Origin of the sequence: Streptomyces virginiae (assembly GCF_040638905.1) — a bacterium.
Lineage (GTDB): Bacteria > Actinomycetota > Actinomycetes > Streptomycetales > Streptomycetaceae > Streptomyces > Streptomyces virginiae_B.
The window spans coordinates 83,007-135,461 of the sequence record NZ_JBEZYV010000020.1 but is presented as its reverse complement, the minus strand read 5'-3'; the positions used below and the strand labels follow the sequence as shown (position 1 = coordinate 135,461).

General features: G+C 73.8%; 42 protein-coding genes and 1 tRNA gene (1 of these 43 cut by a window edge). 16 read left to right on the top strand and 27 right to left on the bottom strand.

The genetic code is table 11. The features are described from left to right. Positions 1-145 precede the first annotated feature (145 nt). The 4 genes from AB0F82_RS25195 to AB0F82_RS25175 form a co-directional block, all read right to left on the bottom strand. Positions 146-1,441, bottom strand: coding sequence for a hypothetical protein (locus AB0F82_RS25195; RefSeq protein WP_362631447.1), 1,296 nt, complete (start codon positions 1,439-1,441; stop codon positions 146-148). A 255-nt stretch (positions 1,442-1,696) separates the two neighbouring features. After that, positions 1,697-2,959 carry a S8 family peptidase gene (locus AB0F82_RS25190; protein WP_362631445.1) on the bottom strand — a complete coding sequence of 421 codons (1,263 nt, stop codon included), beginning with the start codon at positions 2,957-2,959 and terminating at the stop codon, positions 1,697-1,699. Positions 2,960-3,076: 117 nt separating this feature from the next. Beyond that, entirely contained in the window at positions 3,077-3,490 is a 414-nt protein-coding gene (locus AB0F82_RS25185) for a GNAT family N-acetyltransferase (protein WP_362631443.1), read from the bottom strand. A gap of 329 nt (positions 3,491-3,819) precedes the next feature. Further along, a complete protein-coding gene (locus AB0F82_RS25175) occupies positions 3,820-4,302 on the bottom strand; it encodes a hypothetical protein (protein ID WP_362631441.1) in 483 nt (160 codons plus the stop codon). A 197-nt stretch (positions 4,303-4,499) separates the two neighbouring features. Here AB0F82_RS25175 and AB0F82_RS25170 point away from each other — a divergent pair, with 197 nt between their 5' ends. Beyond that, a complete protein-coding gene (locus AB0F82_RS25170) occupies positions 4,500-4,964 on the top strand; it encodes a phospholipase (protein WP_362631466.1) in 465 nt (154 codons plus the stop codon). A 128-nt stretch (positions 4,965-5,092) separates the two neighbouring features. Here AB0F82_RS25170 and AB0F82_RS25165 read toward each other — a convergent pair whose 3' ends face one another. Further along, a complete protein-coding gene (locus AB0F82_RS25165) occupies positions 5,093-6,217 on the bottom strand; it encodes a sulfite oxidase (protein ID WP_362631440.1) in 1,125 nt (374 codons plus the stop codon). Positions 6,218-6,277: 60 nt separating this feature from the next. After that, a complete protein-coding gene (locus AB0F82_RS25160; protein ID WP_362631438.1) occupies positions 6,278-7,573 on the bottom strand; it encodes a phosphoribosyltransferase in 1,296 nt (431 codons plus the stop codon). A 169-nt stretch (positions 7,574-7,742) separates the two neighbouring features. Between AB0F82_RS25160 and qcrB the strand changes: the two genes are divergently transcribed. Next, complete coding sequence (qcrB, locus tag AB0F82_RS25155; RefSeq protein WP_436842150.1) at positions 7,743-9,416, top strand: cytochrome bc1 complex cytochrome b subunit; 1,674 nt, start codon at positions 7,743-7,745, stop codon at positions 9,414-9,416. A gap of 6 nt (positions 9,417-9,422) precedes the next feature. Here the strand turns inward: qcrB and ctaF are convergent, their stop codons facing one another. The 3 genes from ctaF to AB0F82_RS25140 form a co-directional block, all read right to left on the bottom strand. After that, positions 9,423-9,812 carry an aa3-type cytochrome oxidase subunit IV gene (ctaF, locus tag AB0F82_RS25150; protein WP_356810100.1) on the bottom strand — a complete coding sequence of 130 codons (390 nt, stop codon included), beginning with the start codon at positions 9,810-9,812 and terminating at the stop codon, positions 9,423-9,425. Beyond that, positions 9,802-11,499, bottom strand: a complete 1,698-nt coding sequence (gene ctaD / locus AB0F82_RS25145; RefSeq protein WP_436842149.1) for an aa3-type cytochrome oxidase subunit I — start codon at positions 11,497-11,499, stop codon at positions 9,802-9,804. Before ctaD ends, ctaF begins: the two co-directional genes overlap by 11 nt. A 281-nt stretch (positions 11,500-11,780) precedes the next feature. Next, positions 11,781-11,853: transfer RNA gene (locus AB0F82_RS25140), tRNA-Arg, on the bottom strand. Positions 11,854-12,185: 332 nt separating this feature from the next. On the opposite strand from AB0F82_RS25140, the gene AB0F82_RS25135 reads away from it, so the two are divergent. The 5 genes from AB0F82_RS25135 to AB0F82_RS25115 all read left to right on the top strand — a co-directional run bounded on the left by AB0F82_RS25135 (position 12,186) and on the right by AB0F82_RS25115 (position 19,135). Further along, the gene (locus tag AB0F82_RS25135; RefSeq protein ID WP_362631435.1) at positions 12,186-13,811 is read left to right on the top strand and encodes a dynamin family protein; all 1,626 of its coding nucleotides are present in this window, start codon (positions 12,186-12,188) and stop codon (positions 13,809-13,811) included. 4 nt (positions 13,812-13,815) lie between these two features. Beyond that, entirely contained in the window at positions 13,816-15,669 is a 1,854-nt protein-coding gene (locus AB0F82_RS25130) for a GTPase (protein WP_362631432.1), read from the top strand. A 100-nt stretch (positions 15,670-15,769) separates the two neighbouring features. Beyond that, positions 15,770-16,177 carry a single-stranded DNA-binding protein gene (locus AB0F82_RS25125; protein ID WP_356810097.1) on the top strand — a complete coding sequence of 136 codons (408 nt, stop codon included), beginning with the start codon at positions 15,770-15,772 and terminating at the stop codon, positions 16,175-16,177. Positions 16,178-16,245: 68 nt separating this feature from the next. Then, the gene (locus AB0F82_RS25120; RefSeq protein WP_362631429.1) at positions 16,246-17,556 is read left to right on the top strand and encodes a thioester domain-containing protein; all 1,311 of its coding nucleotides are present in this window, start codon (positions 16,246-16,248) and stop codon (positions 17,554-17,556) included. A 106-nt stretch (positions 17,557-17,662) separates the two neighbouring features. Further along, a complete protein-coding gene (locus AB0F82_RS25115) occupies positions 17,663-19,135 on the top strand; it encodes a bifunctional phosphatase PAP2/diacylglycerol kinase family protein (RefSeq protein ID WP_362631427.1) in 1,473 nt (490 codons plus the stop codon). A gap of 37 nt (positions 19,136-19,172) precedes the next feature. On the opposite strand, the gene AB0F82_RS25110 is transcribed toward AB0F82_RS25115, so the two are convergent. Further along, positions 19,173-19,781 carry a hypothetical protein gene (locus AB0F82_RS25110; RefSeq protein WP_362631425.1) on the bottom strand — a complete coding sequence of 203 codons (609 nt, stop codon included), beginning with the start codon at positions 19,779-19,781 and terminating at the stop codon, positions 19,173-19,175. 145 nt (positions 19,782-19,926) lie between these two features. Between AB0F82_RS25110 and ettA the strand changes: the two genes are divergently transcribed. From ettA to AB0F82_RS25095, 3 genes are read left to right on the top strand one after another with little or no spacing between them, the layout of a single operon-like run. After that, a complete protein-coding gene (gene ettA, locus AB0F82_RS25105) occupies positions 19,927-21,591 on the top strand; it encodes an energy-dependent translational throttle protein EttA (protein ID WP_356810093.1) in 1,665 nt (554 codons plus the stop codon). 22 nt (positions 21,592-21,613) lie between these two features. Then, a complete protein-coding gene (locus tag AB0F82_RS25100; protein WP_356810092.1) occupies positions 21,614-22,063 on the top strand; it encodes an acyl-CoA thioesterase in 450 nt (149 codons plus the stop codon). Then, positions 22,060-22,776, top strand: coding sequence for a hypothetical protein (locus AB0F82_RS25095; RefSeq protein WP_362631422.1), 717 nt, complete (start codon positions 22,060-22,062; stop codon positions 22,774-22,776). The genes AB0F82_RS25100 and AB0F82_RS25095 overlap by 4 nt, the downstream gene beginning before the upstream one ends. Before the next feature lie 118 nt (positions 22,777-22,894). Here AB0F82_RS25095 and AB0F82_RS25090 read toward each other — a convergent pair whose 3' ends face one another. Further along, positions 22,895-23,299: a globin gene (locus AB0F82_RS25090; protein ID WP_030819069.1), complete on the bottom strand. Its 405-nt coding sequence runs from the start codon at positions 23,297-23,299 to the stop codon at positions 22,895-22,897. An 83-nt stretch (positions 23,300-23,382) separates the two neighbouring features. On the opposite strand from AB0F82_RS25090, the gene AB0F82_RS25085 reads away from it, so the two are divergent. Continuing rightward, positions 23,383-24,381, top strand: coding sequence for a methyltransferase domain-containing protein (locus AB0F82_RS25085; protein WP_356810090.1), 999 nt, complete (start codon positions 23,383-23,385; stop codon positions 24,379-24,381). Here AB0F82_RS25085 and AB0F82_RS25080 read toward each other — a convergent pair whose 3' ends face one another. The 14 genes from AB0F82_RS25080 to AB0F82_RS25015 all read right to left on the bottom strand — a co-directional run bounded on the left by AB0F82_RS25080 (position 24,382) and on the right by AB0F82_RS25015 (position 43,418). Then, on the bottom strand, positions 24,382-25,404 hold the full coding sequence (locus tag AB0F82_RS25080; protein ID WP_356810089.1) for an FHA domain-containing protein: 1,023 nt from the start codon (positions 25,402-25,404) through the stop codon (positions 24,382-24,384). A 45-nt stretch (positions 25,405-25,449) separates the two neighbouring features. Beyond that, on the bottom strand, positions 25,450-26,775 hold the full coding sequence (locus AB0F82_RS25075; RefSeq protein WP_362631419.1) for a VWA domain-containing protein: 1,326 nt from the start codon (positions 26,773-26,775) through the stop codon (positions 25,450-25,452). A 33-nt stretch (positions 26,776-26,808) separates the two neighbouring features. Continuing rightward, positions 26,809-28,254 carry a protein phosphatase 2C domain-containing protein gene (locus AB0F82_RS25070; protein ID WP_436842148.1) on the bottom strand — a complete coding sequence of 482 codons (1,446 nt, stop codon included), beginning with the start codon at positions 28,252-28,254 and terminating at the stop codon, positions 26,809-26,811. 132 nt (positions 28,255-28,386) lie between these two features. Then, a complete protein-coding gene (locus tag AB0F82_RS25065) occupies positions 28,387-31,341 on the bottom strand; it encodes a serine/threonine-protein kinase (protein WP_362631414.1) in 2,955 nt (984 codons plus the stop codon). Continuing rightward, a complete protein-coding gene (locus AB0F82_RS25060) occupies positions 31,338-32,612 on the bottom strand; it encodes a hypothetical protein (protein ID WP_362631460.1) in 1,275 nt (424 codons plus the stop codon). Before AB0F82_RS25060 ends, AB0F82_RS25065 begins: the two co-directional genes overlap by 4 nt. A 119-nt stretch (positions 32,613-32,731) precedes the next feature. Further along, complete coding sequence (locus AB0F82_RS25055) at positions 32,732-33,682, bottom strand: glutamate ABC transporter substrate-binding protein (RefSeq protein WP_362631458.1); 951 nt, start codon at positions 33,680-33,682, stop codon at positions 32,732-32,734. A 143-nt stretch (positions 33,683-33,825) separates the two neighbouring features. Beyond that, on the bottom strand, positions 33,826-35,235 hold the full coding sequence (locus AB0F82_RS25050; RefSeq protein WP_362631412.1) for a hypothetical protein: 1,410 nt from the start codon (positions 35,233-35,235) through the stop codon (positions 33,826-33,828). 209 nt (positions 35,236-35,444) lie between these two features. Next, a complete protein-coding gene (locus tag AB0F82_RS25045) occupies positions 35,445-36,434 on the bottom strand; it encodes an N-acetylglucosamine kinase (protein ID WP_362631410.1) in 990 nt (329 codons plus the stop codon). Continuing rightward, on the bottom strand, positions 36,425-37,699 hold the full coding sequence (locus tag AB0F82_RS25040; protein WP_362631408.1) for a 6-phospho-beta-glucosidase: 1,275 nt from the start codon (positions 37,697-37,699) through the stop codon (positions 36,425-36,427). Before AB0F82_RS25040 ends, AB0F82_RS25045 begins: the two co-directional genes overlap by 10 nt. A 5-nt stretch (positions 37,700-37,704) precedes the next feature. After that, a complete protein-coding gene (locus AB0F82_RS25035; protein ID WP_362631406.1) occupies positions 37,705-38,559 on the bottom strand; it encodes a carbohydrate ABC transporter permease in 855 nt (284 codons plus the stop codon). Beyond that, positions 38,556-39,500: a carbohydrate ABC transporter permease gene (locus tag AB0F82_RS25030; protein ID WP_362631404.1), complete on the bottom strand. Its 945-nt coding sequence runs from the start codon at positions 39,498-39,500 to the stop codon at positions 38,556-38,558. The genes AB0F82_RS25035 and AB0F82_RS25030 overlap by 4 nt, the downstream gene beginning before the upstream one ends. A gap of 4 nt (positions 39,501-39,504) precedes the next feature. Continuing rightward, the gene (locus AB0F82_RS25025; protein ID WP_362631402.1) at positions 39,505-40,845 is read right to left on the bottom strand and encodes an ABC transporter substrate-binding protein; all 1,341 of its coding nucleotides are present in this window, start codon (positions 40,843-40,845) and stop codon (positions 39,505-39,507) included. A gap of 105 nt (positions 40,846-40,950) precedes the next feature. Then, on the bottom strand, positions 40,951-42,189 hold the full coding sequence (locus tag AB0F82_RS25020; protein ID WP_362631400.1) for an ROK family transcriptional regulator: 1,239 nt from the start codon (positions 42,187-42,189) through the stop codon (positions 40,951-40,953). A 146-nt stretch (positions 42,190-42,335) separates the two neighbouring features. Continuing rightward, positions 42,336-43,418: a mechanosensitive ion channel family protein gene (locus tag AB0F82_RS25015; protein WP_356810078.1), complete on the bottom strand. Its 1,083-nt coding sequence runs from the start codon at positions 43,416-43,418 to the stop codon at positions 42,336-42,338. A gap of 284 nt (positions 43,419-43,702) precedes the next feature. Here AB0F82_RS25015 and AB0F82_RS25010 point away from each other — a divergent pair, with 284 nt between their 5' ends. Continuing rightward, a complete protein-coding gene (locus tag AB0F82_RS25010) occupies positions 43,703-44,245 on the top strand; it encodes an HNH endonuclease (protein WP_356810077.1) in 543 nt (180 codons plus the stop codon). 192 nt (positions 44,246-44,437) lie between these two features. On the opposite strand, the gene AB0F82_RS25005 is transcribed toward AB0F82_RS25010, so the two are convergent. Then, a complete protein-coding gene (locus tag AB0F82_RS25005; RefSeq protein WP_362631397.1) occupies positions 44,438-47,452 on the bottom strand; it encodes a beta-N-acetylglucosaminidase domain-containing protein in 3,015 nt (1,004 codons plus the stop codon). A gap of 231 nt (positions 47,453-47,683) precedes the next feature. Here AB0F82_RS25005 and AB0F82_RS25000 point away from each other — a divergent pair, with 231 nt between their 5' ends. Then, on the top strand, positions 47,684-49,678 hold the full coding sequence (locus tag AB0F82_RS25000) for a 4-alpha-glucanotransferase (RefSeq protein WP_362631396.1): 1,995 nt from the start codon (positions 47,684-47,686) through the stop codon (positions 49,676-49,678). A 20-nt stretch (positions 49,679-49,698) separates the two neighbouring features. Further along, positions 49,699-49,941, top strand: coding sequence for a hypothetical protein (locus tag AB0F82_RS24995; protein WP_356810074.1), 243 nt, complete (start codon positions 49,699-49,701; stop codon positions 49,939-49,941). 112 nt (positions 49,942-50,053) lie between these two features. Here AB0F82_RS24995 and AB0F82_RS24990 read toward each other — a convergent pair whose 3' ends face one another. Further along, positions 50,054-50,545: a MarR family winged helix-turn-helix transcriptional regulator gene (locus AB0F82_RS24990; protein WP_356810073.1), complete on the bottom strand. Its 492-nt coding sequence runs from the start codon at positions 50,543-50,545 to the stop codon at positions 50,054-50,056. A 106-nt stretch (positions 50,546-50,651) separates the two neighbouring features. Between AB0F82_RS24990 and AB0F82_RS24985 the strand changes: the two genes are divergently transcribed. Next, a complete protein-coding gene (locus tag AB0F82_RS24985) occupies positions 50,652-51,953 on the top strand; it encodes an MFS transporter (protein ID WP_362631393.1) in 1,302 nt (433 codons plus the stop codon). Between the two features lie 55 nt (positions 51,954-52,008). Beyond that, positions 52,009-52,455, top strand: the start of a protein-coding gene (locus AB0F82_RS24980; protein WP_362631391.1) for an EamA family transporter. The gene runs 486 nt beyond the window's last position; 447 of the gene's 933 nt are visible here — the first part of the coding sequence; its start codon is at positions 52,009-52,011; its stop codon lies off the right edge, out of view.

The window sequence follows — 52,455 nt, the reverse complement described above, 5'->3', positions numbered from 1 at the left end:
TGCGGGCCCGTGGGGTGCTGGGTGGGGGGCGGGGGGCGCCCCCGTCCCCCCCCCCCCCCCCCCCCGCCGGCGGGGGGGGGGGGGGGGGGGGGGCCCCCCCCCCCCCCCCCACCACCCTGATGGAGCGGCCGTGCGGACGTGCGGATCAGGTGATCGAGAAGGTGACGACCGTCTGGTAGGTGTCGGCGAACATGAAGGGCGGGAGTTGGATCATCCCGGCGCCGCCGACGGCGAACTCACCGCCGGTCAGCTCGTCGCCCCCGGCGGCCTGGGAGGCCACCTTCATCGGGACGTCGGAGATCGCGCCGGGCGTGCCCGCCGTGCAGGTGCTCGGACTGTCCGGGTTGGTCACGGTGCAGGACGGCTGCATGCCGATCTGCGCCTTCGCCATCGAGTGGCCGGTGGTCTGATTCAGGAACGGCGTACGCGTCGCCGTCACGTCCCAGCCGAGCGAGCCGCCGCGGAAGTCCTGGACGGTCGCGGCGTTGAAGACGCCGACCACCGACTGGGCCTTGCCGTTGATGGTGACCGAGCCGAAGCTGACGGCCGGCTGGCCGTCCTTCGGCCCCAGGGCCAGCGGTCCGGGAAGGACCTCGACGTCGATCGGGTTCTTCACACCGGCCTGCTCCTCCAGGAAGACGAAGGCCTTGTACGGGGTGATCGAACCGTCGATCCTGATCGTGTCGGCCTTCTTGGTGACCGTGATGTTGCAGGTGGCGGCGCCGGACGCGTCCGCCGTGCCGGTGCCGGTGTCACCGGTCGCCGCCCCGGCGAGCAGGGCGGAGCAGGTGACCGGACCGGCCGGGAAGTTGGCGCCGCCCACGACGACGGCGGTGCCCGCCGGGCCGCTGTTGGGCGTCAGCTTCGTGGTGACCGGGTCCTTGGGCAGGGCCTCCACCGCGACCGAGCCGAGCGAGGCGCTCGGGCGCGGGGCCGGGGTGCAGGTGGTGGTGAACACCGAACCGGAGAGGTCCGCGTCGGTCACCGCGAGGTCGAGGGCGACCTGGACGGTCGTGCCCTCCGTGCCGTCCGGGATCTTGATGGTGCCGGAGAAGGCCTTGGGGTCGAGGGGCTGGCCGGCCACGACGGACACGGTCTCCGGCGGGCTGGTGACCACCTGGGTGGTGGCGCCGACCTTGAGGGTGATCTTGGAGGTGTTCACCGTGGTGACGGAGAACGACGGGATCAGCGGGCTCGCACCCGGGTCGATCGTGATCGGGACGACGTCGCCCGCCTTGGCGCCGTCGGGCAGCGTGACCGTCCAGTTCTGGTTGCCGGAGCCGTCCGGCTGCGGCGCCGGGGCGTCGCAGTTCTCGAAGACGGCCGTCGTCCTGGTCGCGGCCTGTGCGGGACCCGCCAGGCCCGCCACTGCGCCGCTGAGGGCCAGCGACAGGGCCCCCGCCCCGGCCAGCACTCTGCGTCGATGCGTTCTCGTACTCACTGGGTCGCGACTCCTTCGTCATGACGAACCCTCCCCCCACCCGCTGTGTGGGGGAGGCCGAGCCGGTGCGGTGGCCGATATTGACGCGTCACGGTGATGAGAAGTCAATGACTTGCTTTCGCCCGAAGCACACAGAAATTGATGGGCCATCAGCCTGGGGCTGATGGCCCATCGGATGCCGCCCGGTCGGGGTCGGAGCGGGCACCGGCCGGTCCGGCCGCGGTACAGGCCTTTTCCGGCCTTGTCCGGCCGTGATTACGACGGGCGGGCGGTGGTGGGCACGTGCAGCAGACGGTTCGGGGTGCCGGCCGGAAGTCCGGTGATCCGGTCGGGTACGGCGCCGCGCACCAGCGCTTCGGACACCTGCGCCGGGGTGCGCGCCGTACCGCCGGCCAGGAGCAGCGCGGCGGCCCCCGCCACGTGCGGGGCGGCCATCGAGGTGCCGGAGGAGCGGGCCGTGCCGGTGGTGGAGTCCTTCCGGGCGGAGGTGACGGCCACGCCCGGCGCGAACAGGTCGACGCAGGAGCCGTGGTTGGAGAACGGCGCACGGTGGTCCGCGGCGTCGGTCGCGCCGACGGTGACGGCCTGCGGGACGGAGGCCGGGGATCCGCCGCAGGCGTTCCTGCCGTCGTTGCCGGCGGCCGCGACGAAGGTGATCCCGGAAGACACGATCCGCAGTACGGCGGCGTCGAGGGCGCGGCTGCGGCTGCCGCCCATGCTCATGTTCGCCACGGCCGGGGTGCCCGGGGCGCGCCCGGCGTCCTTCACCACCCAGTCGAGACCCCTGAGCATGGCCGACAGGCGCCCGTCGCCGCGGCAGTCGGCCACCTTGACGGAGACGAGGGAGACACCCTTGGCGACTCCGTACGTCGCCCCGCCCACAGTCCCCGCGACGTGCGTGCCGTGGCCGTTGCAGTCCCGGGAGCCCTCCAGGAAGACCGCGTTGTGCCCGGCCCGGGCGCGGCCGCCGAACTCCTGGTGGCGGGTGTTGACACCGGTGTCGAGGATGTAGACGGTGACGCCCTCGGCCTTCGTGGCGTACGTGTACGAGCCGTCGAGCGGGAGTTCGCGCTGGTCGATCCGGTCGAGCGACCAGGGCGCGGGGCTCTGCGGCGGCAAGGCGGTGACCGCGGAGCCGGTGTCGGTGCCGGTGCCACCGCCGGTGCGGCTGTGGGTCCCGGCTCCGGTGATGTGGAAGACCGTGTCCGGTTCCACCGAGGCCACCCGGGGGTCGGCGGCCAGGGCGGCGGCCCGCGCGGCGGTGGTGCGGACGGCGAAGCCGTCGAGGGCGGCTTCGTAGACGGGGCCGACCTCGTCACCGGACTCCGCGGCCTCGGCGGCCAGGGCGCGGGCCGGGGCGCGCGGGGCGGTGTCCTTGAGGACGACGACGTACGGGGAGACGGCGTTCTCGGTGGCCGCGGTGGCGGCGGTGGCGGCGGTCTGCGGTGGCGGGGCGATGGCCGTGGCGGCCGCCGCCAGCAGCGCGGCGGCGGGGAGCAGCGGGGTGAAGGGGGTCATGCGGCCGATGCTCTGCGAGCGGCCGTACGGGCGCGCGGAGGGTGCGCCGAGTGGCGGCAGGACACGCCGCCGCGCGGGGTACATCGGCGGCCCCGCCCGGCGGATGGGCCGGAGGGTTCAGGAATCGATCGGCCAGCCGCGCATCGCGAACACGCCCTCGTCGCGGGCCCCGGCGGCGTCGTAGGTGGCCAGGGCGGCCTCGTTGTCGGTGTCGACGCCCACCCACATGCCGTAGCAGCCACGCGCCTTCGCCTCGTCCGCGAGGGCCAGGGTCAGGGAGCGGCCGATCCCGCGGCGCCGGTAGCCCTCGTCCACCGACAGCTCGTAGAGGCACATCTCCGTCCCCTTGTCGGGGTGGATCATCTCGATGCCGGAGACCATTCCGGCGGGCACGCCGTCGACGTACGCGATGAGCATCAGGTGCCCGGGGGCGGCGAGGAAGCGCTCGGACCACTCCTCGCGGGCGGGCCCGTCGAAGAGGGACTCGGCGGCCGAGAGTTCGGCGGGAGTCAGGGCCCGGCGGATGTCCATGGCGGTCACGATAGTGCGCGCCCGGCCGACGGCGGGGCGAAGCCGGGTACGGCGTGGCGGGCGGCCCGAAAACTCCCGACGGGCCGGGCGCGACGCTGACCACCCTGCCCGTCGTCGAAGACTCCAGGGCCGAGGGGAGCGCCGTGAAGAATGCCGTGGTCGCGCCGGAGGGCGACCGGATCCGCTGGGTCGAGCTGCGGGGCGAGGAGCCGGCCCGGGTGTACGTGCACGCCCCTGGGGGCCACCTCGCCCGCCTGCTTCGCGGCGGGTGCGCCACGGCGCAGCCGTCGGAGCGTGGGTACGGACCCGCCGGTGAACCGGTCGCGCGATCAGCCCTGGGCGCGCGGAGACGGGGTGCCGTCGGTCCAGGCGTAGACCCGCTTGCCGCGCACCGCGACCTGGTACTGGTGGAAGTCGCGGCAGTCGGTGCGGACTTCGGCCCGCACGGTCCGCGGCCACCACCTGGCGTGCAGGTCCGGGGCGCCCTGCCGCTTGGGGGTGCCCGCCGTGCACCGCGGGCCGTCCAGCGGGGTCTTGCCGAGGTCGAACCGGATCAGCCGGGCCTCCCCGGTGGTGCGCACCCGTATGCGGACGTCGGTGGCGTCCTTGGGTATCCAGGAGGGCAGCGCGAACGCCGCTTCCGCCCGCGCCGGAGCGTCGGCCGCGGTGGCGAAGCGCTTGCCCTTCTCCTTGAACACCCGGTGGTCGATCGTGTCCGTCACGGGGTTCGGCGGCAGGTTGGGCAGGGCGAAGGCGGCGGTGGCCAGGACTCCCACGGTGGCGGCGGCGATGACGAGCGGACGGCGGTTCATGCCTTCCAGTCTCGGCCGGGACGACCGCCCCGCGCGTCCTTCCTCAGAACGAACCGTGTGTTGTCCGCAGGTCTCACACGGCGTCATACCTTGGGGGTGCCTTGGGGGTGTGCGGACACGGCGGGGCCACGTGCAGTAACCGGGTGGCGACCCGCCCCGTTGGCCGGGTGACCGTCCGCCCGGCTCCCGAGGACCCCATGCGCCGTCGCCGCCTCCTCCCCGCCCTCGCCACCGCCACCGCCACCGCGGTGCTCGCCCTCGCACCCGCGGCCTGGGCCGTGCCCGAGGTCCCGGCCGACAAGCCGCAGGTGCTGAGCCGCTGGACGCAACCCGGCGCCGCCAGCTACGAGGCCTGGGCCGACGCGCGCGAGTACCGTGCCGCCTGGGTCGCATACGGCTTCGACTGGTCGACCGACCAGTGCACCACCTCCCCGGACAACCCCTTCGGCTTCCCCTTCGCGGCGGCCTGCGCCCGCCACGACTTCGGCTACCGCAACCACCGGGCGGCAGGGCTGTTCCCGGGCGCCAAGGCCCGGCTCGACGAGGCGTTCCACGCGGACCTGAAGCGGGTCTGCGCCCGCTACAAGGGCAGCCGCAAGCGCCCGTGCGACGGCACCGCGTGGACGTACTACCAGGCGGTCAGGGCCCTCGGCATCTCCTGAGGGCTGTCCCGCTGTCCCGTAATCCCCGGCGGGCGCACGACGACAGCCACGGCACCCCGCCGCGTTGTCGGAACGCCGGGATACGCCACCGGGGATCACGGGACAGCCCTCAGGGGGTTCCGAGAAGATCACAGGCAGAGGACGGCCACCCGCTGGACCTCGTTGTTGCCGAAACCGCCGCGGTTCCACGGCTGTTCGAGTGGCTGCGTGCGCCCCTCGGCATCCGTGGCGCGGACGGCGAGGGTGTGGCGGCCGGGCGCGGCCGTCCACATACAGCTCCAGGCCTGCCAGGCCCACGCGGGCGCATGGGCCGGTGCCGCCACCTCGGCCGGGATCCAGGTCAGGCCGTCATCGGCGCTCACCTCCACCCGGACGACGGCCCCGTGACCGGACCACGCCCGCCCGTGCAGCCGTACGGGGCCGGGGTGCACGACGCGGGTGCGCGACATGAAGTCGGGGAAGCCCGGCGGGGTCATCAGGGCGCGCGGCGCGATCCGGGTGACCGGCTCGCCGGGATCGTCCGGATCATCGGCGGACCGCCGGTAGCGGTAGGCCACGGACTGCTGGAAGCCGGTGAACGGTGCGTCGACGAGGGTGATGTCACGCAGCCATTTGACGTGCGCCATGCCGTACCAGCCGGGGACGACCAGCCGCAGCGGGTACCCGTGCTGCGGCGGCAGGGGCAGGCCGTTCATGGCGTAGGCGATCAGCACACCGGAGTCGTCCCCGGTCGCGTACGGCAGCGGCAGGCTGCGCCGGTAGTCCTGCTCCACCCCCCGCTCCACACCGTGGTCGGCTCCGGTGAACACGGCTTCGACGGCGTCGGACCGCACCCCGGCCCCGTCCAGGACGAGGCCCAGCGGGACCCCGGTCCAGTCTGCGGTGCCCACCGCCTCGACCAGCCACGGCTGGCTGACCGGCCGGGGCGACAGGCGCGCCCGGCCGTTGCCCGCGCACTCCATGGTGACGCGGTGGGTGACGGCGGGGAACGCGCGCAGGGCGTCGAGGTCCAGCGACAGCGGCGTACGGACCCGGCCGCCCACGGTCAGGGTCCAGCCGTCCGCGTCGGTGGCGGGGATGTCGTAGTGGACCAGGACGTAGTGCAGCCCGGGCGGGGTCACCTCGTGGCGCAGGGCCTCCAGCGGCAGGCCGTGGTTGCGGGCCGCGAGCGCCAGCTCCTCCTGGCCGATGCCCTCACCCGCCGGGGCGATGCGCGCCGGGCCGCTGACATCCCCCACGGACGCCTGCTCCATCCCCCCATGGTCGCGCGCCCCGGCCCGGGCGGCACGTCGTCGCGCCCCCAAGTCGTGTCGTCAAAGTCCCGCCTGGCCGGCTTCCAGGTGCCGGGTGAACCAGGCACGGGCCAGGCCGGCCACCTCCTCCAGGGCGCCCGGCTCCTCGAAGAGGTGGGTGGCTCCCTCGACGACCTCCAGCCGGTTCTCGCAGCGCAGCTCCCGCTGCGCCCGGCGGTTGAGATCGAGCACGGTGGTGTCGTCGCCGCCCACGACGAGCAGGGTCGGGGCCCGGACGGCGGCCAGCCGGGGCCCGGCGAGATCGGGCCGGCCGCCGCGCGACACCACGGCGCCGATGTCCGCTCCGGGGCCGGCCGCGGCCCACAGCGCGGCCGCGGCCCCGGTGCTCGCCCCGAAGTAGCCGATCGGGAGGCGAGCGCGCCGGCGCAGCCAGGCGGTGGCGTCCGTGAGCCGCCCGGCCAGGGCCTCGATGTCGAAGACGTTGGCCCGGTCGGCCTCCTCGGCGGGCGTCAGCAGGTCGAAGAGGAGGGTGCCCAGGCCCGCCGCGTTCAGGTCCGCCGCGACCGCCCGGTTGCGCGGGCTGCGGCGGCTGCTGCCGGAGCCGTGGGCGAACATCACGACCGCCCCGGCGCCCTCCGGCAGCGCCAGGTCCCCGGCCAGGGGCAGCCCGGCGGCGTCCACCTCGACCTCGACGGTCCGCGGTGCCCGCCCGGGCGCGGGGCCGGCCGCCGCCCGCGCCAACAGGGAGACGACCTCCTCGTCGGCGGTCTGCGAGAAGTCCCGGTACCACTCCCCGACGGCCCGGAAGGCGGGCGGCGAGGAGAGGCACACCACCTCGTCGGCCGCGCCGCGCAGCCGGGCGACCGCGTCGGGCGGCGCCACCGGGACGGCCAGCACCACCCGGGCCGCGCCCTGCGCCCGTACGACCTCGCACGCGGCGGCGGCCGTGGCGCCGGTGGCGATCCCGTCGTCGACCACGATCACCGTCCGGCCGTCGAGGGCCACCCGGGGCCGGTCGCCGCGGAATGTGCGGGCCTGCCGGGCGAGCTCGGCCTCCTCGGACTGCTCGACCGCCTCCAGGTCCCGGCGCGTGACCCGGCTGCTGCGGACGATGTCGTCGCTGATGACCCGTACGCCGCCCTCGCCGATGGCGCCGAAGCCGAGCTCGCGGTGGGACGGCACACCGAGCTTGCGGACCACGATCACGTCGAGCGGCGCGCCGAGGGCCCGCGCCACGGGGAAGGCCACCGGGACGCCGCCGCGGGGCAGGCCCAGTACGACGGGATGCTCCTCCTCCAGATGGCGGACCGCTTCGGCGAGCCGCTCGCCGGCGTCCGCGCGGTCGGTGTAGAACACGGCGTTCACCCCCAGCCGGAGGGGAGACGGAAACCACGCACCCTCTTCCGACGCAACCCCACGCCGCGCTTTCCCGCAAGTCGGTCCATCCCCGTGTGTCCGTCGATGACGGAGAGTCGGTTTGGGTAGCTTTGCGTGAAATGGCGGGTCGGACAGGAGGTGCGTGCCGGTGCCGGGTCCGCAGCGCGAAACCCAGGGCGGCCCGCGGCGAGCGGTGATCCGCGGGGCCGAGGCCCTGGACGCGCGGCTCCCCCTGGGGGAGGCGGCCCGCGCTGTGGTGCGCAAGGTCTTCCCCGACCACTGGTCCTTCCTCCTGGGCGAGCTGGCGCTCTACAGCTTCGTGGTGCTGCTGCTGACCGGCACCTACCTCGCGCTCTTCTTCGACCCGTCGATGACCGAGACCCCGTACCGCGGCTCCTACGAGCCGCTCCGCGGCGTCCTGATGTCGCAGGCCTACCGCTCCACCCTGGAGATCAACTTCGACGTGCGCGGCGGGCTGCTGATCCGGCAGATCCACCACTGGGCGGCGCTGCTCTTCCTGGCCGCCATCGGGGCGCACCTGCTGCGGGTGTTCCTCACCGGCGCCTTCCGCCGTCCCCGCGAGCTGAACTGGCTGATCGGCATGACGCTGTTCGTGCTGGCCCTGGTGGAGGGCTTCGCCGGGTACTCCCTCCCCGACGACCTGCTGTCGGGGACGGGTCTGCGCATCGCCCAGGGGATCATGCTGTCGGTGCCGGTCGTCGGCACGTACCTGAGCTTCCTGGTCTTCGGCGGCGAGTACCCCGGGGGCGACATCGTGCCCCGGCTCTACCCCGTGCACATCCTGCTGGTCCCCGGCCTGTTGCTGGGCCTGATCACCGTGCACGTCCTGCTCGTCTTCGCCCTGAAGCACACCCAGTGGCCGGGCCCCGGCAGGACCGGCCGCAACGTCGTCGGCCTGCCCTTCTTCCCGCAGTACGTGGCCAAGTCCGGCGGGCTCTTCCTCATCGTCTTCGGGGCGCTGGCCGCCCTCGGGGCGCTCGCCCAGATCAACCCGATCTGGGCCTACGGCCCCTACCGCGCCGACGTGGTCTCCACGGGCGCGCAGCCCGACTGGTACGTGGGCTTCCTGGAGGGGGCCCTGCGGCTCATGCCCGGGGTGGAGACCCGCCTGTGGGGACACACGATCATGTGGAACCCGCTGCTGACGGCCGTCCTGCTGCCGGGTGCGCTGTTCGCGGTGCTCTACGCCTATCCCTTCTTCGAGCGCTGGATCACCGAGGGGACGGGTGAGCGGCACCTGTGCGACCGCCCGCGCGACCGGCCGGTCCGTACGGCTCTGGGCGCGGCGGCGCTCTCCTGCTACGCCGTACTGCTCCTCGCCGGGGCCCAGGACGTCCTCGCCTTCGTCTTCGACCTGCCCCTGCCTGCTCTGACCTGGGTGCTGCGCGCCGGGTTCCTCGTGGTGCCGGCGGGCGTCTTCTGGCTGACCAGGCGGCTGTGCCTGGCCCTGCAGTCGCGCGAGGTGCAGCTGCTGACGGCGGGGGAGGCGTCCGGCATGGTGCGCCAGCGCACCGACGGCGGCTTCCACCCGGAGCACCGGGCCCTCGCGCCGCGCGAGCGGTACGCCGTCCTCGTACGGGAGCGGCCGCGGCCCCTGGCGTACGAGGACGCGGCCGGGCCGGGGCCCGGGGCGGAAGCCGGGCGGCTGCGGACCGGGGTGACCAGGGTGCGGGTGGCGGTCAGCCGCTGGTACTACCGCGACCGGGTTGCGTACCCGTACCCGGCGACCGCGCGGGAGCGCAGCAAGGTCGCCGATGTCACCGCGGGCCCGGACCGGCGGGAGGACCCGGACCGGCGGTGAGCGGCGTCAGTCCTCGTGGCCGAGGTTCTGGAAGGCGAACCCGGCGACCCCCGGCAGCAGTACGCCGAAGCCGATGAGGCACAGCCACAGGCCCTGGACCACGCCCAGGCCGATCAGCGCAGTGCCGGCGGCCGTCAGTGCGGGGAAGTGGCTGCGGGCGGGGAAGAAGCCACGCCGGCCGCCGGCCTCCCGGATCTCGGCCCCGCCGCGGTCCTCCGGGCGGGCCCCGCCGCGCCGGTACTGGCGCCAGAGGTAGGCGGCGACCAGGCTCGCCATGACGAAGGACACGCAGAGCGCCGCGGTGCCCGCCGGCTCCCGGGAGAACCACCAGTAGACGAGCGTGGTCGCGCCGAAGAACAGGGCCGTGCCGGTGAAGAGCCAGGCCTCAGCTTTCACGGGGCACCTCCGGGTGGTGCAGGTCGAAGGCGGGGGATTCGGAGCGGATGCGGGGCAGGGAGTGGAAGTTGTGCCGGGGCGGCGGACAACTCGTCGCCCATTCCAGCGAGCGGCCCCAGCCCCAGGGGTCGTCCACGGTCACCGGTGCCGCGTACCGGTGGGTCCGCCAGACGTTGTAGAGGAAGGGCAGCGTGGACAGCCCGAGCAGGAAGGAGCCGATGGTGGAGACCGTGTTGAGGAGCGTGAACCCGTCGGCCGCCAGATAGTTGGCGTATCGGCGCGGCATGCCGGCCTCGCCGAGCCAGTGTTGGACCAGGAAGGTGGTCTGGAAGCCGGTGAACAGCGTCCAGAAGTGGATCCGGCCGAGCCGCTCGTCCAGCATCCGGCCGGTGAGCTTGGGCCACCAGAAGTAGAGGCCGCCGAAGGTCGCGAAGACGATGGTGCCGAAGAGGACGTAGTGGAGGTGGGCGACGACGAAGTAGCTGTCCGTCAGATGGAAGTCCAGCGGCGGTGATGCCACGAGCACGCCCGTCAGCCCGCCGAGGAGGAAGGTGACGAGGAAGCCGACGGACCACAGCATCGGCGTCTCGAAGGAGAGCGACCCCTTCCACATCGTGCCGATCCAGTTGAAGAACTTCACCCCGGTCGGCACGGCGATCAGGAACGACAGCAGGGAGAAGAAGGGCAGCAGGACGGCCCCCGTCGCGAACATGTGGTGCGCCCACACGGTGGCGGACAGGCCCGTGATGGCGATCGTCGCCCCGATGAGGGAGACGTAGCCGAACATCGGCTTGCGGCTGAAGACGGGCACGATCTCGCTGACCACGCCGAAGAACGGCAGGGCCACGATGTAGACCTCCGGGTGGCCGAAGAACCAGAACAGGTGCTGCCACAGCAGGGCGCCGCCGTTGGCCGCGTCGAAGACGACCGTGCCGAACTTCCTGTCCGCCTCCAGGACCAGCAGCGCGGCCGTGAGGACGGGGAAGGCCAGGAGCGCCAGGATCGAGGTGAAGAGGACGTTCCAGGTGAAGATCGGCATGCGGAACAGGGTCATGCCCGGCGCGCGCAGGCAGATGATGGTGGTGACGAAGTTGACGGCCCCGAGGATCGTGCTCAGACCGGAGACGGCGAGCCCCATGGCCCACAGGTCCGGTCCCGTACCGGGGCTGTACGGTGCGCCGTTCAGCGGCGCGTACGCGAACCAGCCGAAGGCGGCCGCCCCGTCGGCGGTGAGGAACCCGGAGACGACCAGCAGGCCGCCGAAGAGGTACACCCAGTAGGTGAAGGCGTTCAGCCGGGGGAAGGCGACGTCGGGCGCGCCGATCTGCAACGGCATGATCGCGTTGGCGAAACCGGTGAAGGTCGGTGTCGCGAACAGCAGCATCATGATCGTGGCGTGGATGGTGAACAGCTCGTTGTACTGGTGGTTCGAGACGATCTGGAGCCCGGGGCGGGCGAGTTCGGCCCGCATGGCCAGGGCCAGCACTCCGGCGAAGAGGAAGAAGCCGAAGGCGGTCACCAGGTAGAGGTTGCCGATCACCTTGTGGTCGGTGGTCGACAGCCACCGCAGGACGGCGGAGCCCTGGCCGGCCCGGCGTTCGGTCCGGCGTGCGGCCCGCTCGTCGGGCGGTGCCTCCTCGGGTGCCTCTCGGGGCGCCTCTTCGGGTGAACGGTCCACCGACGTCATCCGTCCTCCAGTGACCCTCGCCGCGGCACCTGCACCCCTTGCCCTACAGGCCGGGCCGGGCGGCGAACCGGCGACGCGCCGGGAGGGGGCGCATTTCGGCGCGTCTGGAGCAAGGCCGCCGGCCACGACCGAACCGGGCCCGAACCGCGCCCGCACGGGCCCCTGATGGGCCCGGGGCGGCCCGGGGTGGGCTCCGGGTGGCCTCGGCCCGGCCCTGCCCCACCGCTGCGACCTGCGCGAAAGCCCTCCGCGGAGGGAGGGCTTCGGTGGTGGAGAATGTGTGCCCCCGGCAGGACTCGAACCTGCGGCCAAGTGCTTAGAAGGCACCTGCTCTATCCACTGAGCTACGGGGGCCGGAAGGTGGCCGTGGTGGGCCTGGAGCCCCTGGTGGGGGTGGGACTTCGGTCCGTACCGGGTCAAGGATAGGGCTCCGGCCGCCTTGTCCCGGTTGCTTCACTCGCGGGCCACGATGTGGAGGTTCGGTGAAGCGGTCCCGATAATCGCAGGCAGGTGCGATTCTCGCATCGCTTTTGCGCCGCGGCGCCCTGGGTGTTGTGCACTCGTTATGCCTGCGCCCCACTCGTCCTTCGTGCCCAGAATGTCCCACTGGAGTCGCGCTCGGCGCGCAGGGGGCGTATAAGCTTCAAAAATGGTCCTAAATTGGGCATTCTTCGCATGTGGTGACCTTGGATGTTCGGCCTCAGCTGCTCGATGCCCTGTCCGCCCTGCGCGACCGGGTCGCGTCCGTACGTCTGCCGTTGCCCCTGCCCGGCGCCCCACGGGCCCGCCAGACCAGAGCCGAGCTGCTCGCGCAGCTCGACGACTACCTCGTACCGCGCCTGAAGGCGCCCGAGGCGCCCCTGCTCGCCGTGGTCGGCGGGTCCACCGGGGCCGGTAAGTCCACTCTCGTCAACTCCCTCGTCGGGCGTCAGGTCAGCGAAGCCGGCGTGCTGCGCCCGACGACCCGCACGCCCGTGCTCGTCTGCCACCCCGACGACCACCACTGGTTCGCCGGAATGCGCGTACTTCCCGACCTGATGCGGGTCTGGGTGCCGCACGAGGACGACGACACGCCCCCCGAAAACACCTCCCGGGGCCGCGGCCGGGGCCGCGCCGGCACCCACGGCGGCCACGAGACCCGCGAGATGCGGATCGAGACCGCCTCCACCCTGCCGCGCGGACTCACCATCCTCGACGCCCCCGACATCGACTCCCTCGTCGTCGAGAACCGGACCCTCGCCGCCGAACTCATCTGCGCCGCCGACGTCTGGGTGATGGTCACCACCGCCTCGCGGTACGCGGACGCCGTCCCCTGGCACCTGCTGCGCACCGCCAAGCAGTACAAGGCCACCCTCATCACCGTCCTGGACCGGGTGCCGCACCAGGTGCTGGGCGAGGTCTCCCGCCAGTACGGCGCCCTCCTCACCAAGGCCGGGCTGGGGGAGGTACCGCGCTTCACCGTCCCCGAGCTCCCCGAGTCGGCCGGCGGCGGCGGGCTGCTCCCGGCCAGCGCCGTCGCACCGCTGTTCGCCTGGCTCGCCCACCACGCCCAGGACCCCGCCGCCCGGCAGTACGCCGTCGGGCGCACCGCCCTCGGCGCCCTGGACTCCCTGCGCCGCCGGATGCCCGAACTCGCCTCCGCCGTCGCCGCCCAGCACGCCGCCGCCGTACGGCTGAGCGCGGCCGTCGAGGACGCGTACCGGCGAGAGGGCAAGAGGGTCCGGGGCCGCCTCGACCACGGGGCCGTACTGGCCGGCGACGCGCTGACCCGCTGGCGCGGCTACCCCCTCGACACCAGCGCCGAGGAACTGCTGGACTCGCTCGCCGAATCCCTCGCCGCACTGCTCCAGTGCGCCGTCGCCGCTGCCGACGAACGGATCGCCGCAGCCTGGCGGCGCGAACCGGCCTCCGGCGCGCTGGTCATCCCTGGGCCCGACAAGGAGGCGGCGGAACGTATCGGCATGGCCGTACGCCGCTGGCGCCGCGTGCTGGAGGAATTGGCCGAGGAGGAGGTGGCCGGGCTCGACAAGCAGCCCGCCCCCGACGCCGACGCCGTCGCGGCCCTGCTCGTCGCCGCGCTGCTCGGCGGCAAACGGGCCCGGCCCGCCGGGGAGAAGCTCGCCGAGCGGATCGGCGCCCAGGCCGCCCTGCGTTTGCGCGACAAGGGCGGAGAACTGGTCGGCGACCACCTCGACGAGGTGCTGCGCGGTGAACGCGACCGCCGCCTCGCGCCGTTGGAAGCACTCGCAGTGACCCCCGAACCGCAGGCAGAACTGATCGCTGCGCTGTCCGTACTGCAGAAGGAGAGGTGACGCCGTGACCGCCCTGACCGACCGCACCGACGACCGGTGGGACGACGGGCTCATCGCGCGCTCCCGCCCCCGTCCCGCCGACGCGGGCGAGGAGGACGCCGCGGAGGCGGGCGAGGAGGGCGACGAGGGCGACGAGGCGCTCGTACGGGCCGTCTCCGGCGCCGGCAGCGACGGCGGCAAGTCGACCGCGCCCCCGCTCAGCCCCGAGGCGCGGGCCCTGCGCCAGCGCCTCGACGCGCTGCGCCAGCTGGTCGGACTGTCCCGGACCCGGCTCGACGGCAAGACCCTCGCCGAGGCCGGACGGGTCCTGGACGAGGCCGCCGCACGCCGCGGGCTCTCGCCCCAGCACACGGTCGTCGCGATCGCCGGAGCGACCGGGAGCGGCAAGTCCACGCTCTTCAATTCACTCGCCGGAGTACAGATCTCCGAGACCGGTCTGCGCCGCCCGACCACCGCCGCGCCCATCGCGTGCAGCTGGTCGGACGGGGCCGCCGGGCTGCTGGACCGGCTGGAGATCCCGGGGCGGCTGCGGCGCCGGCCCCGCGAGACCTCCGAGGCCGAGACCCTGCGCGGGATGGTCCTCGTCGACCTGCCGGACCTCGACTCGGCGGTCGGCGCGCACCGCGACCACGTGGACCGCGTACTGGCGCTCGTCGACGCCGTGGTGTGGGTCGTGGACCCGGAGAAGTACGCCGACGCCGTGCTGCACGAGCGGTACCTGCGACCGCTCGCCGGGCACGCCGAGGTCACCTTCGTCGTGCTCAACCAGGTGGACCGGCTGCCCGGCGAGGCCGCCGACCTCGTACTGGACGACCTGCGCCGGCTCCTAGACGAGGACGGCATCGCACTCGGCGAACACGGCGAACCCGGCGCCACGGTGCTCGGGCTGTCCGCCCTGACCGGTGACGGCGTCGGGGAGCTGCGCGAACTCCTCGGGCAGTTCACACAGGAGAAGGGCGCCGCGACCCGGCGGATCTCGGCCGACGTGGACCGCGCGGCCGTGCGGCTGCGGCCGCTCTACGTCGCCGACGGGCACGCCGGACCCGAAATCGGGGAGACGGCACGCGCCGAGTTCGAGGACCGGCTCGCCGAGGCGGTCGGGGCCTGCGCGGCCGGGCTCGCCGCCGAACGGGCCTGGCGGCGCAACGCGGGCAAGGCGTGCGGGACCCCGTGGCTGCGGCTGTGGCGCTGGTACGAGAATCGGCGCGCGCCGCGCACCCTGGCGGGGCTGGCCGCCCTGGCGGCGATCGGCGGCCGCGGCCAGGCGGTCGCGCAGGCGCCGGTCGAGGAGGAGGTGACCGCACGTCAGCGGGTGGAACAGGCGGTACGCGTCGTCGCCGACGAAGCGGTCGCGGGCCTTCCCGAGCCGTGGGCGCAGGCCGTCCGCGAGACCGCGGTGCGCGGCGCCGACGGGCTTCCGGAGGCCTTGGACGAGATCGCGGTGACCCTCGGGGCCGCGGTCGCGGTGCCGAACGCCAAGCCGCCGCGGCCGGCGTGGTGGCCGGCGGCGGTGCTGGCCCAGGCGGCCATGACGCTGCTGCAGATCTTCGGCGGACTGTGGCTCGTCGGCCAGATCGTCGGGGTCCTCGAGCCGAAGCTGATGCCGCCGGTGCTGCTGATGGTGGCGGGCATCATCGGCGGACCCCTCGTGGAATGGGCCTGCTCGATCGCGGCCCGGGGCCCGGCACGCCGGTACGGGCAGGACGCGGAGCGCAGGCTGCGCCAGGCGGCGGCCGGGTGCGGACGGGCCCGGGTGCTCGAACCGGTCGCGGCGGAGCTGCTGCGCTACCGGGAGGTGCGGGAGCAGTACGCCACCGTTGCCGCAGGGGGGAGCCGGTTGTCCACAACCCGCCAGTAGTCCACAGGCCGCAGCGGGGGACCGGCCGCCGGGCGCAGTATGGCTCGTAGCCCGTACGGATGGTCCGTGCGGGCCGGGACGACGGGGGAGGGCGGCCGGGATGTACGACACCCAGGTGACGCTGGTGGGGTATGTGGCGACGCAGGTCGACTACAAGGAGACGGTGAACGGGCCGTCGGCGCGGTTCCGGTTCGCGGTGACGCCCCGGTACTTCGACCGGCGCACGGAAGCCTGGACGGACGGGGCCACCAGCTTCTACACGGTGTGGGCGCGGCGCACGCTCGCGGTGAACCTCGCCGGTTCCGTATCGGTCGGCGAACCGCTGGTGGTGCACGGGCGGCTGCGCGTGCGGGAGGACCCGCCCGACGGGGAGGGCAACCGGCGGTTCGGTGCGGAGATCGACGCGACCGCCGTCGGGCACGACCTGAACCGCGGCACGGCGGCGTTCAGGCGGGTGGTGAGAACCGATCATTCGCTGATGGACACTCAGAAGGGGGCGGTGGTCTGAGTGTTCGAGGCGGTTAGGATTCCCCGGTACTCACGGGCACCTGGGTCTTTGGCCCGAAGGGGAAGACTGTGTCGATTGCCGTTCCCGCATCCTCCGCTCCTGCTTCTGCTCCCGCTCCTGCTGCTCCTGTTCCCGCGGTTCCCGCTGCTCCCGCACGTGCGGTTCCCGCACCCGCTCCCGCGCCGCTCGAACCCGCCACGGCCGTACGGGGCTCCGCGCGCCGGCCGCTCGCGGCCGCCCTGCTGGCCGCGGCCCTCACCGCCGCGCCCGGCGCCCGGGCCGCCGCCGACTCCGGCCCGGTGGCGCCCCGCGCACCGGAGGGTGCGAGCGCCGTGCTGGACGGGCTGAAGACGTACGGGCAGGCCGTCCTCCACGCCGGCGACGGATCGGTGCGGCACATCCCCGCCGGCCTGTACGAGATGCGGGTCGACGGCGGCGGCATGCTCCAGACCTACGGGGTCGGGGTGGCGGGCAACGCCCAGCCGCAGGCCCGGTACACCGAGAGCGGCTGGAGCGGCAGCCCGCTGGCGGGCAACGGGCAGGCGGGCCGGATCCGATGGGTGCTGGAGCACTCCTACCCGCAGCTGAACGACCTGGCCGGGCTCGCCAAGGCGGCCGGCGCCGCGGCGCTCACCGCGGAGAGCGCGGCGGCCGGGACCCAGGTGGCGATCTGGCGGCTCGCAGACGGCGTGCGGGTCGAAGCGGCGGACCCGTCCGCCGAGAAGCTGGCCGACTACCTCCAGCGGGCGGCGGGACAGATGCCGGAGCCGCCCGCCTCGCTGGGACTGGACCCGGGCGACGTGTCGGGACCCGTGGGCACCCGCCTCGGCCCGGTGACCGTGCGCACCGGAGCGCGGAGCGTGTCCGTCGTCCCGGACGCGGCAGCCGTGGCCATGGGCGTGCGGGTGGTGGACGCCCAGGGGCAGCCGCTGGCCACGGCGGTCAACGGAAGCCGGCTCTACTTCGAGGTCCCGGCGGGCACCCCCGACGGGGCGGCCTCGGTCACCGTCCACGGGGCGACCAGGGTGCCGGTCGGACGGGTCTTCACCAGTGGCGTCCCCGCCCAGGCGCAGATCGTGGCCGGCTCCAGCGAGTCCGTGACCGCTGCCACGGCGCGGGCGGCATGGCCGCCGCCCCCGCCGCCCGAGGCCGGAGCGACCCCGGCACCGGACCCGGGCGGGGGATCGGGCTCGGCGGCGGTCGCGCTGGGCGTGCAGTCCGCGTCCCTGCCCACGACCTCCCCGGACGAGGAGCGGCTGGCGACCAGCGGCAGCTCGGCCGCCACGCCCGTCATCGCATCCCTGGCGGTGGGCCTGGTCGTACTGGGCGGCCTGGTCGTCCTGCTGCTGCGCAAGCGCCCGCTGGACGAGGAGGAGTAGGAAGAGGAGAAGAGGACAACCGGGAAGGGGAAGGAGGCCGGCTCGGAACGGGCCGGGGTGGAGCGCCGTGCCGGTTCCGGTACGGGATCCGGGGAAGAGGCAGGAAATGGTTGATCAAGAACTGACCTGGACCGGCGCCCTCGCACGGTGGGACCGCCGGCTGTTCGACGCCGTGGCGCGCAGGCACTGGCCCGGCGCCGACCGCGTGCTGCCGCGCCTGGGGCGGGCCGCGAACCACGGGGTGCTGTGGGGCGGGGCCGCCGCGGCCATCGCCGTCTTCGGATCGGCCGGGGCGCGCAAGGCGGCCCTGCGCGGGGCGGCCTCACTGGCGCTGGCCTCCTCGACCATCAACACCGTCGGCAAGTGGTCCGTACGCCGCCCGCGGCCGCTGCTGGAGGGCGTGCCCGCCGTGCGTCAGCCGGCCGTGCAGCCGCGGACCACATCCTTCCCCTCCGGGCACTCCGCGTCCGCGTTCGCCTTCGCCGCCGGGGTGGCGCTGGCCTCCCCGGGCTGGGGCGCCGTGTTGGCGCCGGTCGCCGCATCCGTGGCCTTCTCGCGCGTCTACACGGGTGTGCACTACCCCTCGGACGTGGCGGCGGGCGCGGCGCTGGGAGTCGGCGCCGCCCTCGTCGTACGCCGGCTCGCGCGCGACGTGCAGGAGGCCCGGGCCGTGCCGGGCGACGAGCGGAAGGCCATCGGGGTGCCCGCGCTGCCCGACGGCGCCGGGCTGACGGTGGTGGTCAACACCGGGTCGGGTACGGCCGCGGCCGTACCCGGCGTACTGCGCGCCCGGCTCCCGAAGGCCGAGGTGATCGAGTGCGAGGGCGCGGAGCTGCTGCCCGCCTTGGCGGAGGCGGCCTCGCGCGCCACGGTCCTCGGGGTGTGCGGCGGCGACGGCACCATCAACGCGGCGGCCACTGCCGCGCTGCGCGCCGACGTGCCCCTGGCCGTGTTCCCCGGCGGCACCCTCAACCACTTCGCGCTCGACCTCGGCCTCATCGGCCCCGAGGGCACCTGCGAAGCACTGGAGCACGGGGAGGCCGTCCGCGTCGGCGTGGGCCGCTTCTCCCCGGGCCCCGACGGAGAGCCCGGCTACTTCCTGAACAACTTCAGCATCGGCGCCTACCCGGAGCTGCTGCGCCACCGGCTGCGCTGGGGCCCGCGCATCGGCGGCGGCCCGGCCGCGCTGCTGGCGGCCTGGAAGGTGCTGCGCGCCGAGCGGCCCGTAAGGCTGAGCCTGGCCGGGCGGCGCCGGAGCGTGTGGCTCCTCTTCGCCGGCAACGGCACCTACCACGGCACCGGGCCCGCCCCCGGCCGCCGCGACGGCCTCGGCGAGGGCCTGCTCGACCTCCGCCTCGTCTACGGCGGCGGACGGCCCGGCCCCCGACTGCTGGCTGCCGCCTTCGCCGGCCCCCTGAGCCGGTCCCCGGTCCACGCGGCCACCCGCCTGCGCAGCCTGCGCATCGGGTCCGTCCCGGCGGGCACCCCTCTCGCTTACGACGGCGAGTACGCCGAGGCCCCGCGCGAACTCGTCCTCGACGCCCTCCCCGACGCCCTCACGGTCTACCGACCCCTCTGACCCGCAGCCGAGAGCCCGCTCCGCCAGGGCGGCCCCGTCAGGGGCCGGGCGCCAGCTCGGCCGGACCGTCCGCCACGCCCGGCACGTCCGCCACGCCAGCCACGTCCGCCACGCCCAGATCCGCCCGCATGGCGCCGAGCAGCCTCTCCCACTGGTCCCAGATCCGAGCGAAGTCCGTCCGTATCTCGTCGAACGACCCGTCAGGATCGGGCCGGCCCTCCTGCAGGCACATGATCCGCCGGTAGGTCTCCGACAACGTCCTCGTCATGTCGTTCAGCTCGGCCAGGACCCCCGCGGACGCCACCATCTGGGCTTCGGCCATGACCGAATGGTGATCGCGCCGGGCCTCTTCCACCACCTCCCTCGCCTCCTCGGTCACCGCGTCCTTGTGCACGGTCCAGAGGAAGTTCAGCAAGTGGGTCCGATAGCGGCGCAGGGCCGCGTTGACGTTCATGTAGCCCTCGCGCCGGCGGTCCAGCTCGGCGACCCGCTGCTCGCGGAGCCACTGCGCCTCGGCCACCTGCTGCTGGCGCGCGAACTGCTCCACCTGCACGCGGGCCGTCAGGCGTTGCGACAGCACGGACGCGATCAGCGTCCCCGTGACGCCCACGACCGCCGCCGCCAACCCTATGAGTGCGCTCCCCACCGATCCCCCCGGCCGACCCGTCCGACATTCCAGTGGCATCCTGCCCCAGCTCAGAGGGCCCGGACCATACGCGTTTCCCCCGAGGTATGGACGCCTGGCAAGATGGGGTGTATCTGCCCACCATCGATCTGCCGGACGGTTTCTCTTGGCTGAGTTCATCTACACCATGCGCAAGACGCGCAAGGCACACGGCGACAAGGTGATCCTTGACGACGTCTTCCTGAACTTCCTGCCCGGCGCGAAGATCGGTGTGGTGGGCCCGAACGGTGCCGGTAAGTCCACCGTTCTGAAGATCATGGCGGGCATCGAGCAGCCGTCCAACGGCGACGCCTTCCTCTCGCCCGGCTACACCGTCGGCATCCTCATGCAGGAGCCGAAGCTCGACGAGTCCAAGACCGTTCTGGAGAACGTCGAGGACGGCGTCGGCCCGATCAAGCAGAAGCTCAACCGGTTCAACGCGATCGCCGAGGAAATGGCGACGAACTACACCGACGAGCTGATGGAGGAGATGGGCAAGCTCCAGGACGACCTGGACCACGCCAACGCGTGGGACCTCGACGCCCAGCTGGAGCAGGCCATGGACGCCCTGGGCTGCCCGCCCGGCGACTGGCCCGTCACCAACCTCTCCGGTGGTGAGAAGCGCCGCGTGGCCCTCTGCAAGCTGCTGCTGGAGGCCCCCGACCTGCTGCTCCTCGACGAGCCCACCAACCACCTCGACGCCGAGTCCGTGAACTGGCTGGAGCAGCACCTGGCCCAGTACAAGGGCGCCGTCGTGGCCGTCACCCACGACCGCTACTTCCTCGACAACGTCGCCGAGTGGATCCTCGAGCTCGACCGCGGCCGCGCGCACCCCTACGAGGGCAACTACTCCACCTACCTGGAGAAGAAGTCCGAGCGCCTCAAGGTCGAGGGCAAGAAGGACGAGAAGCGCGCCAAGCGCCTCAAGGAAGAGCTGGAGTGGGTCCGCTCCAACGCCAAGGGCCGCCAGGCCAAGTCCAAGGCCCGCCTCGCCCGCTACGAGGAGATGGCGGCCGAGGCCGACAAGATGCGCAAGCTGGACTTCGAGGAGATCCAGATCCCGCCGGGCCCGCGTCTGGGCTCGATCGTGGTCGAGGTCAACAACCTCTCCAAGGCGTTCGGTGACAAGGTCCTCATCGACGACCTGTCCTTCACGCTGCCGCGCAACGGCATCGTCGGCATCATCGGCCCGAACGGCGCGGGCAAGACCACGCTCTTCAAGATGATCCAGGGCCTGGAGAAGCCGGACGCCGGCGAGATCAAGGTCGGCGAGACCGTCAAGATCAGTTACGTCGACCAGGGCCGCGCCAACATCGACCCCAAGAAGACCCTCTGGGCGGTCGTGTCGGACGAGCTGGACTACATCAACGTCGGCAACGTCGAGATGCCCTCCCGCGCGTACGTCAGCGCCTTCGGCTTCAAGGGCCCGGACCAGCAGAAGCCGGCCGGTGTGCTCTCCGGTGGTGAGCGCAACCGCCTGAACCTCGCGCTGACCCTCAAGCAGGGCGGCAACCTGCTCCTCCTCGACGAGCCCACCAACGACCTCGACGTCGAGACCCTGGGCTCGCTGGAGAACGCGCTGCTGGAGTTCCCCGGTGCGGCCGTGGTCGTCTCTCACGACCGCTGGTTCCTGGACCGGGTGGCCACGCACATCCTGGCCTACGAGGGCGACTCGAAGTGGTTCTGGTTCGAGGGCAACTTCGAGTCCTACGAGAAGAACAAGATCGAGCGGCTCGGCCCGGACGCGACCCGTCCGCACCGCGCCACCTACAAGAAGCTCACGCGAGGCTGAGGGGAGCGCTGAGGTCACGGCCATGGCCAGACACCACTACCGCTGCCCACTGCGCTGGGCGGACATGGACGCCTTCGGGCACGTCAACAACGTCGTCTTCCTCCGCTATCTGGAGGAGGCGCGGATCGACTTCATGTTCCGCCTCGCGCCGGGCGAGGGCAGCGAGTCCTTCACGGGCGGATCCGTCGTGGCCCGCCACGAGATCGACTACAAGCTGCCCCTCGTGCACCGTCACGAGCCCGTCCTCATCGAGTCCTGGGTGACCCGGATCGGCGCCGCTTCCCTGACCATCCGCTACGAGGTCAAGGACGAGGCGACCGAGGACAGGCCCGAGACGGTCTACGTGCGCGCGGAGACCGTGGTCGTGCCCTACAACCTCGCCGCCGGCCGGCCGCGCCGCATCACGGCCGAGGAGAGGCACTTCCTGGAGAAGTACCTCGACGAGCCGCGTTCCGAGGCCATCGCGGCATGATCGAGCAGCTGCGCTTCGCCGATTCCGGGGAGGCGGCGGACCTCGCCGCCTTCCTGGGCCGGCTGGTGCACTACGACCGGGCCGCCGCCGTCCGCCTGCAGGCCGGCGGGGGCGCGCTCGGCGTTTTCGGACGGCCCCCCTCCTTCGATGTCCTGGCCATCCGCACAGTGCGGCTCGACGTCCCCGTGGCGGCGCCGCTGGACGTGACCGTCTCCGCCGGAGAGCTCCTGGAATCCGTGGACGAGGCCTCGGCCGAGGCCACCGTGCCCGGGCCGGTCACCGGCCCGCCGTGGACCGGGGTGCTCCCGCCCCGCGGCGGCTGGCGCCGGCTGCCGGGGCTGCCCGGCCCCGAGGCGATCGCGCAGGTCCTGGCGGCGTCCGTCGCCGAGTTCCGGGCCCGGGACGAGGCCCTGCCCGCGCAGCACCGGACCCGGTCCGAACGCGACCGCATCGGCCGCGAGATCTGGTCCCGCCCCCTGGGCGGCACCGAGCTCCCGCTGCGCGTCGCGCACGCCGCACAGTCCCTGGGCTTCCTGCGGCCGGTACGGGCCACCGTGTCCGCCCCCGCCCCCGCGTCGGGCGCCGTCCCCGACCCCGTGGCGCTGCTCGCCGCCGGGAGCTGGCTGCGGCTGCGCACCCCGTACGGTTCCGTCGCCACCCGCTGCCCCGGCGCCACCGGCGGCCTCGGCGCCTTCCGGGTCAGCCCCGTCTGACCGGGTGCCCCCGGGGCCCGCCGCCCCACGGGTGCGTCCCCAGAGGGCCTCTCAGTCGTGTCGTCAAAGTCCCGCCTGGTCGCCCTTCGGGCGGCCGAAGCCACTTCGACGACACTCCCTAGCCCGCAGTGTTGATCATCGACGCGGCGGCGTACGTCAGGTACTTCCACAGCTGCGCCTCGTGCTCCGGCGCGAGCCCGAGCTCGTCCAGCGCCACCCGCATGTGCTTCAGCCAGGCGTCGTGCGCCGCCGAGTCCACCTGGAACGGCGCGTGCCGCATCCGCAGGCGCGGGTGGCCGCGGTGCCGGCTGTAGGTGGTCGGGCCGCCCCAGTACTGCATCAGGAACAGCGCGAACCGCTCCTCGGCGGGGCCGAGGTCCTCCTCCGGGTACATCGGGCGCAGCAGCGGGTCCTCCGCGACGCCTTGGTAGAAGCGCCGCACGAGGCGACGGAAGGTGTCCTCGCCGCCCACCTGCTCGTAGAAGGTCTGCTCCTGAAGGCTGCCCCGCGGAATCTCATTCACCCGACCATCGTCTCAGACGCCCGGTACCGGCCGGGGGTCCCTTCGCGTTCGCACGTGACGGCCGGGCGCAGGACAGTGGAGGCATGGGTGCACACACCGCACACACCGCACGCTCCGAGACCCGGGACCTGCGGGAGACCGCGCACGCCGCCCAGGTGCGGGAGCTGACCGCGGCCGGCGTACTGGACGACCCGCGCTGGCGGGCGGCCTTCGCGGCCGTGCCCCGGCACGTCTTCGTCCCCTACTTCTGGACCGAACGCGGCGCCGGCCACGAACGGCTCTGGGGCGAGGACCCCGACCCCGGGCAGCGGGCCCGCTGGCTGCGCGGCGTGTACGTCGACGCGCCGCTCGCGACCCGGCTGCGCGACGGCCGGCTGGTCTCCTCCAGCAGCCAGCCCTCCCTGATGGCGAAGATGCTGGCCGCCCTCGACGTGCGCGACGGCGACGACGTCCTGGAGATCGGCGCGGGCACCGGCTACAACGCGGCCCTGCTCAGCCACCGCCTCGGCGACGAGCACGTCACCACCGTGGACCTGGACGAGGAGATCACCGAGTCCGCCCGGGCCCACCTGGCCCAGCTCGGCTACCACCCGACCGTCGTCACCGGGGACGGCGCCCGCGGCTGTCCCGCCCGGGCACCGTTCGACCGGATCCTGGTGACCTGCACCCTCCCGCTGGTCCCGCACGCCTGGCTCGGCCAGTGCCGGCCGGGGGCGCGGATCCTCGCCCCGCTGTCGACCGGGCTGATCGCCCTCACGGTGCGGGACGCCGATTTCGCGGAGGGCCGGTTCCTGCACACCGCGGCGTACTTCGTCCCGCTGCGCGGGGCCACGGCCGTACCGCCTCCCGACCGGATGGCCATGGTGCGCGGGCTCCCGTACGAGCTGGTGGAGAACGAGCGCTTCCAGTTCATGCTCGTGCTGACCGCCGGAGTACTGCACCCCCGCGAGGCCCTGGACCTGTGGCGCAGCGAGGGCCGGCCGGGCCGCGAACGCTTCGGGGTCTCGGTCGGCCCCGAGGGCCAGTGGTCGTGGCTGGACGACCCCCAGGGGCCCTACGTGTGGCCCCTGGGACAGCTGTGATCAGCCGCGGCGGATGGTGATCGTGGTCCAGGCACCCACGTGGACGCGGTCGCCGTCGGCCAGCGGGACCGGGACGTAGGGCTGGATCGGGTCCTCGCCGCCGTTGATGGTGGTGCCGTTGGTGGAGTTCTGGTCCACCACCGCCCAGCTCATGTCGGGCTGCTGCACCAGCACCGCGTGCTGGTGGGAGACGCCCGGGTCCTCCGGGGGCACCGACAGGTCGATGTCGGGGGACTCGCCCGTGGACGCGCGGCGGCGGCCGATGGTGATCTGGCCGCCGGACAGCGGGAGGTGCTGCTCCGGGGAGTACGCGGGCAGGTTGAGGCCGGTCGCCTCGGGTCCGCTGCGCTGCATCATCGCCATGAAGTACGAGCGGTCCGGGCCGATCGTCGCGCTCCAGGCGCCGCCCTGGGGCGGGTGCGGCTGGTACGGCGGCGTCTGGGGCTGCTGCCGGTACTCCTGCTGGTACTCCCGCTGGTGCTGCTGCGGGGGCTGCTGCTGGTACTGGGGCTGCGGGGGCTGCGGAGCCTGCTGGTACGCCGGCGGCGGCTCGTGTGCCGGCGGCGACAGCATCCAGTCGTCCTCGCGCTGGAGCGGCTCGGCCGGGCGGTTGACCCGGGACGGACGCGAACCCTGGTACTCGAAGTGGTCCTGCGCGTACGTGCCCGGCGCGGGCACGGGCGGCGGGGGCGGGCTCCCGGGACGCGGCCCGGCGGGGGCACCCGCACCGGTTCCGGTGCCGGGCGCCGGGGGCCCCGGGTCCGCGGCCGGGGACGCGTACGAGGTCGCGGAACGGGTCAGGTAGTTGTACCGGCACTCCTCGCAGAACGGGGCCATGGCCTCGCGCGGGGTCCGGCACTGCGGGCACAGCTCGGCCTGGGCGGTCGGTTCACCGGCGGTCGGGGGGAAGCCGTAGCCGTAGGAAGGCACCGAGGGGGGTCCCTCAGGGGTACCCATGCGGTGGCCGCAGACCTCGCACCAGTCGTCGGAGGCGGACTGGTGCCCGTTCGGGCAGGTCGGCATGGCGGCTCTTCCCCCTTCTTCTCCCTGCGTCATCGCGGGAGGCTCTCAGAACTTCTTCACTCGGACGGTCTGCGTCGAACGGGTTTCGAGAGTCATCTCGTCGGCGTCGGCAACCTTCGCTTTCAGCCGCACAGTACCTGCCACCGCGTCCACCACATCCACCACCTTCGACAGGAGTCGTGCTGTGTCGGCGTTGCCGGAGACGCTCGCCAGTTGCACGGCCCGTCCGAGTTTGGCCGTAGCACCATCGACATCGCCCATTTTGCGGGCTTCGAGGCCCTGCTGGATAGCCTGCGCCAGCTCCGCCTGCCCCGTGTAGTGGGCGACCTGCGGGTTGATGGCGGTGGAGGCGGCCAGGTCGTTCGTCCACACCGCGCGCACCAGGCCCTGGGCCAGGACGGCCTCGGGTTCGCCGCCGGTCGCCGGCCGGACGAGCGTGACGCGGGAGGCGAGCATCTCCTGGCCGACGGCCGCCCCGGGGACGCGTACGCACACGTGGTACTCGCGGGACTCGTCGCCCCACGAACCGGTCGGATAGTCACCGGCGCGCGGGCCCGTGTCGGTGCGGCGGGCCGTCAGGTCCTGGACGGCGGGAGCGACCTGCTTGACGTACTGGATCTCCACGCCGACCGGGGTCCACAGGCGCAGCGAGACGTCCGCGACCTCCTTGCCCATGACGTTCTCCATCATGAGCGTGAAGTCCTCGGTGAGGTGGGCCGGGTCGGCCACGATGTCGGCGGAGCCGAGGAGGGCGCTGGCGATGCCGGTGACCTCCTTCACCTCCCAGTCGGTGCCCACACCGCGGGCGTCGCAGGTGAAGCGGCCCGCGCAGGCGTCGAGGGTGGCGCGCAGGACGGCCGGCTCCTCGTGCTCGTTGCGCCCGTCGGTCAGCAGGATGCCGTGGCGGATGGCGGCGGTGGAGCCGCGCAGCAGGCCGTCGGCCAGGCGCAGCCAGGTGCCGATGGCGGTGCCGCCGCCGGCGCTGAGGCCGCGCAGGGCCTCCTTGGCCCGGGCGCGGGTGGCGGGGTCGGCGACGGCGAGGCGGCCCTGGCCCGGATAGACCTCCTTGGCCACGTGCGTGCCGGCGATCACCGCGAAGGCGGTGCCGTCGCGCAGGGTGTCGATCGCCGCGGCGGTGGCCTCGCGGGCGCCGCGCATCTTCTCCGGCGGGTACTCCATGGAACCCGAGCAGTCGACCATGATCACGACGGCGGCCGTGCCGTCGGCGGGCGTCCCGCGGGTGACGCTGCCGCCGCCCGTGGCGGTGACGGTGACGATGGCGTGGACGTCCCGCCCGCCTTCGGGAAGGAACTCGTTCTGGTACACGTCCACGCTGAAGCGCGGGGCGCTCGGCTTGGCGAAATTCGCCATCGGCTGGACTCCTAGAGGGCTCGGGCAGGCGGGTCAGACCTGCGGGCGCGCTTCCACTTCCGGTTCCGGTGCTGCAGCCGGTCCGGGCTGCGGTGCCGCACCCGGTTCCCGTTCGGTCTGCGTGGCGAACGGCACGACGGCCACGGTGATGTTGTCGTGGCCGCCGCCGTCGAGGGCGTGCCCCACGAGCACCTGCGCGCTGTGCAGCGGGCGTACCGCGGCGTCGGCGGGCAGCACCTGGGTCATCTCCCGCGCGGACTCCGCGTAGTTCCACAGTCCGTCGGTGCAGACCACCACCACGCCGGGGTGGTCCGGCTTGAAGATCGCGGTGTGCGGTTCGAGGTCGTACGCGTCGGCCCCGAGCCAGCCGGTGATGGCGTGGGCGCGGACGTCCGCGTAGGCCTCGGCCTCGCCCATCAGGCCGGCGGCGACCATCTGGGCGGCCCAGGAGTCGTCCTCGGTGAGGCGGCGGGGCAGTGCGGCGCGGTCGTCGGGCACCCAGTAGGCGCGGCTGTCGCCGACCCAGCCGATGGTGAGCAGGCCGCCGCTGACGACGGCGCCGACCAGGGTGCAGGCGGGCGCGTTCTGCGCGCCCGGGACCTCCGGAGCCAGTGCGTTGACCGCCGCGGCGGCGGCCAGAATCGCCTCGTGCATGGCCTCCTGGGGGTGCGCGCCGCGGGGGAGCGCCTCCAGCAGCGCCTCGTTGGCGGCGGCGGCCGCGGCGGCCGACGCCTCGTCCGGGCGGCTCGCGGAGGACACCCCGTCGCACACGATGGCCACCGTGGCGGCGGAGCCGTCGGGCAGGGCGGTGGCCGACACGGCGAACGAGTCCTCGTTGCGGTGGTGGCGCAAGCCCCGGTCGCTGACGGCGGCGACGCTGCCGAGCTCCTCCTCGACGTGGTCGCGCTCGCGGGGCTGCGCGTGCCCGCAGTGCTCGCAGTACCCGTCGGTGTCGACGTGCCCGGCCCGGCAGGCCACGCAGGTCTTCCCGCCGGGCGCCGCGCCGGACGGGGGCGGGCTGTCGTAGCCGTTCTCGTACGGGTTCTCGTACGGGGCCTCGTGGGCGGGCTCGCCCGTGCCCCAGGGCGTGGCCCCGGGGGGCGAGCCGGGGTGGCCGGGACGGTCGCCGCCGGGACGGTCGTGCCGCGTCTCGGGGCCGTCCGCCGGACCCCTGCCGGTGCCGTACGGGTTCTCGTGGCCCGGGTACGCGGCGCCGGGCGGGCACGGCCGGGGCTCCGGCTCCTGTTCCCCCTCCCGCTCCGGTTCCTCTTCCGGCTGGTGCTGTGCCGGGGCGGTGGCCCAGTCGGCCGGGTCCCCCACCAGGGTCGGCGCGGCGGCGGCCACGCTGCCCCAGCCGGGGGCGGGTTCACCGGCGGCGGCGGAGCCGTGCGAGGCGGCCGGCGCCGGCAGCCCGTACCCGCCCGCGGGGGCGGCCCGGACCGGAGCGGGCGGTGGGGCGGGCGCCGGTGGGATGGGCACGGTCGGGTGGTCCGTGGACGCGACCGGAGGGGAAGAGGTCAGGGCGTAGCCGCAGAGGCCGCAGAAACGGTCACCCTCTTCCAGGGGTTCCGCGCAGCTGGGGCAGCCCGACGGCCGATGCATCGACATCAATCACACCCACGTCCGGGGGCGGAAACGGTTGGCCCGCTCCACCAGTTCGATCCTCTCCTCGCCACGCCGTGCCAGCCGTGCGAGGACGCGGTACGAGCGCTCCAGTCCGAAGCGCAGGCCCCGCTCGTCCAGTTGACTGCCGAGCAGCGAGGTACGGCCGGGGTCGGCACCCCGGCTGCCCGACAGTACCCAGTCCAGGGCCGAGCCCAGAACCTCCGTCGCCAGCGACTCCTGCCGTTCCGGGTCCAGCCCGAACCTCCGCAGGGCCTCCACCTGGTCGGCGGCCGCCGAAAGATCGGCCAGCAGCGGCTCGTCCGGTGACCGGTCGCGCAGACGTGCGCGTACCGCCGCCACCCGCGCGGCGGTGTAGTGGATGGACGCCTCCGGTACGGATTCCAGCGTGCGCACGGCTGCGTCCCGGTTGCCGGCGGCCAGTTGGACCCGCGCCAGCCCGAAGGCCGCGCTGACGAATCCCGGATCGGTGATCCAGACCAGGCGGTAGTACTCGGCGGCGTTGTCCAGCTGGCCCAGCACCTCCGCGCACAGCCCGAGGGCCAGCTTCGGCGCGGGCTCGCCCGGGAAGGCGTCGTAGATCGCGTCGAAGGACAGCGCCGCTATCTCGTCGTCACCGGTGGCGAGCGAGGCGATGCCGCGGGCCCACACGACGCGCCAGTCGTCCGGGTGGCGGGCCTCCAGCTCGGCCAGGGCGTCCCCGGCCGCGGACAGTTCGCCCAGCTCCAGCCGCGCCCGCAGCTCCCGCAGCCGCAACTCGGCCGAGTCGGCGGGCGCGGAGGCCAGCGCGCCGAGCAGGTCGGCGGGTGCGGAGGCCAGCAGACCGGTCAGGAAGCCGGCGTTGGGGTCGGCGGCGTCCACGAGCGGCACGGGGAGCGCCAGCGCGGTGTCACGGGCGTCGAGGGTCGTGACCGGCGCCGCCGTTGCCGCGGGGGCGGCCGGCGGGGACGCGGGCCCGGGGCCCGCCGCCGGCGCCCGCCGCGCCCGGGGCACCCCGGCCCCCGCAACATGCGTCACGCTGCTCCCCAGCCCGTCCCCGCCGGGGACCGCGCCGCCCGCCCCGGCCAGGCCGACGCCGCCGGGCGGGGTCCCGCCCCCGGCCACGGGCGCACCGCCGGGCGCGGGGTGCCAGGTACCGGTGGTCCCACCCGGGGAGGCGGATCCCGGCCGGGCACCCGGGCCGCCGGGGGCAGGGTGCCACGTGTCCGGCGTGCCGCCGGGCCCGTGCGGCTGCCCGGGCAGGCCGACGCCGGCCGGCGGGGTGCGGCCCTGCGGGCCCGACGTGCCGGTGGCCGCCGACGGGGCCGGGATCCCGGACCGGGCGGGGCCGCGGCCGACGAGGCCGAAGAGCCCGCCACCCCGCCGGGAGGCGAACGGCCGGGAGGCGACCGGGCGGTGGCCCAGTCGGGAGACGATCGTGTCCGACGTGTCCGTGCCGGTGAACAGCAGGGTGTCCGGGACCCGCAGTTCCGGGCCGAAGAGGGTGGACAGCTGCGGCCGCGGACGGCCCGTCTGCAGCGCGACCACCTCCCGCAGCACACCCGTCAGCTGGTCGGCCATCTCCTGCGCGGAGGCGAACCGCCGCCCCGGGTCCGGGTCGGTCGCCCGGACCAGCAGCCGGTAGAAGGACTCGTACCGCCGGAACACCTCGATGTGCTCCGGATCCGGCAGCGAATCCACGAACACGTTGGTGTAGCCCTGGAAGTCGAACGTCAGGACGGCCAGCGTCCGCGCCACCGTGTAGAGGTCCGAGGCCACCGACGGCCCCAGCTCCGCGACCTCCGGGGCCTGGTAGCCCACCGTGCCGTAGATGGCCGACTCCTCGTCGTCCATCCGCCGCACCGCACCCATGTCGATCAGCTTCAGCTGGTCCTGCTGCTGGATCGCGTTGTCGACCTTGAAGTCGCAGTACAGCAGGTTCCGGCTGTGCAGGTGGCCCAGCGCCTCCAGCGCCTCGATGCCGTACGCGCAGGCCTGTTCCACCGGCAGCGGATCACGCCGGCCGTCCGGCCTGCGCCGCTCGTTCGCGATCTCCTTCAGCGACTTGCCGCCGACGTACTCCATGACGATGTACCCGTCCAGCGAACCGGTCCGCTGGTCCAGGTGCTCCACGAAGTTGTAGATCCGCACGATGTTGGAGTGCTCGATCTCCGCGAGGAAGCGCCGCTCCGAGATCGCGGCCTCCATCGCGTCCTGGTCCCCGGTGTCCAGCAGGCCCTTCAGGACCACCCACCGGTCCGCGACCGCCCGGTCCACCGCCAGGTACACCCAGCCCAGACCGCCGTGCGCGAGGCAGCCCGCCACCTCGTACTGGCCGCGCACCACTTCACCGGCGCGCAGCTTGGGCACGAAGGAGTAGGGGTGGCCGCACTTGGTGCAGAAGCCCTCCGTCCGGCCCGGCCGGTCCCCGCGGGCCCGGCCCACCGGGGCGCCGCAGTCCGAACGCGAGCAGAAGCGCTTGCGCTCCGGCACCTCCGGATTCTCCAGGACCGCCGCCGAAGGGTCCGGACGCGGCACCTCCGGCACGTTGACCAGACCTGCGCCCAGCCTGCTGCGCCCCGAGGAGGAGGCGGCCGAGCCCGAACTGCGCACCGACACCGAACGGGTGGAGCCCTGCCCCGTGAGCGACCGCGAGAGCCGCCCCGACACCGAACGGCGGGACGAGGAGGACCGGGAGGAGCGCGCCGACGCCGAGGAGCGCGCCGAGCCGTGGGACCCCTGCGAGCCCTGCGATCCGTGGGAGCCCCGGGACCCGCCGGATCCCAGCGAGCCGCGGGCCGCGCTCGTCATCCCCGTCGGCGGCGACACCAGTTCCTCGGCACCCGCCGCGATCGAACCGACAGGAGCCAGTCCGCAGGTGTCGCAGTACAGCTCGCCGCCGCCCATGTCCTCGTACGATCCCGGGCAGCCGGGGCGAACGCACGCTGCTCCGATCATGCTCATGCGTCCTCCGTCCCCGGCCCCTCGGGCCGGATCGTCTGCTCGGGCCGGTGCCGCGGCACCAGCGACTCGGCGGCCGCCTGCTGGTAGCGCAGGACGGCCTGTTCGGCGGCCCGCAGATCGCAGGGCGCGCTCCACAGCATCCGCCGGGCCACGTCGTACCTCTCGATCAGCAGGGGGTCCTCCGCCAGCCCGTGCCGGGCCACCTTCGCCTTGTAGGCGTCGAGACGCCCGCGCAGCTCGGCCCGCACGGCCAGCGGGGCCGTCACCGCGGTCAACGATTCACGGGCCCGGCGCAGTTCCTCCTCGGCCCGTTCCTCCAGGGATTCCAGCAGCGGCGAGAGCCGGTGCCAGCGTGCGTGGCGCCGGTGCTCGGCCGCCGCCGCGAGCTGCTCCTGGAGCACCGTCGGGGGGCCGCTGACCACGGGCACCTCGGACGCGGCGATCTTCGCCAGCACCTCGCCGCGCGCCGTCCGCGCCTCCGCCAGGGTCCGGTCGGCCCGCGAGAGCACGTCGCGCAGGCTGATCAGCCGCTGCTCGGCGTCCTGCCGTACGGCCAGCACCGCCTCGACCTCCCGGCGTACGTCCTCCAGCGCGAGCGCGGCCCGGTCGTAGCGGGCGGTGTCCGGCCGTCCGCCGCCGGGCGCGGAACTGCCCGCGGTGGAACGCCAGAAGGCCAGCGGGTCCGCGATCACCTGGGTGCGCAGCTCCGTGAGCTCGGCGGTGATGTACTCCAGGTCGTCGCCCGAGGGGTGCTCGCCCGGGCGCACGCCCACGGAGTGGGCCAGCGAACGGGTGCGGTGCAGTTCGGCGGCGAGCAGGTCGATCCGGGCGGGCAGCGCCGACCACACGGCGTCGGCGGCGACCACCACGTCCAGCGAACGCGCGTAGAGGTCGTTCATCCGGGTCACGAGCTCGGCGAGGGAGAGCCGTTCCGCCAGTGCGGCGCCCTCCGTGGCGGCCCCGGCGATCAGGACGCCGGGCCCGCGCAGCCGCTCGGTCAGCTCGACCAGGTCCTCGCGGTGGGGCCAGCGGCGCCGCTCACGGATCTCCCGGGCGGCGGTCAGCGCGCCGCTGTAGGCGTCGAAGTACCTCCACAGGCGCGTGATGTCCTCGTCGGCCGCCGCCCACCGCTCCTTGGTGAGCCCGGTCAGCTCGGCGCCCTCCAGCAGCCGGCGTCCCGCGTGGTCCTGGAGGGCGAGCAGCGAGGTCTCGACGGCCTCGTGCTCCGCGCCCAGCCGGGCAAGGGCCCGGTCGACGCCGTCCCGGTCCATCACTGCCGACCCCGTCTCCACCGACCGTGCCTCCGCTTCCGCCGCCTCCGTGTTCGCTTCCCCGCCGCCCTCCGCGTCCGCTCTCGTGCCCGGTCCCGTGCCCGGAATCGCCACCGGCCTCAGCCGTCCCGGTACTTGGGCGCGGGCGGGGCGCTCACGCCGGGCAGCACGGGCTGGAGGTGCTTGAGGTAGGCCCTCATCCACGGGCTGTCGTTGCCGCCCGCGCGGTAGTTCTCCAGCACCTTGTTGACCCGGCGGACCAGGTCGGGGGCGTCCTTGTTCATCGCGACCCCGTAGAACTCGCGGGTGAAGGGCGAGCCCACCAGCCGCACCGAGGGATCCTGCGCGGCCTGGCCGGCGGCGAGGGCGTTGTCCGTGATGATGCCGTCGACCTCGTGCAGCTGGAGCCGGACCAGGCAGTCCAGCTGGTTGGCGACGGTGACCGGCCGGGATCCGTACGACTGGGCCTTGAGCGCGCTCTCCGCCGTGGAACCGGCCGCGACGCAGATCCGCTTGTCCTTCAGCGAGGCGTCGTACCCGGTGATCGGCGAGCCCTTGGGGGCCAGCACCTGCTGTCCGGCCTCGAAGTAGGCCGTCGAGAAGGCGACGTCCTCCAGCCGCTTGCAGTTGATGGTCATGGTCCGCACGACGATGTCGACGCGGCCCTCCTGGAGGGCGGGGACGCGCTGGCTGGTCGGGATGGCCCGGTAGATGACCGCGTTCTCGTCGCCCAGGATGTCCTTGGCGATGGCCTTGACCAGGTCGATGTCGAAGCCGTCGAGGCGGCCGCCCTCCGCGGTCTGGTTGCGGTAGCCCCAGCGGAAGCTGTTCTGGTCCACGCCCGCGACGAGCTTGCCCGCCGCCTTGATCCGCGCGATGGCCGCCCCGTCCACGTCGGACGGGCGCAAGCTGGCCTCGGGGTCCTGGCAGGTGTCCGTGAGGACCCAGGGCGCCGCCGGAGCCGCCACCGCCGAGGCAGGACGGCGAGGGACACCGGGTGCGGTGTCCGTGGTCGCGTGGGCCAGCGGCAGCAGCACCGTCGCGGCCGTCACGGCGCAGGCGACGGCCATCGCGCTCACGCCGCCCCAGCCGCGCAGCCGGCCCGCGGCCCGCCGAAAGCCGGACCGTGCGCCGGGGGCACGTGTGCGGCCCTCGTGCTCCTCGTACTCCTCATGGCCCTCGGCGGCCCGCCGCGCCCGTATCCGCATCGCTCTCACCTGTACTCCGAAAGCCTGCGCCCGATACCGAGCAGGGCCGCTGTCGCGCCGATGACCGCCAGTACCGCCGAGCCCGTCACCAGACCGCCGAGCGCCCCGATCCCGTCCTGGGCCGCTCGGGTGAACTCCCGCTGCTCGTGGGCGACGGCACGTTCCAGGGAGGCGTCCACGGTGTCGAAGGCGGCGCCGCTGCTCTCCTTGTGCTGCTCGTCCCCGACGACCTGGGGCAGTGCGGATTCGTAGTCGCCCTTCAAGTCCGCCTCCCGGGCCGCCGCGTGCCGCTGCTTCCACTGCTCCACGCCGTCCACGGCACGGCTCACGGGCGTCCGGCCGTCTTCGTCGTCGGCCAGCCGCAGCGCGGTCGCGAGCCCCGCGTCCAGCTGCTTCATGTTGTTCGTGAAGTCCACGTCGTACTTGTCGGACTTCTTGTCCTCGGCCAGTACGGCGCCCCGCGCGATCAGTGTCAGGTTCTCACTCGCCCGGGCCTGGAGGGAGGCGATCCGCGCGTCGTTGAGCACCTTCATCGACTCCTGCCCGTCCGTGCGGGCTTCACTCAGCGAAGAACGCGCCACCGTGTGGCCGACGGACAGCCAGAGCAGCACCACCACGGAGGCGGCGGTCGCCGCCACCAGGCCGTGGTTGAAGACCCGGTTCGTGTGCCGGTAGTTGCGCCGCTGCGCCCACACCAGGGCGGCCACGGCGAGCAGGCCGAGGCCCAGCGAGCCCAGCGGCCAGGCCCGGGCGTCGTCGTCGTCGGTGTGCAGCCGCCGGGTCTCCGCCTCGTAGAGCCGCTGGGCGGCGGGCAGCAGCTGGGTGGTCATCTGTTCGTTGGCGTAGCGGAGGTAGGCGCCGCCCAGCGGCAGGCCCTGCCGGTTGGTGGCGCGGGCCTGCTCGATCAGGCCGGTGTAGCGCGGCAGCTGTTCGCTCAGCAGGGCGATCTGCTCGCGTGACTCCTCGCTGCCGCCGGTGTTGGCGGCGGCGCTCACCAGCAGGCGGGAGGCGTTGGCGATGTCCTTCTCGTAGCGCTGGCGGACCTCGCGCGGCTCCTGCGCGCCGAGGAGGAAACCGCTGGAGGAGGTGGTGTCGGCGTCGGCCAGGGAGCGGTAGATACTGGCCGCGTCCGCGCTCAGCGGCTGGCTGCGGCCCACCACGTCGTCGGCGGCGGTGGCCCGGCCGGAGATCTCCCACACGCTGACCATGCCGAACAGCATGATCAGAGCGGCCAGTACCGCGCCGATGATCCGCAGCCGGCCCGGCTCGGTGGTGGCCTCCTCGCGCAGCCGCTGCACTCCCTCGGACCAGGCGGTGCGCCGCCCGGGTGGCCCGGCGGGCGGCGACGCCGACGCGCCGGCGGGCGGCGCGGAGGCACCACCCCCGGGCGCGGGCGCGCGTGATGTGATCGCCACCGTGACCTCCCCCTCGGTCCTGTCGTCCCCCAGCCGGCGCCGGGGAGCCCCCCTGCGCAGCAGCAGTATGGCCGTAGTGCCGGTGGACCACAGCACCCGGTGCCGGGTCCGGGGCGATCCGCCCCCGCGGGCGCCTTTCGTCACCCCTTCACCGTCAATACGTCCTTACGGCCGTAACGGTTGCAGACCGGACGCATTCCGGGGCGGGTTCAACCGAAATGGGCACGGAGTTTTCCGTGGGCCTCCGCCGGGGCCCCTACCGCGTCCAGGCCCAGCAGCCCGGCGCCCAGCACCGGGGGCGCCGTGACCACGGTGACGCGGGCGTGCGGGGCGCGTTCGGCGAGGCCGGCCGCGATCCGCTCGTCGAGCCGCGGGTGCCGGGCAGCCAGCACCCCGCCGCCCAGCACCACCGGGACCTCCTCGGCCAGCAGGCCCAGGCGGGCCAGGGCCACCACGGCCATGGCCACGACCTCGTCCGCCTGACGGTCCACCAGCGAGAGCGCCACCGCGTCCCCGGCGGCGGCCACCTCGAACAACACCGGGGTCAGTTCGTGCCGCCGCCCGGCGGGCACGTCCCCGAGGTGCATCGCCTCGATCAGCGAGGCCATCGAGCCGTGGCCGAGGCGTGCGGGCAGCGCCCGGGCCAGCTCCGTCGCCCCGCCCCGCCCGTCCTCCGCCCGGGCCGCGAACCACAGGGCCTCCTCGACCAGTCCGCCCCCGCCGCCCCAGTCGCCCGAGATCCGCCCGACCGCGGGGAAGCGCGCGGTCCGCCCGTCCGGGGCCATCCCGACGCAGTTGATGCCCGCCCCGCACACCACCGCGACACCGCGCGGTTCGGCGCCCGTGGGCAGTCCGGCGCGCAGCAGCGCGAAGGTGTCGTTGTGCACCGCGGTGGTGCGCCCCCAGCCGCGGCGCTCGATCTCCCGCGCCAGCCGGCGCTCCTCCACCGGGAAGTCGGCGTTCGCGAGGCACGCCGACACGTGCGCCGCGACGGGCCCGCCCCCGACGCCGGGGTGCACCCCGGCGCGGGCCAGGGCCTCGGCCAGTACGTCCACGGCCGCGGCCACCCCGGTCCGCGGCGGCTGGAAGCCACCGGCCTGCCCGGTGGCCAGCACGGACCCGTCGGGGCCGAGGAGCGCGACGTCCGTCTTGCTGTTGCCCGCGTCGATCGCCAGGACCGGAGGGAGGGTCACGCCCATGGCAGATGCTCCTTGTTGTGCGCGAGGAGCCGGTCGGTCAACCCTTCGGCCAGGTCGTACTGGCCGACCAGCGGGTGCGCCAGCAGCGCCTTGAACACCCGCTCGCGGCCGCCCCGCAGGGCGGCGTCCAGCGCGAGCTCCTCGTACGCCGCCACGTGCGAGATCAGCCCCGTGAACAGCGGGTCCAGGCGCGGCACCGGCAGCGGTACGGGGCCGGCGCCGCCGGCGGTGCGGACGCGCGCCTGGACCTCGACGACGGCGTCGTCGGGCAGGAAGGGCAGCGTGCCGTTGTTGTACGTGTTGACCACCTGAACGTCCGTGCCGTCGTCGCCCAGCAGCGCGGCCGCCAGGTCCACGGCCGCCTCCGAGTAGAAGGCGCCGCCCCGCTTCCCCAGCAGCGCGGGCTTCTCGTCGAGCGCCGGATCCGCGTAGAGGGCGAGGAGCTCGCGCTCCATCGCGGCGACCTCGGCGGCCCGCGAGGGCCTGGTGCCCAGCTCCCGCACGACCTCGTCGTGGGAGTAGAAGTAGCGCAGGTAGTACGAGGGGACGGCACCGAGCCGGTCCAGCACCGCCCGCGGCAGCCGCAGGTCGGACGCCACGGCCTCCCCGTGCGCGGCGAGCAGCCCGGGCAGCAGGTCCTCGCCGTCCGGGCCGCCCCGGCGCACGCCCAGCTCCCAGGTGAGGTGGTTGAGGCCCACGTGGTCCAGGTGGACGTCGCAGGGGGCGAGGTCCAGCAGGGCCGCGAATTTGCGCTGGAGGCCGATGGCGACGTTGCACAGTCCGACGGCCTTGTGGCCGGCCCGCAGGAGGGCCCGGGTGACGATCCCGACCGGGTTGGTGAAGTCGATGATCCAGGCGTCGGGGCTGGCCCGCCGGACCCGCTCGGCGATGTCGAGGACCACCGGAACGGTGCGCAGGGCCTTGGCGAGCCCGCCCGCTCCGGTGGTCTCCTGCCCGACGCAGCCGCACTCCAGGGGCCAGGTCTCGTCCCGGAGCCGGGCGGCCTGTCCGCCGACGCGCAGCTGCAGGAGGACCGCGTCGGCCCCGGCGACGCCCGCGTCGAGGTCCGTGGTCGTCGTGACCTTGCCGGCGTGGCCCTGCCGGGCGAAGATCCGGCGGGCCAGGGCGCCGATCAGCTCCAGCCGCTCGGTGGCCGGGTCGATCAGCACGAGCTCGCTCACCGGCAGGGTGCCGCGCAGCCGTGCGAAGCCGTCGATCAGTTCGGGGGTGTAGGTGGAACCGCCGCCCACCACTGCGAGTTTCAACGTCGTCAGCCTTTCACGCCGGTCAGGGTGACTCCCTCGACGAACGCCTTCTGGGCGAAGAAGAAGAGGACGATCACCGGGGCCATGACCAGCACGGTCGCGGCCATGGTCAGGTTCCAGTTGGTGTGGTGCGCCCCCTTGAAGGACTCCAGTCCGTAACTGAGGGTCCAGGCGGCGGGGTTGTCGGAGGCGTAGATCTGCGGGCCGAAGTAGTCGTTCCAGGCGCAGAAGAACTGGAAGAGGGCGACGGCGGCGATCCCGGGCCGGGCCATCGGCAGCACCACCCGCAGCAGGGTGCGCACCTCGCCGCAGCCGTCCACGCGGGCCGCGTCCAGGTACTCGTCGGGGATGGTCAGCAGGAACTGGCGGAGCAGGAAGATGGAGAACGCGTCACCGAAGGCCATCGGGACGATCAGCGGCCACAGGGTGCCCGAGAGGTCGAGCTGCCTGGCCCAGAACAGGTACATGGGGATGACCACCACCTGCGGCGGCAGCATCATCGTGGCGATCACGAGCAGCAGCGCGAGCCGCCGGCCGCGGAAGCGGAACCTGGCGAGCGCGTACGCGACGGGCACGGAGGAGACCACGGTCAACAGGGTGCCCAGTCCCGCGTACAGGAGCGTGTTGCGCCACCAGGTCAGGAAGCCCGGGGTGTGCCATACCTTCGCGTAGTTGTCCCACTCCCACGGGTCGGGCCACAGGTCGCGGGTCAGCGCCTGCCGGTCGCCCATCAGGGAGGTGAGCAGGAGGAAGACGAAGGGGAGGACGAAGAACAGGGCGGCCGCCACGCCGAGCGCGTGCACCCCGATCCAGTGGAGGGCCGCCGAGGAGTGGCGCCTCGGGCCGTGCGCGCTGCTCATCCACCTGCTCCGATCAGACCGCCACGGCGCCGCATCAGGAGTGCGGTGAAGGCCATGGAGAGGGCGAACAGGACCAGCGCGACGACGCAGGCCGCGCCGTAGTCGAAGCGCTGGAACCCGAGGTTGTGGACGAGCTGGGGCAGGGTCAGCGTCGACTTGTCGGGGTATCCCGGCTCGAACTGCTGGCCCGAGCCGCCGATCACGCCGGCCGCGACCTTGCCGGCCACCAGCGGCTGGGCGTAGTACTGCATGGCCTGGATGATCCCGGTGACCACGGCGAACATGACGATCGGCGCGATGTTGGGCAGTGTGATGTGCCGGAAGCGCGCACAGGGGCCCGCCCCGTCGAGCTCGGCCGCCTCGTACTGCTCCTTCGGTACGTCGAGCAGCGCGGCCATGAAGATCACCATCAGGTCGCCCACCCCCCACAGCGCGAGGGCGGTGAGGGCCGGCTTGGACCAGTCGGCGTCGGTGAACCAGCCGGGGGCGGGCAGTTCCACCGCGTCCAGCAGGGTGTTGACGGGGCCGGTGCCGGGGTTGAGCAGGAAGACGAAGGCCAGGGTCGCGGCGACCGGCGGGGCCAGGTAGGGCAGGTAGAACAGGGTCCGGAAGATCCCTGCCCCGGTCTTGATCTTCGTGATGAGCAGCCCGATGCCCAGGCCGAAGACGACCCGGCAGGTCACCATCACCAGGACCAGCCAGAGCGTGTTGCGCATCGCGGGCCAGAACAGCGGATAGTCCGTGAAGACGTAGCTCCAGTTGTCCAGGCCGCTCGGGACCGGCTGCCGGAAGCCGTCGTACCGGGTGAAGGAGAAGTACAGGGTGGACAGCAGCGGGTAGACGAAGAAGACCGAGAATCCGATCAGCCAGGGCGACATGAAGGCCGCGGTCCGCAGGGCGCCGCGGCGCCGCTTCGTCCGCAGGGCGGGGGAGGCGGTCATCGGCCTACTCCGCCTTCGCGATGTCCGTGTCGATCTGCCGGTCGGTCCTGGCGAGACCGGCCGGGATGTCGGCGACGTCGCCCTTCTCGACGGCGTACGCGAAGTCCGTGAAGGTCAGCTGGTAGGTGCCGCCGTCGGCCTTGGCGGGGGTGGTGCCGGATTTCGGGTGCCGGGCGATGTCGAGGAAGGTCTTGAACTCGGGGGTCACCTTGAGGGCCGGCGACTCCAGCGCGGCGAGCGTGGACGGCACGTTGTGGATGGCGTTGGCGAAGGCCACCACCGCGTCGGTGTCGGTGGTCATGTACTTGACCAGCTCCCAGGCGGCGTTCTGCTTCCTGCTGCCCGAGGCGATGCCCATGACCGTGCCGGAGAGGTAGCCCTTGCCGTAGTCGCCGGCCTGGTCGTCGGGGACGGGCAGCGGTGCGGTGGCGATCTCGAAGCCGACGCCGGCCTCCTTGGCCATCGGGGCGCGCCACTCGCCGTCGATCTGCATGGCCACCTTGCCGGTGTGGAAGGGGTGTTCGGCGCTCCACTCGTCGCCGAAGGTACTGCGGAACCGCTCCAGCCTCTCGTAGCCGCCGAGCGCCGCCACCAGGTCCTTCTGCGCGGTCAGCATCTTCGCGAAGGCCGGGTCCCGGGCGAGGTTGGAGCTGCCGTCGGCGGCGAAGTAGGTGGGGCTCCACTGGGCGGCGAGCCGCATGGGGGTGGTCTCGTAGCCGTGGAAGGTGGGCATGAGGCCGACCCGTTCGTACGCGTCGCCCGACGGGTCCGCCTTGGTCAGCTTCCGGGCGACCTCGACGAACCGGCTCCACGTCTTCGGTGGTTCGGTGATGCCGGCGGCGTCGAAGGCGGTCTTGTTGTAGACGAGGCCGTACGCGTCGTTCAGCAGCGGCAGCGTGCACTGGTTGCCGTTGAACTGCGTGTACTCCAGCAGGGCCTTGGGGAAGACCTTGGCCTTGTCCACCCCGGACTTCTCCAGGAACGGGTTCAGGTCGGCGAAGGCGCGGGAGTTGCAGAACTTGCCCACGCTGTCGGTGGTGAAGGAGGACACCACGTCGGGGGCCTTGTCCCCGCCCGCGCGCAGCGCCTGGTTGATCTTGTCGTCGGTCATGTTGCCGGTGACCTTGACCTTGATGTTCGGATGCGCCTGCTCGAACCGGGTGATGTTGTCCTCGATCGCCCTGGTCTCGCCCGGCGCGGACCAGCCGTGCCAGAAGTTGAGGGTGACGTCCGCCCTCGGATCGTCGGAGGCGGTGTCCGGGCCCTGGCCGGTGCACGCGGTGGCGAGGGCGGATATCGCGGCGAGGAGGGCGGTCGCGGTGGTCAGGCGTCCGGTTCTGGGCATGGCGGGGCTCGCTCTCTGCGGGAGGGAACTTCCGGTGGGGGGCCAGGGGGTGCCGGCGGAGCGTGGCGCGTGCGGTGGAGGGGAGGGGGAGGGAGGGTGTGGGGGTCAGCGGGAGGTGTCGAAGACCTCGTCCCGAGTGGCGGCCAGTGCGCTCTCCAGCGCGCCGCGCAGGACGGGCCGCTCCAGGACCTCGCCGGGGACCAGCCGGGGGCGGGAGGGGGCCAGTTCGGCGAGCTCGGCCTCCAGCAGCTCGCGCAGAGGTTCGCCGCCCGCGCTGATCGCGGCCCCGGCCAGGACCACGATCTCCGGGTCCAGTACGGCGACCAGCGAGGCGAGCCCGGTGGCCAGGGCGGTGGCGTAGTCCTGGAGGAAGCGCAGGTGCGCCCCCTCGGGCGCGGCGGCGGCCCGCGCGAGCAGCGCGACGGCGGCGGCGACCTCCGAGCCGTGCGGCCCGGCGTCCGGGTGGTCCTGCGAGTACGCGGCCGGGCCGGAGACGGTCTCGACACCCAGCTCCGCGGCGAGCCGGGGCAGCCCCTCCACACCGGCCAGCTCCTGGTAGCCGCCGGAGTTCGCCCGGGTGACCTGCCGGACCAGGGGGCGGCCCGGCACGGGCAGGAAGCCCACCTCGCCCGCGCCCCCGGTCCACCCGCGGTGCAGCCGACCGCCGAACACCAGCGCGGCGCCGAGCCCCTCCTCGTTCCACAGCAGGACGAAGTCCCCGTGCCCGCGGGCGGCGCCGAGGCGCTGCTCGGCGACGGCGGCGAGGTTGACGTCGTTCTCGTACTCGACGGGCATCGGCAGGGCCGCCGCCAGGTCGTCGAGGAGGGTGGGGGAGTGCCACCCCGGGAGGTGGCTGGCGTAGCGCAGCCGACCCGTCTGCGGGTCGAAGGCGCCGGGCGTGCCGATGACCACCCGGTGCAGGTCGCAGCGGTGCAGCCCGGCGGCCTTGACGGCCCCGCCGAGGGCCTCGGTCACCTGGTCGACGGCGTCCGCGCCTTCCGTGTACGGGACTTCGTGGGTGGCGGTCACCGTGCCGGTCAGGTCGGCGACCGCCGCCAGGACGCGCCCCGGGGTGACGTCGATGCCGCCGACGTGGGCGGCCCTCGGGTTGATCGCGTACAGCTGGGCGCTGGGGCCGGGGCGGCCGCCGTCGGTGCCGGTGGCCACGACGAGTCCGGCGGCCTCCAGCCGGGCCAGCAGCTGTGAGGCGGTGGGCTTGGACAGCCCGGTCAGGTGCCCGATGCGGGTCCGGGACAGCGGGCCGTGCGCCAGCAGGAGGTCGAGTGCGGCCCGGTCGTTCATGGCGCGCAACAGGCTGGGCGTTCCGGGCGTGGCGGCGGGCATGCGGCGGCTCTCCCTCACCGAGGTGATCTGTTAGGTAAGTTTCCTATCACCCTTCGAGCCGTGTCAATGGCGCTGCCCCGCAGGCCGTGTCCTTACGGACGGCCCGCGGGGCAGCGGGGGTGCCGGTGTGGTGCTCCCGTGTGGTGCTACTTGGTGATCCGCGGGCCGGACGGCGACGGGATCGGGGCGGTGGCCAGGGACTGCGGGGAGGCGGGGTTCGCCAGGGCGGACGGCGCGGCGACGGCGGCCGTCGGGTCCGCCGGGGCCTCGTCCTCCTCGTCCCCGGCCGGCAGGCCGCCGATGATCCGGATGCCCGCGGCGTCGAAAGCCTCCTTGATCCGCCAGCGCAGCTCCCGCTCCACCGCGAACTGCTGGCCCGGCATCGTCTTCGCCGACACCTTCACCGTCATCGAGGCGAGCAGCACCTCGTCCAGGCCCAGCACCTCCACCGGACCCCACAGGCGCTCGTCCCAGGGGGACTCCTTCGCCATCGCGTCGGCGACCTGCTGGACCACCTCGCGGATCCGCGTCAGGTTCTCCGTCGGCTTGACCTGCACGTCCACGCCCGCGGTCGCCCAGCCCTGGCTGAGGTTGCCGATCCGCTTGATCTCGCCGTTGCGCACGTACCAGATCTCGCCGTTGTCCCCGCGCAGCTTCGTCACCCGCAGGCCGACCTCGATGACCTCGCCCGAGGCCACCCCGGCGTCGATCTTGTCGCCGACGCCGTACTGGTCCTCCATGATCATGAAGACGCCGGAGAGGAAGTCCGTCACCAGGTTGCGGGCACCGAAACCGATGGCGACACCGGCCACACCGGCACTCGCCAGCAGCGGGGCCAAGTCGATCTTCAGGGCGGCCAGGACCATCAGCGCGGCCGTGCCGAGGATCAGGAAGGACGCCACCGACCGCAGAACGGAACCGATCGCCTCCGACCGCTGGCGGCGCCGCTCGGCGTTGACCAGCAGCCCGCCGAGCGCGGTGCCCTCGACCGCCTCGGCGCTGGTGTTCATCCGGTTTATGAGCTTGGTCAGCGCCTTGCGGACGGCCGAGCGGATGACGGCGGCTATCACCACGATCAGCAGGATCCGCAAGCCGATGCTCAGCCAGGTGGCCCAGTTCTGCTCGATGAAGCTCGCGGCCTCGGTGACGCTCTCCTGCGCCTCCTTGACCGAAGCGGGCGCGTCCGGGACATCGGCTGCCAGCGGCAGCAGAGCGGCGGGCCAGGGCACGACAGGAACCTCCAGATGTAGCGGTCTGCCCGCCGGGGTTCTCGCGGACGGAGTCCGCGAGCGGATGTGCGGGGCAGACCATCCACACTAACGGGGCAATCCCTTCACCTTGGTGCCGTGTTCGAGGGAGAGACCAGACTCACCTGGGGATGACTGACTGTGGTTGAAAACACCTCGGACCCGTTACGGGCGAGTGGTGGCGCTTCTACCAGCCGTAAGGAGAGACTGGAGAGCAGATCGTCCCGGCGCGAGCCACGCGCCGCCGGCGTACAAGGAGGCAGTCCGTGCCGCACGTCCTGGTCCTCAACGCGTCGTACGAGCCCCTCGGCGTCGTACCGCTCCGCCGCGCGCTCGTCCTCGTCCTGGAGAACAAAGCGGTCTCCCTGGAGGAATCCGGCGCCTATCTGCACAGCGCGACAAGAGTCGTCCCCGCGCCCAGCGTGGTACGGCTCAAGCGCTTCGTGCGGGTCCCCTACAGGGGGCCCGTTCCACTCACCCGGCGCGCCCTGTTCGCGCGGGACGGGGGCCGCTGCATGTACTGCGGCGCCGTCGCCACAAGCGTCGACCACGTCATTCCGCGCAGCCGGGGCGGACAGCACGCCTGGGACAACGTCGTCGCGGCGTGCCGGCGCTGCAACCACGTCAAAGCCGACCGGCACCTGCTGGAACTGGGCTGGCGCCTGCGTCACCAGCCGGCCCCTCCCTCGGGTCTGGCCTGGCGCATCATCGGCACCGGACACCGGGACCCGAGGTGGATGCCGTACCTCCAGCCGTACGGGGCCGACGACGCGCTGGAACGGATCGGGATCGGCGTGGCGGCCTCCTGACCGGCCCCCTGCCGGGGCTGGGGCGTGTCTTTCGGATCTTGCCGGGCGGCGCGGGCCACGCAAGAGCCGAAGGACACGCCCCAGGCCGCATCCACCGGGCCGCAGGCCGTCGTCAGGCCCGCGGCCCGGCTTCCCGGGGCCCCGCCCCGGACCCGGCGCCCCCGAACGCCCGCGGGTCCGGCCGGAGGCAGGCTACGGCGTGACCGCGTAGGCCTCCGCCGACCACAGCGAGCAGCCGTAGCGTGTCGCGCGGCGCTCGCACGTCACCCGCAGGAACCGGGTGTCCGGCGCCGGCGCGTCCAGACGGAGCGACTCATGGCCGCCGCGGGAGTTCGTGACGGCCGCGGCCGGCCGCCAGGTCACCCCGTCGGCGGAGGTCTCCACCCGGTAGGCCGAGGGGTACGCGTCCTGCCAGTACAGCTCCAGCCGTCCGACCCGGGCCGGGGCGGGCAACTCCGCCTGCCACCAGGCGCCGTCCACGGCCGGTGAGGACCAACGGGTGGACGGGGAGCCGTCCACGGCCGCCGAGGCCGGGAACGAGGCGGTCTCGTTCGCCGAAGCGCTCGCCCGCGCGGTCCGCAGCAGATCCGGTCCGCCGGTCCGGGGCACCGCCCGCACCGTCAGGGTGCGGGTCTCCCCGTCGAAGGCCACCGGGATCCGGTAACTGCCCGGCGGGGTGTTCGCGGCGACGACGACCTCCAGCGGGATCGACGCCTGTCCGCCGCGCGGGACCACCGTGGTCTGCGGCAGCCGGACCTCTATGCCCGCCGGCGGCTGCGCCGTCAGCGGCCCGCGGACCTCGCCGGGGCCCAGGGCGGACAACTGCGCCGTGACGCGCTGCGGCGCGCCGCCGATTTCGGCGTCGGCCCGGCCGCCGTCCGCCAGCTCGAAGCGGGTCCGGGGGCCGTCCCCGAACCACGGGACCACCTGGTGCACCGCGGGCGCGTCCCCCGCCCAGGCCAGGCGTACCGCGTCCGCGGGCACCCCGGCCGTGTCGACCTGGGTCCAGCCCGCAGCCGCCGCGTCGGCGACCTTGCGCCAGCCCTCGCCCGGTACGTGGACCTCCACCACGGCGCCCCGCGTGCCCGCCCCGAGCGGGTCCGTCATCACCGTCACCGCCGAGACGGGGCGCGCGGCGTCCAGCCTGACCGTCCAGGACTGCGCGTCCTTCGCCACCGTGCCGGTCGTGCGGCCGACACCGGTCCAGGCGTCGGCCTCCGCCGCCGCCCTCTTCAGGAACGGGTCCAGGACGGCCTTGTCCACCTGGGCCGGACCCGGCTCGGCCAGCGCCCGGCGCGCTTCGGCGAGGGCCCGGGAGGCCTGCCAGGCAGCCGCCCCGTCGCCGCGGGCCTGGGCCCGCAGAACGTCCACGGCCAGCTCGCCGGCCGCTCCGTAGCGCGAGAGCCGCTCCATCCAGGGGCCGGCTTCGTCCGACAGGGCGGTCAGCCGGGCGGGGGTCTCGCGCATCACCGTGAACGCCTTGCGCAGCTCGGTCCCGGCCGCCGGATCACCCGCGGCCCGGGCCTTCCAGAACTGCTCGACCAGCGGCTTCAGATACCCCGACTCCTCCTGCTTGAGCCCGGACGAGACGGTGTTCCCGGCCAGCGCCGCCACCGCCTCGCGCTCCCGGGGGTCGGAGCCCGAGAGGTCGCGCACCGCCGCCTGCCAGGACTCGCCGGCCCGGTAGCCGCGCGGGTTCCAGGCGAAGTCGGCCGCCGTGAAGAGCGGGATGCGCGACAGGACGGGCTGCTGCATCGCGTTGGCCAGCAGCGCCGCCGAGCCGCCCGCCACCGCCGGTTCGCGGCCCGCGTACGGGCCGAGGAAGATGCGGCCCGGATCCCAGTCGTTCACCGGGTAGTTGTCCATGGTGATCAGGGGCTGCTGCCCCAGGGCGGAGCGCGCCCCGGCCAGTTCCCTGCCCGTGATCGTGCGCGGCACCACGCCGACGCCCGTCCAGGCCACCTCCACCCGCGTGTCCAGCGCGCGGGCCAGGGCCGTCCGGTAGGCGGTGGCGCCCTCTTGGTAGTACTCGGTCGGCAGCAGTGACAGCGCGGGCGCCCCCGGGTACCGGGCGGCCAGATGCGCGGCCAGCTCGTTCGCGACCTCCGCGTGCGCCTTCGCGGCGGCCTCCGGGCCCTTCCCGTACCGCTCCCGGTCCGCGCGGCAGCCCCATTCCGTGTAGCTGACGTCCTGGAACTGCACCTGGAAGGCGCGGAATCCCAGGTCCCACATGGCGTCCACCTTGCGCCCGAGCGCTGCCCGGTCGGCCGACGACGACAGGCACATGGACTGCCCGGGGGTGACCGCCCAGGCCAGGACGACCCGGTTGGCGCGGGCCCGCTCGGCCAGCGCGCGGAACTCTTCCTGCCGCTCCCGCGGGTAGTCCTCGCGCCAGCCCGTCGTGCGGTACGGGTCGTCGCCGGGCGCGATCAGCAGCCGGTTCTGTTTGGTGCGGCCCATGAAGTCCAGCTGGGCCAGGCGCTGCTGCTGGGTCCACGGCTGTCCGTAGAACCCCTCGGTGATCCCGCGGACCGGCGCGGCAGGCCAGTCCCGCACCAGGACGCCGGGCACCTTCCCGCGGCCCGCTCCGAGCAGCTGACGCAGCGTCTGCGCCGCGTGGAAGAGCCCTTCCCCGCCCACGCCGGCCAGTGCGACCGTGTCCCGTCCGCCGGGCCGTCCCACGGCCAGCCGGTAGCCGCCGTGGGGCAGGTCCGTGGCCGCGGTCGCGCCCAGCGCCAGCAGCGCCTCCTGCGCGCCCGCGTCCTGAAGCCGTACGAGGGTGCCCCGCTCGGGCAGCGGCGCCCCCGGCTCGGGCTCGTGCAGGGTCTTCACGCCGGCCCTGCGCAGGGCATCGCGCACCACCTGGACGGCGTACGGGTCGGCGTCGGCCGGAGCCACCAGCACGGCCTCCGTGCCCAGCGCCAGCTCACGCGTCTGATCGGCGGCCATCGACTGCGGCCGGGGCCACACGGCGGGCCCCTCCGAGGCGGCCCGGGGGGTGTCCGCGCCGGGGTCGAGCGCGGGACCGACGGCGCCGGCCGCGCCCACGCCGCCGGCACCCGCGGCGCCTGCCGCGGGGGTCGGTACGTCCGGAACGGTGGGACCCGCGAGGAACCCGGGTGGCGCGGAGGCCACGGCGCCGCCGAGCAGCGTCCCGATGACCGCAATGGCCGCGGCCGTCGACCGTTTCCTGCCGCTGAGCTGCACAGAGCCTCCTCGTCGCGAGACGTCCCCCACTCGTACGAATGAGCCCGAGCCCACCACCCGTGCGGCTGGAGTGTCAATGCGGGTGGGTGATCTGCCCCGGATGTGGCAGGAATGCGATCCCTCCGAGTGGGTATGGCTGCGGTGTTCCCCGGCGGCGTCCCGCTTCTGTGCTCCACGCTTCTGACCCACCCTCATCCCCTTCTGTCCGCACGCACGAAGGAGCGCCCGTCCATGGACGACCTGGCCCGGCTCGCCGCCCTGCACGGCATCGCCACCGCCTACCGGCCCGCAGCGGACGTCACCGTCCCGATCCCCGAGGCCACCGTGAGAACCGTCCTCGGCCTGCTCGGTGTCGTCACGGACGACGCCGAGAGCATCCGGGTGGTCGCCGAGGAGGGCACCAGGGCGGCGGCCGCCCGGCTGTTGCCGCCGACGGTGGTGCTCTGGCAGGGGGAGCCCGTCGCGCCGCTGCCCGCCGGGCTCCCGCCGGGCAGCCGGGTCCTGGTGGTGGCGGAGGGGTCCGGCGAGGAGCTCCCCTGGGGCGACGGACTTCCCCTCGGCATCCACCGGATCACCGCGGAGGCCCCCGACGGGCGCAACGGCGAGGCCACCCTGGTCGTGGCCCCCGAACGGGCCCCCGCCGCACCCGAACGCGCCCACGGGCTGCTCGTCCAGCTCTACTCACTGCTCTCCGAGCACTCCTGGGGCATGGGCGACCTCCGGGACCTCGCCGAACTGGCCCGCTGGGCCGCCCGGACCCACGGCACGGACTTCATCCAGGTCAACCCGCTGCACGCGGCGCTGTCGGGGGCACCGACCGACCCCTCCCCGTACCGGCCGTCCTCGCGCCGCTTCCCCGACCCCGTCCACCTGCGGATCGAGGACGTCCCCGAGTACGCCGACTGCCCCGAGCGGGAGGTCCTCGCCGAACTGGCCTCCCGCGGCGCGGCGCTGCGCCACGAGGTGCTGGAGAAGGGCGCGCTGATCGACCGGGACGCCGTCTGGGACCTCAAGCGGCAGGCGCTCGAGCTGCTGTACGCGGTCCCGCGGACCGCCGAACGAGAAGCGGAGTACCGCGCGTTCTGCGAGGACGGGGGCGCCATGCTGGACCTCCACGCGGGCTGGCAGGCCTCGCGCGCCGGGGACGGCCCGGGGGCGGGAGCCGACTTCCACCGCTGGGCGGTCTGGCTGACGGACGGGCAGCTCGTCGCGGCCCAGCGGGCCGCCCGCGAGGCCGGCATGACCGTAGGCATCGTGCACGACCTGGCCGTCGGGGTGCATCCGGGCGGTTCGGACGCCTTCGAGCCGGGCCTCTACGCCCGCCACATGAGCGTCGGTGCCCCGCCGGACGCCTTCAACGCGCGGGGCCAGGACTGGGGGCTGCCGCCGTGGCGCCCGGACCGGCTCGCCGGCATGCGCTACGAACCCCTGCGGTCCCTGCTGCGCGGGGTGTTCCGCTACGCCGGAGCCCTGCGCATCGACCACGTCATGGGCCTCTTCCGACTCTGGTGGATCCCGGAGGGCGCTGCGCCCGCCGAGGGCACCTACGTCGGCTACGACGGCGAGGCCATGCTGGCGGTGCTGGTGCTGGAGGCGCACCGGGCCGGCGCCCCCGTCATCGGCGAGGACCTCGGGACGGTGGAGCCGCACGTGCGCCGGGCGCTGGCCCGGCGCGGGGTGCTCGGCACGTCGGTGCTGTGGTTCGAGCGGGACTGGGCGGGCGACGGCGGCCCGCTCGCCCCGCAGGCCTGGAGGGCGGACTGCCTGGCCACCGTGACCACCCACGACCTGCCGCCCACGGCCGCCAAGCTCGCCGGCGGCCACGTGGAACTGCGCGACCGCCTGGGCCTGCTGACCCGTCCGGCCGAACGGGAACGGGCCGAGGACGCCGCCGACACCGCCGAGTGGCTGGCGCTGCTGGACGGGCTGGGCCTGGACACCAAGGGCGAGGAAGCCGCCGTGCAGGCCCTGTACGGCTTCCTGCTGCGCACCCCCGCGCGCCTGGTGGGCGTGTGGCTGCCGGACGCGGTGGGCGACCGGCGGCCGCAGAACCTGCCGGGCACCTGGGACCAGTACCCCAACTGGCGGCTGCCGCTCGCCGATGCCTCGGGCAGGCCCCTGACGCTGGAGGAGCTGATGGCCTCGCCCCGGGCGAACGCGCTGCTCAGCGCGGTGCGGGAGGGGGCGGGTCCCCGTACGGCACCCCCGGGCGCGCGCGGCGTTTAGGTGTTCGCTACGTTTGCACCGTGGACAAGAAGAACGCTCTGCGCGCCGGCGCCGTCTCGGCCGGAACGACGCTGATGATGCTGCTGATGACGTCTCCCGCTCTCGCGCTGACCCGCGACGACGGCGACGACCCGGGCCCGGGCCTGAGCATCGGCGAGACGCTCGGCCTGTACGTGGCCCTGCCGCTCGTCATCTTCCTGGTCATCGTGGGCCTCGTGATGGCCCTCGACAAGTCGGACAGGCCGAAGAAGAAGCAGGCCTGACCCGGTCCGGCCCCGTGGGGGGGCCGGAGCCGTGTGACCTTCCCGGGCGCCGGGGGTCCGCACCGCCGATCCGTACCGGCCGTGCGTCGACCCCCGGCGCCTCGTCATGTCCTCAGACGCCGGCGAGCAGTTTGCGGAGCAGTCCGGTGAGCTGCGCGACCTCCTCGTCGGTCAGCCCCGTGAGCGCGGCGCGCTGAACCTCCAGGCCGGCGCCGACGGCCTCGTCGATGAGCGCGAGGCCGCGGTCGGTGATCGTCACCTGGAGCCCCCGCCGGTCGTGCGGATCGGGCTTGCGGCAGAGCAGCCCGGCCTTCTCCAGCTTGTCCAGCCGCCCGGTCATGCCGCCCGTGGTGAGCATGAGCGTGGCCGAGAGCTGACGGGGCGAGAGCGTGTACGGGGCGCCCGAACGGCGCAGCGTGGCGACGACGTCGAATTCCCCGCGTGAGATGCCGAAGCGCTGGTAGCACTCCTCCATCGCGTCGCCCATCGCCTTGGCGATCCGGTAGATGCGCCCGAAGACGGCCATGGGGGCCGTGTCCAGCTCGGGGCGCACGGCGAACCATTGGGCCGTGATCGCGTCGACCGCGTCCTTGTCCTCACTCATGAGCGCAGTATTCCGGTTCGCTGGGATCGTTCGCAAGAAAGTTGCTTGACCGTAAGTAGCTTAGCGGTAAGCTACTTACCAGCAACCGATCCGGGGAGGGGCCGTCATGGCAGCGTTCAGGAACAAGGCGTCCAAAGCCGGGGAGGCGAAGGTCGCGGGGGAGCGGTCGCTGCTCCTCGGCATCGGTATCAGCGCGATCGGGACCGGCATGTACGTCCCCTTCTCGCTCGTCTTCTTCCACCACGTCACCGGCCTCTCCTTCACCCTCGTCGGCCTGGTCATGACGGTCACCGGGGTGGCCGGGCTGGCCTTCATGCCCTTGGCCGGGTCGGCCGTCGACCGGTTCGGCGCCAAGCGGGTCAACATGGTGCTCTACGGGATCCGGGCGCTGGGCTTCGCCCTCTACCCGTTCGCGAGCTCCCTGCCCGCCTTCGCGGCCGTCGCCCTCGTCACCGCGCTCGCCGACCGCTCCTTCTCCGTCGTGCAGCAGTCCCTGATCGGGGAGGTGGCGCGCGGCGCCGCCCGCGACCGGCTCCAGGCGTCCACCCGGGCCCTGCAGAACGCCGGAATGGGCGCGGGCGCCCTCCTCGTCTCCGGAGTGCTCGCGCTGTGGGGCACCGGCGGGTTCGCCTACACCGCCTGGGCCAACTCCCTGGCCTTCGCCCTCGCCGGACTCCTCGTCGGCCGGGTCCGCCCGGTCCCGGCCGGGGCGGACGGCCCCGCCGCCGGGAGGCCGGCCGCCGGCTACCGGACGGTGCTGCACGACCGCCCCTTCCTCGGCCTCACCGCGGCCAACTTCCTCACCGCGCTCGGCTACGCCGCCCTGTCCGTCCTCTTCCCGCTCTACCTCTCCACCTGGCTGGCGGCCCCCGACTCCCTCACCGGAGCGGCCTTCACCCTCAACACCGCCCTGTGCGCAGGGATCGGCGTACTCGTCGCGGGCCGGATCCGCCGCTCCGGCGCCCGCCGCACCCGCTCGGCCGCCCTCGGCGCGGTGCTCTTCGCCGCCGCCTTCGCCGGCCAGATCGTCCTCGGCACACTGCGCCCCGGTCAGAGCGCCACCCTGGTCGCCCTGCTCGCCATCGTCGTCGTCTACACCCTCGGCGAGCTGGTGCACAGCCCCTCCGGCGGCGCCCTCTCGGTCTCCGCCGCCCCCGAGCCGGTCCGCGGCCGCTACTTGGCCACCTACCAGCTGTCCTACTCGCTGGCCACCGCTCTCGCCCCCTCCCTCTTCACCGCCCTGCTCGCCGTGGACGGCCGCCTGCCCTGGGCCGTCCTCACCGCCGCCGCGCTCGGCGCCGCCCTGGCGCTGCTGCGGCTGGAGCGGCACCTGCCGGCCGAGGCCGTGCACGCCGAGCCCCCGGCCGCGGCCCCCGCCGCCCGCCGGCCGGCCGGCGCCGCCGCCTGAGCCGCCCGCCCGGTCCCGCGTCCCTCTTCCTCACCCGCACGAGGAGTCATCCGCCATGAAGCGTGTCGCCACCGTCGCCCTGACCGCCCTCGCCCCCATCTCGTGGGGCTCGACCTACGCGGTCGCCTCCGAACTGCTGCCGCCCGACCGGCCGCTGTTCACGGGCGTCATGCGGGCCCTGCCCGCGGGGCTGCTGCTGACCGCCCTCGCCCGCACCCTGCCCAAGGGCGCGTGGTGGTGGAAGTCCGCCGTCCTCGGCACCCTCAACATCGGCGCCTTCTTCCCGCTCCTGTTCCTCTCCGCCTACCGGCTGCCCGGGGGGGTCGCGGCCGTGCTCGGCTCCGCCGGCCCCCTGTTCGTCGTGGGGCTGGCCGCCCTCGTCCTCGGGGAGCGCGCGAGCCTGCGTACGGTATTGGCCGCCGTCGTGGGGGCGTTCGGCGTGAGCATGGTCGTCCTCACGGCCGACGCCGCACTCGACCTCGTCGGTGTCGTCGCCGGTGTG

Excerpts from the sequence above, each read along its gene's own strand:
- AB0F82_RS25190 (WP_362631445.1), bottom strand. The coding sequence starts at position 2,959 with ATGACCCCCTTCACCCCGCTGCTCCCCGCCGCCGCGCTGCTGGCGGCG.
- AB0F82_RS25185 (WP_362631443.1), bottom strand. The coding sequence starts at position 3,490 with ATGGACATCCGCCGGGCCCTGACTCCCGCCGAACTCTCGGCCGCCGAG.
- AB0F82_RS25175 (WP_362631441.1), bottom strand. The coding sequence starts at position 4,302 with ATGAACCGCCGTCCGCTCGTCATCGCCGCCGCCACCGTGGGAGTCCTG.
- AB0F82_RS25170 (WP_362631466.1), top strand. The coding sequence starts at position 4,500 with ATGCGCCGTCGCCGCCTCCTCCCCGCCCTCGCCACCGCCACCGCCACC.
- AB0F82_RS25165 (WP_362631440.1), bottom strand. The coding sequence starts at position 6,217 with ATGGAGCAGGCGTCCGTGGGGGATGTCAGCGGCCCGGCGCGCATCGCC.
- ctaD (WP_436842149.1), bottom strand. The coding sequence starts at position 11,499 with ATGACGTCGGTGGACCGTTCACCCGAAGAGGCGCCCCGAGAGGCACCC.
- AB0F82_RS25125 (WP_356810097.1), top strand. The coding sequence starts at position 15,770 with ATGTACGACACCCAGGTGACGCTGGTGGGGTATGTGGCGACGCAGGTC.
- AB0F82_RS25115 (WP_362631427.1), top strand. The coding sequence starts at position 17,663 with ATGGTTGATCAAGAACTGACCTGGACCGGCGCCCTCGCACGGTGGGAC.
- AB0F82_RS25100 (WP_356810092.1), top strand. The coding sequence starts at position 21,614 with ATGGCCAGACACCACTACCGCTGCCCACTGCGCTGGGCGGACATGGAC.
- AB0F82_RS25095 (WP_362631422.1), top strand. The coding sequence starts at position 22,060 with ATGATCGAGCAGCTGCGCTTCGCCGATTCCGGGGAGGCGGCGGACCTC.
- AB0F82_RS25085 (WP_356810090.1), top strand. The coding sequence starts at position 23,383 with ATGGGTGCACACACCGCACACACCGCACGCTCCGAGACCCGGGACCTG.
- AB0F82_RS25080 (WP_356810089.1), bottom strand. The coding sequence starts at position 25,404 with ATGCCGACCTGCCCGAACGGGCACCAGTCCGCCTCCGACGACTGGTGC.
- AB0F82_RS25075 (WP_362631419.1), bottom strand. The coding sequence starts at position 26,775 with ATGGCGAATTTCGCCAAGCCGAGCGCCCCGCGCTTCAGCGTGGACGTG.
- AB0F82_RS25065 (WP_362631414.1), bottom strand. The coding sequence starts at position 31,341 with ATGAGCATGATCGGAGCAGCGTGCGTTCGCCCCGGCTGCCCGGGATCG.
- AB0F82_RS25060 (WP_362631460.1), bottom strand. The coding sequence starts at position 32,612 with ATGGACCGGGACGGCGTCGACCGGGCCCTTGCCCGGCTGGGCGCGGAG.
- AB0F82_RS25055 (WP_362631458.1), bottom strand. The coding sequence starts at position 33,682 with ATGGCCGTCGCCTGCGCCGTGACGGCCGCGACGGTGCTGCTGCCGCTG.
- AB0F82_RS25045 (WP_362631410.1), bottom strand. The coding sequence starts at position 36,434 with ATGGGCGTGACCCTCCCTCCGGTCCTGGCGATCGACGCGGGCAACAGC.
- AB0F82_RS25035 (WP_362631406.1), bottom strand. The coding sequence starts at position 38,559 with ATGAGCAGCGCGCACGGCCCGAGGCGCCACTCCTCGGCGGCCCTCCAC.
- AB0F82_RS25030 (WP_362631404.1), bottom strand. The coding sequence starts at position 39,500 with ATGACCGCCTCCCCCGCCCTGCGGACGAAGCGGCGCCGCGGCGCCCTG.
- AB0F82_RS25025 (WP_362631402.1), bottom strand. The coding sequence starts at position 40,845 with ATGCCCAGAACCGGACGCCTGACCACCGCGACCGCCCTCCTCGCCGCG.
- AB0F82_RS25020 (WP_362631400.1), bottom strand. The coding sequence starts at position 42,189 with ATGCCCGCCGCCACGCCCGGAACGCCCAGCCTGTTGCGCGCCATGAAC.
- AB0F82_RS25000 (WP_362631396.1), top strand. The coding sequence starts at position 47,684 with ATGGACGACCTGGCCCGGCTCGCCGCCCTGCACGGCATCGCCACCGCC.
- AB0F82_RS24990 (WP_356810073.1), bottom strand. The coding sequence starts at position 50,545 with ATGAGTGAGGACAAGGACGCGGTCGACGCGATCACGGCCCAATGGTTC.
- AB0F82_RS24985 (WP_362631393.1), top strand. The coding sequence starts at position 50,652 with ATGGCAGCGTTCAGGAACAAGGCGTCCAAAGCCGGGGAGGCGAAGGTC.